The following is a 57671-nucleotide window of genomic DNA, read 5'->3' as shown; positions in this document are numbered from 1 at the left end:
ACACATTAGGAGTATATTCATTTTCAAAATACTTTGGGGTAACAGGCTGGAGATTGGGAGTTATTGCTCTCGCGAAAGAAAATGTTTTTAATGATTTAATTAAAGAACTTCCTCGGGAAGCTAAAGAAAAAATTATGGAGCGATATTCATCTTTAACGACTGAACCAGAGAAAATCCCGTTTATTGATCGTATTGTAGCTGATAGTCGACAAGTGGCATTAAATCATACAGCAGGTTTATCTACTCCTCAGCAGGTTCAAATGGCGATTTTTTCAATTTTTGCATTGTTAGATTCTAAAGATGTGTATAAGGAACAAACCAAGTACATATGTAGAGAGCGAAAAGCATTACTATATGAACGTTTAATTAAGCTACCAATAAAGGATGATCCATATAGCACGGCTTATTATAATGAGTATGATTTATTAGTCTGGGCGAAATTACGATACGGAGAAGAGTTTGTTGAATACTTAAAGAATGAACGAAATGCTATTGAATTTTTATTTGAATTAGCTGAAAGATATAGTATCGTTTTATTAAATGGAAGTGGCTTTGAAGGCCCGTCATGGTCTATTCGAGTATCACTTGCAAATCTAAAAAATGAGCAATATGAGGAAATCGGTAAAGCGTTCAATCAATTATTCGAGGAATATGCAGGAGATTGGCGTGCTTCTCAATTGTAAATGAGGTTCTTATGAAAAAAGCTATGTCAAAGAGGATGTATCGCTCCTTTGACATAGCTTACTTTTGGATTCTATTTTAAACTTCGATTTAAAAAGGCTTTGGTTCGATCATGTTTGGGATTAATGAATAGTTCAGAAGGGTGCCCCGATTCAATAATTTCTCCGTTATCCATGAATAAAACATGGTTGGCCACTTCTTGTGCAAAACTCATCTCATGCGTTACAACGACCATGGTCATATGCTCTTCCGCCAAATCTTTCATAACTTGAAGAACTTCTCCTGTTAATTCCGGATCTAAAGCAGAAGTAGGTTCATCGAATAAAAGTATTTCTGGATTCATCATTAGAGCTCTTGCAATGGCCACTCGCTGCTTTTGGCCACCTGAAAGCTTTGATGGATAGGCTTTAGCTCGATCAGTTAAACCAATTTTCTCTAATAAATTTTTACTGCGTTGCTTAATGGCTGCAATAGGTTCTTTTTTTAGCATTTTAGGAGCTATTTCTAAATTTTCTTCCACTGTCAAATGTGGAAAAAGATTGAAGTGCTGAAAAACCATTCCCATTTTAGATGTAATTCTCTTAACATCTTGTGATTTTGAATATACTCCATTTTTTACTAGATAGTCACCTGATACCGAAATTGTGCCATCATTGATTTCTTCGAGATGCACTAGACTACGCAGCATTGTACTTTTTCCTGAGCCAGATGGACCGATTATAGCCACTACATCATTTTTATTTACATTAAATGTAATCCCTTTAAGAACTTCTAGTTGGTCGTAGGATTTTTTGAGATTAGTTATTTCAATAATAGCCATAGTGTTGACTCCTTCTTACTCAAATTTAAATCTTTTTTCGAGCCATTTAAACAGCAGTGTTAAGACGAGAGTAATGAGTAAATAAATAATACCAGCGTAGAAAAATGGTACAATCGTAAAGTCTCGGTTTACAGCTGTTTGAGCAAAATGTAACAATTCAGGTACGGCAACAGCATATAGTAGTGCTGTATCCTTTACTAGTGTAATAGATTCATTAGATAGCGCTGGCAATGCGACCCGGAACATCTGAGGAAGAACAATCCGAGTTGTCGTTTGCCATTTGTTTAATCCAAGAACTTGAGCCGCCTCATACTGTCCCTTATCGATAGCTAAAAGACCTCCGCGGAAAATTTCAGCAAAGTAGGCAGCATAATTTAAAACAAATCCTATACAAGCAGCTACAAATCGGTCGAAAACTAAATATTCCCCAATGACAGGGATTAACGGTAATCCGAAGCAAATAAAGAGAAGTTGTAGTAATAGCGGTGTGCCTCGCATCACATAAATATATGCTTGAGCTAGCCACGAAATTGGTTTGAAACGACTTTTTACAGCAAGAGTAAGCAAAAAGCCTAATGGAATCGACAAAACAATAGCTATGAGAAATAAAAGTATAGTGACTTGTGCTCCTTCGAGCATGGGTTTAATAATTGTGCTGAAATAATCTGACATAGAAGGATTCCTCCAAAAGGAAAACAGAACTTCCACTTCTGGAAATCCTGTTTGACCTATTAATTTCTTATGCAAATAAGAAAGAATACATTATGAATTTAAGTTTTTCTTATTTTAATACGCGATCTTCTCCAAACCACTCTTCAGAAATTTTAGTAGCTGTGCCATCTTCATTCATCTTATCAAGTGCGCTTTGAAGCTTTTCTAGTAGTTTTTCATTTCCTTTTTTCAGACCAACTCCGTATTCTTCTGGAGCAAGAGTTTCATCAAGGATTTTAAATGTATCTTTTTCTTTAGCCATATAATATTTAATAACAACTTCATCAATTACTACTGCATCTACACGACCAGATTTCAGGTCACTGAGTGCTAGAACATTATTTTTGAATTCTGTTACATTTTTGATTTTATCTTTAATAGGGTTACTATCTAAAGCTTCGGCTGCTGATGATTGGGATTGGATTCCAACTTGCTTACCTGCTAACCCTGCTAAATCTGTTATTTTTGAATCTTTCAATGTTACGACTACTTGAGCATTTGCTAAATATGGATTTGTGAAAAGGACTTTTCCTTTACGTTCGTCAGTAATGGTATATCCGTTCCAAATTAAATCAATGCGGCCACTGCTCAATTCAGATTCTTTAGCGCTCCAATCAATTGGTTGAAATTTAGCTTTCATTCCCATTTCTTTAGCAGCTGCTTTTGCATAATCGATATCAAATCCAACAAGCTCGTTCTTTTCATCACGGAATCCCATTGGAGCAAATTGATCATCCACACCAATAACAAGTGTATCTTTATTTTCCCCATCTTTTGAACTTTCTTTTGAAGATCCACATCCCGTAACAATTGTTAAAATAGCGATTAAAGAGATCAACATAATTGCTAGACGTTTCATTTTATAAGAGCCCCTTTTATAAAAATAATATGCTTTAGTACGTTACCATACTATTAAGATAACATATTTCTGTAGATAATAGAAAGAAAATTGATTTTATTTAGATAATAATGAACGGCTTATCTTATATGGAAAGCTTAATCAAGTATATTTCGGTGAACCTATTTTATTCCTATAAAAACAATAAGTAGAAATAAAATAGTTTAATTGTTCTCAAAAAAAAAGAGAGATTTCTCGAATAATCTCTCTTTTGAAAAACATATTATTCAGCTTTATGTTTGACTGAAGCTACTTCATACGTAATAATTTCACTGCCTAGAATTGGAGATTCCTTTTTGGCTTCTTCTGAGTTTGGTTCTGGGCGTTTGTGTGCGGCTTTAAAAACGTCACTATTTCTCCAAGCGGTAAAGCTTTCAAGATTTTCCCAATACATGTTGACATTAAGTTCATCATAATCAGTCAAATTTTGAGTTAACAATACTTCTACCTTAACAAAGCCTTCAAAAGAATCTAATGGACCTGGAGCTGTAAAGTTTGGAGCCATGACTGCTCCCATTCCTTTTTTCACTCTTATTCGATTTGTAACGATTACCACATTGTTACCCCCTTTAATAAATGAATACTGTCCAATAGTCCAGTATGATTAATCATTTTTATTATACTTTCTTTTTTAAAAAAATTCTCTTATAAAGTTTAGAAAATTTTTATAATGCAATTACTTGATTTTTGGTAAAATGGTAGAGTAAAGGTGGAACAAACTAGGTAATAAGTATAATATTTCAATTTTGTATATTATAACTTTCATCAGTGAGAAGTTATTACTCATGGATGATTGAATGATATAAATAGATGAATCGTAGAACCGAAGAAGTTGACTGGAGGAAATATATGAAGAATTTAATGATTATACTATTAATCAGCATATTCTTAACAGGGTGTGTAAACGATTCTTTTAATCAGGCAATTGATCAGGCAAATGCTGCACTTCAAAAAGGAAATGCAGATCAAGCCTTATCATCATTAGAATTAGCAATAGATGAAGATCCTAAAAATCCAGAAGTTAAACAGTCATATAGAAATCTAGAAATGTTTATTCAATTAAAAAGTGATATGGATAATGAAAAATGGAAGAGTGCATTAAAAACAGCAGAGGCTTTATTGAAACAAAAAGATTTAAATCCATATATTAAAAAAGAAACAAAACAATATATAGAGCAAGCTAACAACAAAGTGCAACAGGAATTAGAGATGAAATCTAAGATTGATATAATAAGCAATTTAATCGAAGAGAAAAAGTATAATGAAGCTGAACAAGCTATGAATAAGTTGTTAGCAGATGAAAGATTAGGGAATAACCAAAAATTGCTTGAAGATGAAATCAAGAATTTAAAGAATTTAATAGATATTAAAAGTGAACAATATGCAAAGAAGCAAGAGCAAAATAGTAAAAAAAGTGAATATATCTTAAAAATGAGTCAGATAGAGAAAGAAGTAGCAAAATTAAATAATAAAAAGGCTAGTACAACAGTTGAAATGGAGAAGGTAGCAGCAGACTCTTATAAAATGTGGGATGATACTTTAAATGAAATATATGGTGTATTAAAGCAACAACTATCGTCAAATGTTATGAGCGATGTTCGTGAACAGCAGCTTGATTGGATTACGAATAGAGATAACAAAGCCAAAAAAGATGCATCAAGTTATCAAGGAGGAACCCTTTACGAAGTAGAATTTCTCAATTCTTTAACGAAAACAACAAAAGAAAGATGCTATGAATTAGTAGAAATTTATATGAAATAAATGATGCTGACTTAGAAATAGCTTTCTATATTTTGGAGAGTTATTAGTGCTCAATGCTGTATTTTTAAAGAAGTTAGTGCAAGTCAGCTTTTTCAGTTGAGCTCTTCCCTTTTAATTCCACTTTTATCTTCTTTGTTTCTTAATGAATATGTAAAAAATAAACATATGACAAAGCGTGTAAGAACAGCTTTTTTAGGAAGTATAATCTAATTATAAAAAACAATTTATAAAGCGTAAGGGCGTCCAAAAAACGATAAAACATCACTTTTTGGACGCCCTCTCTTTTAATTTGTAATTAGTAAGCACTTGTTTCAGGATTCAACGATACTTCTGCTTTCGGTTCAGGAACAAAATATAAAATAATAATTCCAATGATGAATAAAACAACTAAACTAAACACACCATAAGCAGAATTTCCAGTTAGCTGTGAAGTCACAGCTACTAATAGTGGTCCCATAATGGATGCGAATTTGCCGAAAATATTATAAAAGCCAAAAAACTCGTTTGATTTTTCTTTTGGTACAAGCTTAGCAAAATAGGATCGACTTAATGCTTGAATTCCTCCTTGAGAGGTTGCTACAAGCATAGCTAATATCCAAAAATCTACAACCGTTTTCATGAAAAAGGCGTAAATACAAACAATAATATAAATGCATATTCCGACATATAGCATGATTTTTCCGGTGAATTTCTCTGCCAATTTTCCATATAAGATAGCGAAAGGAGCTGCTACAACTTGGGTAGCAAATAAGATAATGAGAAGATTGGTAGAGCTGATTCCTAAATCAGATCCATAAGCAGTTGACATCGTGATAATAGTACCAACACCGTCGATGTAAAAGAAGTAAGCCAGTAAAAATAAAAAGAGTGTTCGGTGAGTACGAATATTTTTAAACGTAACGCCAAGTCGCTTAAAGCTGTTGACAATTGGTTTAGGTTCACGTTCAATATAGTATTCTTGTTGTACGTTCCTTAGCATTGGAATAGTAAAGATTCCCCACCAAATTGCAGTTATAAGAAAGGATATTTGACTGGCTATAGTTACGGAAATAGGTATTACTTCGCTTTGAGCTAATAAGATGAGAATGATACAAATAATAAATGGAATTGTACTACCGATATAGCCCGAACTAAAACCACGTGCGGATACTTTATTCATTCGGCTGACGGAAGAAACATCGACAAGAAATGCATCGTAAAATACATTTGAACCAGCAAATCCAATAGCAGTAATCGTATAGCAGATTAATAGTAAAAACCAAAGATCACTCGGTATAATGGCAAGTAAAGCCGTAGAAGCAATACCTAAAACAAAGAAAAATGTAAAAAACTTTTTCTTATAACTCCGATAGTCTGCAATCGTACCTAGGATAGGACCAAGCATAGCCAAAATAAAGGTAGCAATAGCAATGGTATAACCTAAGTAAGCAGTCGATTTTGCAGCTGTGATTCCTGCTTCAGTTGCAGATGCCTTATAATAAAGAGGAAAAACAGCCGTTGTTATGATAATGGAATAGGCAGAATTCGCCCAATCATAAAGAACCCAACTATTTTCCTGTTTAGTATATTTCTTCATAAATCTAGACTCCCCCCTTGTATATGCTCTTTATAGTATTGTATTAAAAAAATTTCTTATTAAGTAATAATATTCAGAGGTTTAATAATAATTTTACATACTTAATATTTCTTCTAATACTCGACCATCTGTATTTCCAAGATGAAGTCCTAAGAGACGAGCAAAAGTAGGCCCTTCATCGACAAGATGCATGGAGTTAAGCTGTTGTCCGGATTTAATACCTTTACCTGACGCCATAAAGATTGTTTTATAATGATCCTTTTCGGGTGAATATCCATGTGAGGCAATGGTATATCGTTTTGATAGTACATCTTCTCTTGTAATAGTATCGATATAATTTCCCTCATGAAACTCTTTGAAGTAATATCCTTTATGAGCCTCAATCATATAGAGACATTGTCCATCCGCACCTTTTTTGACAGCTTCTTCATTTGTTAATATTTTTTCGATGCCATTTTCAGCATCTTGAACTAATTGATTTAATAGGAGATTGATCTTATTTTTGGTTTCTGTATCATTTTGATTCTTAATATACACATAAGCCGAACCATCACAGCTCTTGCAGTAAGCCTTCCAATCTTTAATTTTTCCATAATTATTTGTTGTAATGAGTCCTTGTTCTTTAAATAAGACATTTAATTTTACGGCTTTGGATTCATCGAGTGCACTATGATCTCCTAAAGCGATAATAGTTGAATTTTCATAAATACCACTATCCTTTAGTGATTCGATAATTCTACCAAGTCGATAATCATGCCTACGTAATGCTTCCTGAGCTTCATTTGAAGAAAAGCCATGATAGTGTCGCATGGTATCTAAATCTGTGAAATGGATAAGCATCAAATGTGGTTTTCTCGTTTTAATCGTTTGTACAGTAGATTCTAATACAAAATCATCTAATTCAGGTTGATTAAGTCCATTTCGAATATGTCCAAAGCGTTTGTTCATATCTAATTGATATAAAGGACTTCCGTTAAAAAAAGAGACGGCTATTTGATTATGCCATGGACGATTTGCAAAAATTTCTGGCATGTTGTAATCGATTTTGGCTTTTGCTGTAACAGGCCATAATAAAGCAGCTGTCTTCATACCGGCTTTTTTAGCTTCATCATACAGAGTTGTACCTTTAACATGCTTGCGATGCCAATACCAATCAGGAGATTCTATTCCAGGTTGGATAAATGTATTATTGATGATTCCGTGTCTATTTGGAAAATTACCAGTAACTATTGTGGCATGACATGGATAGGTAACAGATGGATAAATCGTTTCAACATTATCACAGTATGTACTCTTTTTTAGAAATTCTTTGAAATGAGGTAGTGTCTTAAGTACTGGTAAATCTAAAGCGGATAGACAATCAAAAGAGATAACAATTAAATGTTCTGTGAGCTTATTCATAATGACCACCTTTGTTAAATTTCAATACCATATATTCCAAGTATAACAAACATTTACAATGATGGAATAAGAGAGTTTGTCTTCTTATACTTTGGGAAACACTTTATTTTTATATAGCAAAAATAGCTTAAAAGTGTAAAAACATTTTATTCATGAATCAACTTGTACTATAATGATGGATAAAATATATAAAATTCAGAAAATTAAACAAGGAGAGTACATAGATGGCTATTGATCAAGTTAGGCAACATTTCCATAATTTGAACCTAGAAGATAAAATATTAGAATTCAATCAATCAAGTGCTACGGTTGAACTTGCTGCAGAAGCTCTAAACGTAATTCCAGCTCGTATAGCGAAAACTCTTTCCTTTAAAGATGGGGAAGGAGCTATTTTAGTGGTAGCAGCGGGCGATGTTAAAATTGATAATAAAAAATTCAAATCAGAGTTTGGCTATAAAGCAAAAATGCTATCCCCAGAAGAAGTGTTGGAAGAAACAGGACATGCAATTGGTGGAGTTTGTCCTTTTGGTTTGAAAAAAACATTAAAAGTTTATTTAGATGAATCGATGAAAAGATTTGATACTTTATTTCCAGCATGCGGGAGCAGCAATTCTGCTATTGAATTAACATGTGATGAGATAGAAACCTATTCAAAAGCAGAAAAATGGGTAGATGTTTGTAAAGCTCGATAAAAAATATCTTTAAAATAATAGGTTTTGCTTCATTGCATTGATGGATTTCGTACATTTCTATAGCCATAAATGACATGATAGTGTTAAATAAATCTTATTAATAAAAAGCAGACGGCGATTTTATATCTCCTGTCTGCTTTTTTATTTAGATTAAAAAGTTTGACTTTTCGAAATAAAGTGTTTAATGTTATCATAATAACAGACAATTCATATAATAATACTAAGAATTATATAGTAAGGAGAATCTTTATGGGAAATCATACTACACTAATAGTTCCACAGCCACTAGTGAGAGTATCAAATTGGATAACAGTCTTTATTATTTTATTTGCTTTATATACACAACAACCATTATTAATCGTAATACCTCTGTTATATTTTGGATTAGGAGCTTTTTTTGGTAAAAATCCGATTATTTTTATCGGAAAACATTTTTTAAGAAAAAATCGAACTTATATTATGGAAGATCGAGATCAACTTGCTTTTAATAGTTTACTTGCATTCATTATGTTATTTTTAGCGCTTGTATTCTTTTACTTAGGTCTACTAATTGTATATTACATTTTTATTATTATGTGTGCGCTAGCTAATATAGGTGCTATATTGGGCTTTTGTGTTGGATGTTTTATTCGTTTTCAGTGGAAACAATATCGTTACCGAAGATCGATAAGATAAAAGATATGCGCTCTATACGTTTTAACTATTACAATCTCAAATATCTATGAAATAGCTAAATGAAAGATTCAGCACAATACTTAATAGCAAAAATGGACTGTAGAGGCAGCTTCAAAAGTGATTAACAATCACTTTTGAAGCTGCCTTTTGCTTTAAAGAAAGGCTGTTTTCGCATACTTTGTTGCCATTAAATACAGGCTGAGTTGAATTCTGCTCTAGGAGGTAAAGAAATGCCTTTATTTATTTTTATTTTTGGCTATGGCTCCAATCTTTTTACTTTCCGTCTATTTATTTCTATTAATGTAAAAATAGCGTAACAAAAATAAGAGTAATAAGTTATTGGAATCGATATTATTCGTCTGTATTTTCGCTGGGAAATGATGTAACCGTATTATTTTTAACAATGCTTATAAATTATTTTGAAATAATTTTATAAGAAACCGTTTACAGCTACAAAATGATGGTATATACTCAATTCGTACCGACGAATTGATACCAATGAATTTAATATATTATTATAAATCGGAGGGTGAAATAGATGTCAGTTGCAACACAAGAAGAATTATCGATGAAAATTTTTGGTTTGATTGCTGGAGCTGGAGATGCTAAATCAAGTTTTTACCAAGCAATAAACCTAGTTCAAGAACATAAATATGAAGAAGCAGAAGCACTTATAAAACAAGGTGAGGCATCATTAAACGAAGCTCATAAAGTTCAAACAAGTTTAATTACAGAAGAAGCAAATGGCAATAAAGCAGAAATTGGAATTTTAATGATTCATGCTCAAGATCATTTGATGAATGCTATTTTAGTAAAAGAATTATTAGGTAATTTAGTTTCAATGCAAAAAGAGATTAATACATTAAAAGAGAAGGTAGGAGGAAATCTATAATGACTAAAATCGGATTATTTTGTTCAGCAGGTATGTCAACAAGTATGCTCGTTACTAAAATGAAACAAGCAGCAGAAACTAAAGGATTAGAAGTGGAAATTAATGCTTACCCTGAATCAGAATTAGAACAAATTGTTGATTCGATTGATGTCGCACTATTAGGGCCTCAAGTGAAATTCCTTCTTGCTAAAGCTCAAGGTGTATGCGCACCAAAGGGAGTACCGGTTGAAGTAATTAACACAATAGATTATGGCATGATGAATGGAGCTAATGTTTTAGAACATGCATTAAAATTAGCCAAGTAATTGGTTTAGGAGGTATAACATGAAGTTTCCAAAGGATTTCTTGTTTGGTGCTGCATCGGCATCTTATCAAGTAGAAGGTGCCTGGAATGTAGACGGAAAAGGCGAAACTAACTGGGATGTGTTTTCAAAAATTCCTGGTAAAACATTTGAAAACACAAATGGTGATGTTGCAGTAGATCACTACCATAGATATAAAGAAGATGTAAAATTAATGGCTGAGATGGGATTAGAGTCATACAGATTTTCAATCTCTTGGGCTCGTATTATTCCAGATGGCGATGGAGAAGTAAATGAAAAAGGCATTCAATTTTATAACAATCTAATTGATGAATGCTTAAAATATGGAATTGTTCCTTTTGTCACGCTTTATCACTGGGATTTACCGCAAACATTAGAAGCCGCTGGAGGCTGGGTTAACAAACGTACAGTAGATGCATTTGCTAAATATGCAGAGGTATGTTTTAAAGCTTTCGGAGATCGTGTTAAGCATTGGATTACCTTTAATGAAGCCATTGTTTTTTGCAGATTAGGCTACATTGCTGGAGCTCATCCACCAGGCCTTATAAATGATCAAAAGAAATATTTCCAAGCAACACATAATGTATTTGTTTCACATGCAAAAGCTGTAGAAATATATAAAGGTTTAAAGCAATTTGGAGAAATCGGTATTACACATGTATTTAGTCCAGCATTTAGTGTTGATAGCTCGGAAGAAAATATTTTTGCGACTAATCATTGTAATTACTACGATACGTTCTGGTACTATGATCCAATCTTAAAAGGAGAGTATCCAAAGTATGTAGTAGATACCCTAGCTGAAAAAGGATTGACGCCTGATTGGACGGAATCTGAACTGCAATTATTAAAAGATACAGCTGAATATAATGACTTCATGGGTCTTAACTATTACCAACCACAGCGAGTGATGAAAAATCATGAAGTGGTAGAAATTACAGAAGCAAATCGTGATAAGTCAACAGGTAAACCAGGAAACGCATCATTTGATGGAGTATATAAAACCGTTATGATGGACGACAAGGTATATACAAAATGGGGTTGGGAAATCTCAGCTGAAGGTTTCTTAGATGGTCTAAGAATGCTAAAAGATCGTTATGGTGATGTGAAATTATATATCACAGAAAATGGTTTAGGCGACGAAGATCCAATCATTGATAATGAAATCGTTGATGTTCCACGTATTAAGTATATTGAAGAGCATTTAAAAGCTGTTAAATCTGCTATTCAAGAAGGTATTCATTTAAAAGGTTATTACGCATGGTCAGTTATTGATTTATTAAGCTGGTTAAATGGCTACAAGAAGCAATACGGATTTATATATGTAGATCACAAAAACAATCTAGCAAGAAAGAAAAAACTATCTTTCCATTGGTATAAACACATCATAGAAACAAGAGGCCAAGAATTATAATCATTATTTGTTTAAGTGATTAAACAGAATGTTTTAAGTGTACATCCACTAAATTTCTATCGAAAATTTAGTGGATGTCCTTATCTCAGATTATTCTCGCTATCAACGGAGGTACGTATGAATCGTTTAGAAAAATTATTCGAGAAAATGATGCCAGCATTTATGAAATTTTCGAATGCAAAATCAGTAGTGGCACTTAAAGATGGCTTCGTTCTAACTATGCCACTAACTTTAATAGGTTCTATTTTCTTACTTCTTTCCAACTTACCAATTAAAAATTGGAATGGCATTATGGCAAATATATTCGGTGAAGACTGGATGACACCGTTAAATCAAGTAACAGGAGCTACTTTCGATATTATTGCTTTAATAGCTGTTTTTGGAATCGCTTACTCATACGTGAAAGCTAGTAATATTGAGGCTGTGCCAGCAGGTATTATCGGAATCATTTCGTTTTTGATTGTAAGTAATTCATTTGTAGTAAGTTCAACAGGAGAAGTGGTTAGAGGCGTTATTCCAAAAGCTTGGACTGGTGGACAAGGAATGATTACTTCGATATTAGTAGGTCTAGCAGTTGGAGCAATCTACACATGGTTCATTCAAAAAAATATTCGAATCAAAATGCCAGAAAGTGTTCCAGATGGAGTTTCTAATGCCTTTTCAGCATTAATTCCTGGTTTTGCCATTATGTTATTATCAATGCTTGTATATATATTTGCAGATATGATTCAAGGAATTTCAATGACAGAAATTATCTACAAAGTATTACAAATCCCGATGCAAAACCTTTCAGATACTTTACCAGGTATCATCATTATTATGGCTCTTATTTCGATTTTCTGGTGGTTTGGATTACACGGTCCAAATATCGTTATGGGTATTATGGCTCCAATTTTAACGTCAAATGCCTTAGCTAATCAAGCTGTTTTAGATGCAGGACAAGCGTTGGAAGTAGGAGAAAACGCGAAAATCGTTACGGCTCAATTTGTAGATATTTATGCTAAATTTGGTGGAGCGGGTATTACATTAGGATTAATTGTAGCAGCACTTTTAGTAGCTCGATCTCAACAGGTTAGTCAATTATCCAAAATGTCACTTGTTCCAGGGATATTTAATATCAATGAGCCAATCATTTTTGGTTTACCCATTATTTTTAATCCATTAATGATTGTTCCTTTCGTATTAGTACCAGTTTTAGCAACGTTAATGACATATTTCTCTATTGTATTAGGATTTATTCAACCATTTGTAGCTGTTCAGGTTCCTTGGACAACACCGCCAATTATTTCTGGTTTCCTACTATCAGGCTGGCAAGGTGCTGTTCTACAAATCGCAATACTAGCAATGGCGATTGTTGTTTATTATCCATTTGTTAAAATGCTTGATAAAGTAGCGATGGATCAAGAAAAAGCATCTGTATAATTTAACAATCTAAGAGTAAAAATGATATGAATGAAAATATAATATAATGACCCTCATAGAGGTTTCTTTACACTAGTTTTTCGATAAAATATACTTATGTAAAGAAACCTCTATTTCTGTTCAAGATAAAGGCCGTAAAGAGTCGTATCTTGAATAACTATGCTCTAATGTTCAGCGCCAATCGGACTGCCCTCTCTACCATTTTAATTAGTGTATAAAAGACTATTTGAAATCCCTCTAATTCGTGTGGAGTGTTTCCAGTTTGCTTGCCGCTTAATAGAACATTTGCGTTTTATGTTATGTTGAAATAGTTTAAGGAAGGATTAATATAGATATGAAAGTCAAATATAAAATGGTCGTCGATCAGATTGAGAAGGAAATTTTAGAAGGTAAATATCCTTCTCAAACAAAGCTACCTACAGAAGAAGAATTAATGAGACGGTTTGATGTTAGTAGAAATACAATTAGAAAAGCAATTGAAATCTTAGTTGAAAATGGCTATGTTTACCAAGTGCAAGGAAGTGGAATCTTCTTAAGAGAATTCACGAAGCCAGGCTGTATTACGATGAGAAACATGATTGGCTTGACTAATGAATTTGCTAAGGATGAATTGAAAAGTGAATTACTCGAATTGTCCTTACTAGATGCTGATGAAAGTCTTGCTCATCAAATGAAATGTAAAGTGAATACGAAAATTTATTATATTAAACGTTTAAGATATTTAAATGGTGTTCCATATGTAATTGAAGAATCATATTTTAACAAAGAAATCATTCCGTATTTAAACAAAGAAATTTGTGATGGGTCGATTTATAAATATATTACGGAAGATTTAAAGTTGAATATCGGTTTTGCCGATAAAGTGATACATTGTGAAAAATTAAACGAATCAGATGCGGAGCTGTTACAACTGCAGCAAGGAGATCCAACATTAATTTGTGAGAACACAGTTTTTCTAAATACGGGTGTTATTTTTGATTTTTCTAAGGAAAAATATAATTACCAGACAACAAAGCTATTAACATTAGCTACAAATAAACAATGAGGTTCAAACTATGAACGCGAAAAGTTTTCAAGGATATGACTTGAGTATTGAAATTAAGCGTGCGCTATCTGCTTTGCATTATGTGAAGCCGACTGAAGTACAAAGTGAAGTAATTCCAATTGCTTTAAAACAAAAAGATTTGGTTGTTAAATCACAAACAGGTAGTGGAAAAACAGCGGCTTTCGGCATCCCATTATGTGAAATGGTCCATTGGATTCAAAATAAACCACAAGCATTGGTCCTTACTCCCACTCGTGAATTGGCAGTTCAAGTAAAAGAAGATTTAATGAATATTGGTCGTTTTAAACGAATTAAGGTTGCAGCTATCTATGGGAAGCAATCATTCACGAAGCAACAATTGGAATTAAAACAAAAAAACCATATTGTAGTGGGCACGCCAGGTAGAGTATTAGACCATATCAAAAAAGGAACGATTTCCTTAGAGGATCTCAAGTTTTTGGTTATTGATGAAGCGGATGAAATGTTAAGTATGGGATTTATTGATCAAGTAGAACAGATTATTCAATCGTTGCCAATAGAACGAATGACTATGTTGTTTTCTGCTACTTTTCCTGAAGACGTCGAAGAGTTATGCCAGAGATACATGCATGATCCAACAAAAATTGAAATGAAACCTAATACTTTAGTTGCAAATAAAGTAAAGCATGTACAAATAGATATTTCAGAAGATGATAAGTTATTGCTATTAAAATGGATAACAATTATAGAAAATCCAGATAGCTGTATCATTTTTTGTAATACGCAGCAAAATGTCGATTTCATTCTAAATAAATTAAATACATGGGGATATGATTGTGACAAAATTCACGGTGGTATGTATCAGGAAGATCGTTTTGCGGTAATGGATGATTTTAGAAGAGGGGCTTTCCGTTATTTAGTGGCAACAGATGTAGCAGCTAGAGGAATTGATATCGAAAATATTACTCATGTAATCAATTATGATTTGCCAAAAGAAAAAGAAAGCTATGTTCATCGAACAGGTAGAACCGGTCGAGCAGGTCATATGGGTAGAGCGATTACATTTGTTACACCTTATGATGAGGAAAAAATGAAGGAAATAGAACGATTCGTTGGTCACGATATTCAAAAAACAAAAGCACCTACAAAAGAAGCGGTTGAAAATGCCAAAGATGCTTTTGAAGCCAAATTGCAAACAAATCCAGTCATGAAGAAGGATAAAAGTGAGCAGTTAAATAAAGATATTATGAAACTTTATTTTAATGGTGGAAAGAAAAAGAAATTAAGAGCAGTTGACTTCGTAGGAACAATCAGCAAAATTCCTGGTATTAAAGCGGAGGATGTTGGGATCATTACAATTCAAGATACTTGTACTTATGTTGATATTCTGAATGGAAAAGGTTCTATCGTATTACAAGAAATGAAGAACACGACAGTTAAAGGGAAATTACTTAAGGTGCATAAGGCTAGAAAGTAAGATACAATATCATAAAAATTCTCAAAAAGCAGACCTAAAAACAATTTGATTGTGTATAGGTCTGCTTTTTGTTTACAGCTAACTTTGATTGGGTAGTCATAACCTGTATTTAAAGTAAATCGGCTATTTTGGGATAACAAAAATAGAAAGAAGAGGGATGAACGATATATGTAAATGCAACTAAACATAACATCCTTGTAATCTATGGTTGATAGACAGTATTTATGGGGAAGACGATAATAATAATAGGAGGTGTGAAAAGTATGATAAATATGAATTTAAAACATCTCAGAAAGAATCATAACTTCACACAGGAAGACATTGCAGAAAAAATTAATGTATCCCGTCAAGCAGTAGCTAAATGGGAAAAAGGAGAGACGGTTCCAGATATTTCAAGTTGTATAGCTCTTGCGAAACTATATAATGTGACTCTAGATAATTTGGTCAATTATTCGGATGAAGGTTCGGGACTGATGGTGCCTCCGAAAGGTAAGCATTTTTTTGGAAGTGTTACAGTCGGGGAACGGGGGCAAATTGTCATACCTAAAAAAGCGAGAGAGTTATTCCATATAAAGTCGGGTGATTCTCTAATCATTGTTGGAGACGAGGATCGAGGATTGGCGATCGTTCCTCAAAGCTATATGAAATTATTCTTTGATCAAGTTGCATTTGGAGTGGATGAACAAGAGAGATAAAATAAAAGGGGAGAAAGCATATGAATCCCGCAATTAAAACGGTTAATCTTACGAAAAAATACGGTTCAAAGCCAGTTGTTAACCATGTCTCTATGTCTATTTATCAAGGTGAATTATTTGCCTTATTAGGAGTGAATGGGGCAGGAAAAACAACATTGATTAAAATGCTGTCTTGTTTGACAAAGCCTACATGTGGCGAAGCGTTTCTGTTAGAGAATAGCATCTTGAAAAATCCGCAAAAGGTAAAAGAATGTATAGCTGTTTCTCCGCAAGAGACCGCGATTGCTCCCAATTTGTCAGTCAGAGAGAATCTTGAGTTGATGGCTGGCGTACATGGCTTTGATAGATTAGAAACAAAAAAGAAAACAGAGCAGATGATTGAGCTGTTCTCGCTTGGTAATATACAAAAGCAACGTAGCAAAACCTTGTCCGGTGGCTGGCAGCGCCGATTAAGTATCGCAATGGCCTTGATTAGTAGCCCGGAAATCATCTTTCTTGATGAACCTACTTTGGGACTGGATATTTTGGCGAGACGTGAGCTATGGACTCTCATTAAAAGCTTGAAAGGGAAAGTCACCATTATCTTGACAACCCATTATTTAGAGGAAGCAGAAGAGTTGTCTGATCGAATTTGCGTTATGAAGGATGGAAGTATAAAAGCGTTAGGAACAGTGGAGGCGCTAAAATTAAAAACGGGAACAGATCACTTTGAGGATGCTTTTGTCAAATTGGTTGCAGAAGGTGATCTACAATGAAAATGAAGGTATTTGCTAACAGAACATCGAAGGAAATTCTCCGTGATCCACTATCCTTGATATTTGGTATCGGATTTCCCGTAGTCCTGATATTATTGCTTACTGCGATTAATCGAAATATACCGACTGATATGTTCAATATTGATCAATTGACTCCTGGTATAGCAGTATTCGGTTTATCATTTATGTCATTATTCTCAGCACAGCTTATTGCAAAGGATCGGGCGACTTCTATGCTTGCAAGATTATTCACTACGCCGTTGTCTGCTCCCGATTATATATTGGGGTACACGCTTCCACTTATTCCAATGGCATTGGTACAAAGCATCATCTGCTATCTAGTTGCCTTCCTACTTGGCATGGAAATGACTACATCGGTTCTATTGGCATTGGTCATGATTTTACCAACATCACTTGTATTTATCGGTATTGGCTTATTATGTGGCAGTGTCTTGAATGAAAAGGCGGTAGCCGGAGTATGTGGAGCTTTGCTTACCAATGTAACTGCTTGGCTATCCGGTACTTGGTTTAGTCTTGAGCTAGTGGGAGGTACGTTTAAAACGGTAGCTTATTGGTTGCCTTTTGCACATGCAGTGGATATGGGAAAAGCGGCATTAAATGGTCAATACAGTGAAATGTTTCCTCACTTTTGGTGGGTGTTGGGTTATGGTGTGCTCTTTGTGTTTATTTCAGTTGTTGTGTTTAAGAAAAAATTGAATACGGATTAATCTCGAATAGCTGAACGAACAGTGAAGTGGTAGTTCATTTTATATAATTGGCCAGTAGAATGGATTCAGAAGAACAGATCGCGTTAGCTGTATAAAAGACTTCAAAAATAGAAAAAAGGTATTCATAAGCTAAACTTCTGAATACCTTTTTTGTTGGTTATGTTCTAAACGATTGTTGTTTTCAATTTAGACTTCTGCGGGAGCAGCGGACAGGGGCTAAGTGCCACTGCCACGGAGGCTCATCGCCCGCCCTATGGAAAGCGAGCATCTGAAGCGGTTTTTACCCAATACTCAAAATTGGCTAATAAGCAATAATGTTTGCGAAAACAGCGTATTATTAAAGCAAAAAGTTTCAATAGTGTTGCCATAGAAAGTGGCACTTTTAACCGTTGTTCATTACTAGAAGGTGCTTACGGTTTGTATATTTATTTAAATTTTTGTGGGAATTGTTTAATGATCCCATTTGCTAATAGATCGGCTAACATGAGCATATGATTTTCACCTTTATCAAAGGCTGCGATATTTGCTTTCCAGTCTTTCTTTAAGCGTGCAACAGCCTCTTCAGTAACGAAGCCTAGATGTTTGTGTAGCATATCTTTTAGTTGTTCATATGACCAGTTTGGATTAGCTTTACTAAGAAAAGCGGCTATATCATCTGCATTTTTGTACCACAATTTATTATATTTATTTAGAGCCTGCTGATTTCCGCTTTTTGCAGCATCAACTACTTGTCCAGCAAGAACGATATGTTCCTTTAATAGTTTTGTCAGCTGGTTACCTGCTTTTTCACCATAAAATGGTTTTATCGAATTTCCGATGTCCGTTTGATTTTGAAGTAATCTTTGTAAAACCCATAATTTTCGTTGTTCCAGTTTTAACTTTGTTGTTTTGGGATTACAAGGTATTGAATTAGGCGCACCTAATACTTGATTGGGAACAGAAAGAAAAGACAGCATTAACAAAGTAGTGATCATTATTGAAAATATTTTTTTCATCATAGTTGCTCCTTAATGTTCTAGGCTCTGTTATAAGTTACTGTTGATTTTTAATTTGAATGGACAGAATTCTGTAGGAGAAGTGAAAAGATAAAAATTGAAATGAAAGAAAGGACCTGTCGCTTGCACACGGAAAGTGAAAAATTCAATAAACGTATGCTATACTGATAAATTAGAGTTTATGTTAAATCTTTTATACGTCAATCGTTTATATATAGTCTAAAGAGAGGGTAAAAAAAATGGTCGCGAGAAACAAAAAAAAACCGAGCATTAAGGATGTAGCGGAGAAATCAGGCGTTTCAACAGCAACTGTTTCACATGTCATTAATGGAACACGGTATGTTTCAGAAGAGGTGTCAAATAAGGTAAAGAATGCTATGAAAGAATTGCAATATGTACCTAATCCTATTGCACGTTCATTAAGAAGTCAGCATTCCCATATCATTGGTTTAATCATTCCTGTAAAACGTGCTTCAGATACGGCTAACTTATTTTTTATGACAATTGCTCAAGGTATAGAAGCTACGCTAACTAAAAATGGTTATAAACTTATTTTGTGTAATTCGTATGAAGATGTTGAATTAGAACAGGAGCATATTGACATGTTTAATGCTCAACAAGTAGATGGCTTGATTATTGCTCCTGTTACCGAGGATTATACTCATATTCAGGAACAGTATCCAATTGTCTTTATTGATCGAAAGCCCGCCGCATATAAAGGAGATTGCGTCTTCTCTAATAACTATCAAGGTGCTTATGAAGCAACGGATCATCTTATAAAAAAAGGCCATACGAAAATTGGTTTTATGACAGGTGATATGAATATATCAACAGGAAAAGACCGATTCGATGGTTATAAACAAGCTTTGCTCGATTCAGGAATTGAGATTCAAGATTCCTATATTAAGTTTGGAGATGTTAACTTAGAAACAGGTTATCAATTAGCTAAAGAACTTATGGAGAAGAAAGAAGTGAGTGCTCTTTTTGTAGCGAATAATATTTTAACAATGGGAGCTATTCGGTATTTTCAAGATTATCATGTGAAGATTCCAGATGAGATGGCTATTATCGGTTTTGACGATTACGAATGGTCAATGATTTTGAATCCTCCATTAACTAGTGTGAAACAGCCAGCATTTGAAATGGGTCAAAAAGCTGCAGAGGTGATGTTAGAGCGAATTCATAATCCTTCTATTGAACCAAAATGCTACATTATGGATACAAACTTGATTATTAGAAAAACGACGTGAGTTTTTTCAATAAATATTTTAGAGAAAAGACGTACCTGGATTTCATCTAGCCCTAGGTACAGTCTTTTTTTAGTGGTTAAACCTAGTTTGTATGAAACGGGAGGAAATTCGTGAGATCTGAGAAATCGAATGGATTAAAGCCATCACCAACAACGAGGCGTAACTCAGCTAGCATAAAATAGTCTAAATTTTTTTAATATAATATTTCTCTTGACGATTTTTGAAAACGCTTTTATAATCTAGTTAAACGATTACGTAAACGATTAACTAACTTTGAAAGCGTTTTTACAAAGAGAGGAAAGTGATTCATCATGACTTTAGGTGCAAAACGAAATTATTGGTTATTAAGTGCATTTTTCTTTTTCTATTTCTTTACATGGTCTTCATGTATGGCGTTATTCTCAATTTGGTTAGGTCAAGATATCGGGTTAAGCGGTGCAAGCACAGGTATTATCTTTTCTGCTAATGCGATCTTTGCATTAATCATGCAACCACTATACGGAGTCATTTCTGACAAAATAGGTTTAAAAAAGCATATTCTTTGGTTTATTGCTGGTTTACTAGTGTTATCTGGTCCGTTTTTCATTTACGTGTATGGTCCGTTATTAAAATATAATGTACTACTTGGAGCTATTGTTGGTGGTATGTTCTTGGGGGCAGCCTTTCAAGCAGGCTGTGGTGCAGTAGAATCTTATATTGAAAAAGTAGGTCGTCGAAACGATTTTGAATATGGAAAATCTAGAATGTGGGGTTCACTTGGATGGGCAGCTGCTACATTCTTTGCAGGTCAATTGTTTAATATTAATCCTAATATTAACTTTTGGGTAGCATCAGGTTCAGCAATCTGTTTAGTTATCATTTTATTTATGACAAGAGTAGATTTAACAGAAACAGATTCAGATGAAAAAGTAGAACCTATTAAAATGGCTGATGTTTTTGGTCTATTAAAATTAAAAAAGTTTTGGTTCTTTGTTATGTATGTATTTGGAGTTGTATGTTTTTATAATGTTTATGATCAGCAGTTTCCTATCTACTATTCTTCATTATTTTCAGATGTTGGAGCAGGAAACCAAGTATACGGGTATTTAAATTCACTTCAAGTATTCTTAGAAGCGGGTATGATGTTTGCCGCTCCGTTTATTGTAAATAAAATTGGAGCAAAGAAAGCATTAATTTTTGCAGGATGTATTATGTCGGTTCGTATTATTGGTTCAGGTTTAGCTGTTGAACCAATCGGTATTTCCTGTATGAAATTACTACATGCATTAGAATTACCAATTATGTTAATTGCGATTTTCAAATATATAGCACAGCACTTTGACAATCGTTTATCATCTACTTTGTATTTAGTAGGATTCCAATTTTCAAGCGCCATAGCGGCAGCATTTTTATCGCCAGTATTCGGAAAGATGTATGATTCAATCGGCTTTAGTAGTGTATATTACATCATTGGTGGAGTTGTACTTGTATTTACAATTGTATCTACCTTTACACTATCAAATGATATAAAGCCTGATACAGAACCATCAAATCTACAAAAAAGTGCTTAAACTAGGAGGTATATGATAAATGACATCACAAATTTTAGATAAAAAATCATTATTAGATCAAGCAAATGACGCTCTTCAAGAAGCTGCAAAAAAAGTAAATCATGATCATCGATTAGGTTTCCATATTGCCGCTCCTGCTAATTGGATTAATGATCCGAATGGATTGGTATACTTTAATGGAGAGTATCATGCGTTTTATCAGCATCACCCATATGATGAGCATTGGGGACCAATGCATTGGGGTCATGTTAAAAGTAAAGATTTAGTTCATTGGGAGCATTTGCCGATTGCGTTAGCTCCAGATCATGATTATGATCGTGATGGTTGCTTCTCAGGTAGTGCTATTGTTGAAGGAGATACACTTTATCTCATTTATACAGGTCATGTATGGGTTGATCGAGCAAAAGATATCGCCATTCAAACACAATGTCTTGCTTCAAGTAAAGATGGTATTCACTTTACTAAACATGAAGCAAATCCAATTATTCGAGAAATACCTGAGGATAGCACAGGGCATGTTCGTGATCCGAAGGTATGGAAGAAAGACGAAACATACCATATGGTATTAGGAAATCGTACAAAGGATGATATAGGCCGCGCGATCCATTACTCATCAACAAATTTAGTAGATTGGAAATATGAAGGAGTAATCGCTGAAAATACATCGAACGTAGGATACATGTGGGAATGTCCAGACTTCTTCGAGTTAGATGGTAAGCATGCTTTATTATTCTCTCCACAAGGAATGGTAGCGGATGGCGATCAATATCAAAATCTTTACCAAACTGGATATTTGGTTGGCGACTATAATGAAAACACTGGTAAATTAACTCATGGTGATTTTAAAGAACTAGATCATGGTCATGATTATTACGCTGTTCAAACTTTACACGATGATCAAGGAAGACGCATTGGTATTGGCTGGATGGATATGTGGGAATCTAATATGCCAACAAAAGAAGAAGGTTGGTGTGGTGCTTTAACATTACCACGTGAATTATCTATAACAGAAGACAATCAGGTTATTATGAAGCCTGTAGAAGAATTAAGTTTACTTCGTAAACAAGAGCTTCCAATCGATATCACAGAAGTTAATAATGAATCGATCGATACAGGAATTCATGAAGATTTACTAGAATTAAAAGTAGAGTTTTCTCTAAAGGGACTGACAGCAGAGAAGTTTGGTATAAAAGTTCGATGCAGTGATGACAATAGTGAAGAAACGGTTATTGGAGTGGATGTGAAGAATGCTAAGCTTTACCTTGATCGTGACCGTTCAGGTAAAGGTGTAGATGGTATACGTCAAACAAATATTAATGTTCAAGCAGACTCCGTAAGTCTTCATGTCTATGTAGACCGTTCTTCTGTTGAAGTATTTGCTAATGACGGCATGATTAATATGACTAGCAGAATCTATCCGAAGACTACAAGCCTAAATGTCCAATTGTTTGCAGACGGAGGAAGTGTTACAATTTCTTCTGCTCAAGCATGGAAATTAAAGGATGTTTGGGAAGAATCAAAATAAGAAAGTACAAAATTTTTGTCGAAAGCCAAGAACGAAAAATGTTCTGGCTTTTTGACGTAATTAGATATTTAAGAAGGTAGAGGTTTAGAAATGGGAAAAGTATATTGTATTGGTGAAGCTTTAATTGATTTTATTCCGGAGCAAAAAGGGAAAGCATTGAAAGATGTAGATACTTTTGAAAAATTACCAGGTGGCGCTCCTGCCAATGTTGCCATTGCTGTTGCAAAGTATGGTGGGCGAGCATCACTTATTACAAAGCTTGGTCAAGACGCTTTTGGTGATTTTTTAATTGAGATTCTAAAAGAGAATAATGTGGAAGTAGATAAAATTATTCAAACGACTGAAGCAAATACAGGTTTAGCATTTGTATCAGTTAAGGAAGATGGTGAGCGAGACTTTTCCTTTTATCGAAATCCTTCAGCAGATATGCTGTTAACTGAGGAAGAAATTAAAGCGGACTGGTTCACAGAAAATGATTTGCTTCATTTTTGTTCTGTTGACCTAATAGAATGTCCAATGAAATATGCCCATAAAAAAGCTATATCTTACATGAAGCAAAAGGGAGCTATTGTAAGTTTTGATCCAAATATCCGTTTATCGCTCTGGAAAGATCCAAAGGAATGTCAAGCTACCGTACAAGAATTTTTACCATTCGCTCACATCATTAAAGTTTCGGATGAAGAGCTAGAGTTTATTACAGGTATTTCGGATGAAAAAGAAGCGATTCGCTCATTGTTTGTAGGCGATGTTAAAGCAGTTGTCTATACGAAAGGTGCAAAAGGTGCAGAGCTTCATTTGAAAGATCAAATGTATCGATCCTCTGGATTTAAGGTGACGGTTTCAGATACAACAGGAGCTGGAGATGCGTTTATTGGCGGGCTATTATATGCCTTAGTAGCTAATCAAGTCAATCTATCAAATATTGAACAAATATTAATGGAAAAGCATGAAGACATTTTAGCCTTTGCTAATGCAAGTGGAGCATTGACAGCATCAGTAAAAGGAGCTATTCATGCAGCACCAGCTAAAAAACACGTGTTAAATTTTCTAAGTACACGCCTAGGCGAAAGTTTTGAAGGAAGATTCGTTGAATTAATGAATTAAGCACAAGGCAAGAAGGATGCACTCGTTCAGTGTTATCCTTCTTTTTTATGTTAAAAATAATTTTATAACCCATCTTTTAATCGGCTCAGAAATTTTTTGACTAATGCTGGTTTATGATGATCCTCTCGATAAACCCAGCCATAATGTACAGGTTTCATTTCAGGTAGGTTTAAAGGCAGGGCAACCATATATGAATTATTGCTTTTGAAAGAATAATCCAATCCAACAGTCACAGCTAGCTCGTCTCGAATAGCATTTTGGATTGCTTGTGTGTTATTACTTGTAAACAAGATATCATGAGGACCATAATGAGTAATTAATTGATTCATGAACCAATGAATATATTCGTCATCGTATAAAACAATGGTTTGTTTTTGAAGTATTTCTGGATCAATCTTATTTAATAAGGATAAGGATGAATGTTTATGAACACCTACTACCATTTTTCCTTTTATTAGTTTTTCAACAGAAAATCCCTTCATATTCTTTTCGAACGCTTCATGCAAAATCATGAGACCAATGTCGATTCGATTTTGTTGAAGATCTTCTATAATTTCTCTAGGACCTTTTTCAAGAATTTCTATTTTGATTTGTGGGTAATCTTTTTTAAATGCTGCAATGCTATGGATTAATAGATGCATAGGCCCAGGTATTGTGGCTATTTTTAATTCTCCACTTATTGTTTCTTTAAAGCTTTCAGCTTCTTTTTTTAGTTCGTTAATTTTCGTTATAATTTCAGCGGCCTTGGCTGTGAAAACCTTTCCTTCTGTTGTTGGTACGGCTCCTGAACCACGAGCTCGTTTAAATAAAGTAATTCCAAACTCAGCTTCAAGATTAGAGACTGCTTGGCTAATAGCAGATAATGTAATATGACAGCTTTCAGCAGCTTTAGTAAACGAACCTGTTTTAGAAACTTCACAAATATAGATAAGCTGTTCAATATTCACGTTATCCCTCCTAAATAAGTAAGTATTACTTAATTATAATTTAAAAAGTCTAAATTTTAATTAATTTTGGTTAATAGTAAAATAAAAGTAAGGAACATTAAAGCTCGTTTTCATAAAAGTGTAAGGTTTTTCAGGTGTATAGGGGTATAAAAAATAGAAACCATTTTTATGAAAACCTATAACACTATTAGGGAGGAAATACAATTGACTAAAGGTAGAGTAGTTGTTATTACAGGAGCAGCAAGTGGTATTGGGAAGGCTACAGCATTAAAATTTGCTAGACAGGGTGATCATGTGGTTGTAGCAGATTTCAATGACGTTGAAGGAGTTCGTACTACTGAAGAAATCATTAAATCTGGTGGACAAGCGATTTTTGTTAAAACAGATGTTTCAAAGTTTGAACAAGTAGAAGAACTTGTAGATAAAGCTGTTGAAACATATGGTACAATAGATGTTATTTTTAATAATGCTGGAATTGGTAGTTCAAGTGCTATACTTGATCAAGATTTAAATGTATATGAAAGAACGATTGCTGTTAATCAACATGGTGTGGCTTATGGAATTATGGCAGCAGGGCGTAAAATGAGAGAGCTTGGTGTGAAAGGTGTCATCGTAAATACGGCTTCCGTATTTGGTTATTTAGCATCTCCTGGAACATTTGCTTATCATGCCGCTAAAGGAGCTGTGGTTATGATGACTAAATCAGCTGCCTTAGAACTAGCACCTTATGGAATTCGTGTTATTGCAGTTGCTCCAGGTATGGTAGATACACCAATCATTCAAGGTTACAAAGATATGGGTATGCTTGAGTCCATGAAATCAAAAAGTATGGCAAGAAAATTATTATCGCCGGAACAGCTTGCTGATTCAGTGTATTTATTAACTTTACCTGAAGCTAGTGCAATTAATGGCAGTGTTATAATGGCCGATGAAGGATATGCATCATTTAAATAACAATAAAGAGGCATCTCAACGGTGGTTAAATATCACTTTTGGGATGCCCCTAACTTTAGATTATTTTATTTGAAAATATAGTATGTTTTTTTGGTTTTTACACCTCAAAAAAGCGGATGTTACGCTCTTTGTTATGCGCTTAATTGTATGTTGCTTATTTATTACAAAAAATGTAGTGAATCCTTATTATGTTTAATGATATTTTTTACATATTTGGCAGTAGCTTACCTGGATTCATGATGTTCATGGGATCAATCATTTGTTTAAGCTGTTTCATTAAAGTAAGTGCTTCTTCATGTTCAACCTGCTGATATTTCATTTTTCCTATACCTACTCCATGTTCACCTGTACAAGTACCCCCAAGCTCAATAGCTCGATACGTAATCTGTTCATTAATTTGTTTTGCTGTATCTACTTCCAGTTTATTTTTAGGATCATACATAATAGCAGTATGGAAGTTTCCGTCTCCAACATGACCTAATATGCCACCATTTAATATGCTTTGATCGATTAGTTCTCGTGTATAGACGACTAAGTCAGCTAATTTTGAAATGGGAACGCAAACATCTGCACCGTTCATTTCAAGTCCTTTTTTATGGCGAAATGCGAAAATCATTTCATGTCTGGCCTTCCATAATTCTGCACGGTCTTTTGAATTGTCTTTTCTTTCCCAGTTTTCACAGTTAAGATCTCTCATTAATTCTTCGACAGTACTAGCAACATCTTCAGCTGCCGTTTTTGTGCCGGCAAATTCAAAGAATAACGAATGGCCCTCAGGAAATTGATAACTTCCATATTGATTTACTTGTTTAATGCTATGTTCATCAACAAATTCCATGCGAAGTACTTGTATTCCACTTTGTAGAACAAGCTGCGCTGCTTCAACGCATTCTTTAGCAGTTCTAAAGGTACATCGTGCAGCTACAATATGTTCAGGAGTTCCGTGCAGCTTTAGTGTAATTTCCGTTAATATACCTAATGTACCTTCAGAGCCTACGAACATGCCATTTAAATGATAACCGCTTGATGATTTTTTGGCTCTTGATCCAGTATGGATGACTGAGCCGTTTGGTAGTACGACTTCTAAATCTAAAATTTGATCACGCATCGATCCATAGCGTACAGCCGTTGTACCGCTAGCATTTGTAGCAGTCATGCCACCAATACTAGCGTCAGCACCAGGATCTATTGGAAAATAAAGTCCTTGATTATTAATTGCTTGGTTTAATTCCATTCTAGATATTCCTGGTTGAACAGTAACTGTTAAATCTTCAGGATTAAATGAAAGAATCTTATTCATTCGTTCAAAATTAATGGAAATTCCTTTAGATAGAGGGATGGCTTGTCCTTCTAAACCCGAACCAGCTCCGTACGGGGTAATAGATATTTGTTTATTGCGTGCAAAATTCATAATAGCGACCACATCATCTGTGGATTCTGGGAATACTACAATATCAGGTTCGATTGGAGTGAAATAAGATTCGTCGCGACTATGTCGATATAAGTTAGTCTCACTCATACTAGTTTTTTCTTTTCCCATGATCTGGGTCAGTTCTTCTATCCATTCTTGTTGCATGAAAGCTCCTCCTATACTTGAGTTAACAATTAATTTATAATTTAGAAAATTCTATACTATTAGTTTAGTAGAAAAATGATATTTAATCTATTTATAAAAATCAAAGCTTATCATCTATGAAACAAAATCAAGAAAAAACATCGAAATTGTGTCAATTTCCTTTTTCTTTCTGTAAAGTAATCCATATTATTCGCCTTTAAGAATAAAGAAGCATCATAATATAAGTATAAGAAAACGAAGGAGAATAGGGATGATTACGAGACATGAATTAATACAGGAAGCGACTGCTTTTATTCAGGAGTGTTACAGTGAGTGGGATCGTGAGAATGAAATAGATGAACGGCTAGCCGTGATTAATAGGGAAATCAATCAAACAGGAACCTATAGTCATACTTTTGAAGAATTAATTTATGGTGCGCGTGTTGCATGGCGTAATAGTAATCGTTGTATTGGCCGCCTTTTTTGGGAAAGCTTAACGGTGTTTGACGCAAGAGAGGTAAATGATGCGAAACAACTGTTTGAAGCATTATTCCATCATATTGAATTCGCTACTAATGAAGGAAGGATTCGACCAACTATTACGATTTTTAAACCTTATATAAACGAAAAGAACCAAATTCGAATACATAATCATCAACTTATTCGCTATGCTGGATATCATTCTGACCATGGAGTTATTGGTGATCCAATATCGTTGGAGTTCACAAACAAATGTGAACAGCTTGGTTGGAAAGGAAATAGAACTCAACATGATATTCTTCCATTAGTCGTATCAATTGATGGTGGTGATTTGCATTTTAAGGAGCTTCCAAAAGATTTAGTGAAAGAAGTAGAAATAGAGCATCCGGATCTTCCAATCGATTCTTTACAAGTGAAATGGTATGGAGTACCTATTATTTCTGATATGCGTTTAGAAATTGGGGGAATATCCTATACAGCGGCTCCATTCAACGGCTGGTATATGGAAACAGAGATTGGAGCTCGTAACTTAGCTGATGAAAATCGTTATAATTTACTACCAACTGTTGCGGAAATGATGGGCTTAGATATGTCAAAGCAATCGACACTATGGAAGGACAAAGCTCTAATTGAACTAAATATTGCAGTGTTACATTCATTTAAAAAACAGGGTGTAACGATTATTGATCATCATACGGCCGCTCATCAATTTCATTTATTTGAACAGAAAGAAGTAGCATGTGGTCGAATGGTAACAGGTAATTGGGTATGGCTTATACCACCACTATCGCCTGCCACAACTCATATATATCATAAGCCATTTAAAAATGCGATACGGACACCTAACTATTTTCATCGGAAATAGACGATGTAGTTAATAGAGGATAAATGCATAGCGAATGGGCTTTAAAGTATTTTTAAATAGTAAGGGACCTCAAAGTGATTGGAAATCGCTTTTAAGAGGTCCCTATTTATATTTTTATTAAGCTTTTGCTTCGTATAATTTAATTATTTCAATCAATACATTCGTCGCTTTTATCATATTGTCTACTGAAATATATTCGAATCTGCCGTGATAGTTTTCACCACCAGTAAATACGTTCGGTGTAGGTAAGCCCATGTAAGAAAGTTGAGAACCATCTGTACCTCCGCGAATCGGTTTAACAATTGGCTCAATATCAAGATTTTTCATGGCTTCATAGGCAATGTCGACAATAAATTTAACAGGTTCAATTTTTTCTTTCATATTGTAGTATTGGTCTTTTATTTCTAACTCAATTCGTTCTTTTCCGTACTTTTCTTGTAAGCTAGCAACGATTTTTTCTATATTTGCTTTACGAGCAGCGAAAAGCTCTTTATCATGATCACGGATAATGTAGCTCAAGGTTGTTTCTTCAACATCTCCATTAAAACCTAATAAATGATAAAAACCTTCATATCCTTCTGTATTTTCTGGTGATTCATTAGCTGGTAGTTCATTTTGGAATTCCATGGCCATTTTAATGGAATTGATCATTTTGTTTTTGGCTGTCCCTGGATGAACATTTTTCCCTTTAAATGTTAGTTTTGCGCCAGCAGCATTAAAGCTTTCATATTCTAATTCGCCGAGTGGTCCACCATCCATAGTGTATGCGTATTGAGCATCAAAAGCTTTTACATCAAATTTATGTGGTCCTCTACCAATTTCTTCATCAGGTGTAAAAGCAACGCGGATTTTACCATGTTTTATCTCTGGATGCTGAATCAGATAATTCATGGCTGTCATAATTTCAGCAATTCCTGCTTTATTATCTGCACCTAGCAGAGTTGTTCCATCTGTTGTAATTAATGTATGACCTTTATATCCTGCAAGCTCTGGAAATTCAGAGGTTTTCATTACGACTTGTAATTGTTCATTTAAAACGATATCTTTTCCGTCATAATTTTCTCTAATTTGAGGCTTTACATTAGCTCCAGTTAAATCAGTAGCTGTGTCTATATGAGCTAAAAATCCAATTGTAGGAATCTGTTTATCTGTATTAGCTGGCAATGTAGCCATTACATAACAATGTTCATCAATTGTTACATCCTCCATTCCAATTTGCTTTAATTCTTCAACAAGCATATGACCAAGAGTAAATTGACCAGGTGTAGAAGGGCAAGTTTCACTACTATCATTGGATTGTGTATCTACTTTTACATATGTAGTAAATCGATTGATTATTTCGTTTTTCATTTTATAATCTCCTTACATATTTTATTAGCTATATTGTAATCTTATCACTCGTATATCATCCGTCAAATGGATACGTAAGTAAGTATTAGCAATTATTTTTTCCATTTCAAATCTTTATGTACTATGAAAAAATATGATAAACAAGAATTTATATCTATTTATGGAAAAATGAGGTAGACAATAGTGTGTATTAATGTAATAATACATTAAAACAGTGTATGAATTGCATAATACACTTCTTCGTTAATAATGACTGCCTTTGACGTTCTGACTTCCGACTATTTTAGATTTTAGTAGACATGAACATGACGTACTTGTAGAAGGAGTAGGATGTAAAAAGAAGTCAAATCCGTTTTTTTCTTTCTTATCATGCGAATAGGAGGTTAGCTTGTGATACTAGAGATGAACACCCGAGAACCGATTTATATTCAGGTAGTTACGTTTTTTAAACAAAGAATTGCAATAGGTGAACTGAAAGCTGGAGAAGAAATACCTTCCCGCCGAGAATTGGCTGTGGAGTTAAATATTAATCCAAATACGGTTCAAAAGGCTTATAAAGAAATGGAGGATCAAAGGTTGATTATTACGGAACGAAATTTTCCAAGTCATATTACTGAGGATGAAGAGGTACTTAAGCAAGTTCGAAAAGAATTGATCACAGATGCAACAGAGCATTATGTAGCTGCGATGAAGAAGATTTCTATTCCAGTTGAAGAGATAATTGATACGGTCAAAGAGATTTATCAACGAGGAGAAGTGAAGTAGGGAGGAAGAATAGTGATTGAAGTTAAAGGGATTTCAAAATCTTTTCGATTAAAAAAAGTTTTGAAGGATGTTTCATTTACAGTTAAAAAAGACGAAATAACATGTTTGATTGGACTAAATGGCACGGGGAAGTCGACAACATTGAAAAGCATACTTGGATTAACTCCTTTCACTAATGGTGATATTACGATTGATGGTATTAGTGTGAAGAAAAAGCGTAGTGATAATGTATCATTCGTTCCTGATCATATGACGATGTTATCTAGTATGAAAATTAAACAAGCCTTTCAATTTATGAATGACTTCTATCCTAGGTGGAGTGGTGAGCGTGCTCAGGAACTACTAACCTTTTTTTCGATGAAGGAAGAACAAAATATTGGCGACTTATCAAAAGGGAATGCTGCAAAGGTAAATTTAATAATCGGCTTGTCATTAAATACAGATTACATCTTACTAGATGAACCTTTTTCGGGAATTGATTTATTTTCAAAAGAGAAAATACGGGAGCTATTTTCTTCCCCTTTCATTGAGGGAAGAGGAGTGCTATTAACAACGCATGAAGTAGATGAAGTAGAACATTTAATTGATCGGGTAATCATTTTGGATGATGGAATGATTGTTCAAGATTTTTATACAGAAGAAGTTCGAATGGAAGAAGGAAAATCAGTCATCGATAAGATGAGAGAGGTGCTAGGTGGATGAGTAATTATCTTAAACTGGTTGATTTTGAAATAAAACGATTCTGGAAAATATATGTTGCTTTATTAAGTGTCGTGGTTGTTATGGAGTGTGGCTTTGTAACCTATGAATCTTTGTATTATAAAGGCTTGATAGAAGCTGGCAATTATGGGGGAGAACCATTAACTTTGTCTTATCTTACATCGTCTTCTTTTTTTGAATTAGCTCCTACACTATGTATAGCTATTTTAGTATTGTATGTTTTTTTTACATGGTATCGAGAATGGTTTAGCAAAAATACATTTGCCTTCCAGCTGCTGTTACTCCCCTTTAACCGAATGACCATATATTTAGCGAAACTATCCTCGATAGTATTATTTATTTTGGGGTGTTTAGTAACTCAATTAGCGCTATATCCTCTGTTAAAAACGATTTTTCAAGCCATCTTACCTACCCAATTTAGGATGGATATAACGTTGGTGCAGTGGTTATGGGAGAGTTCTGATTTATTTGACTTGCTGATTCCGTTAAACGCTACAGACTTTCTTCTTTATTATGGAATAGGTATTGCAGGAGTGATAGTAGTATTTACAGTTATTTTGTTGGAGAGAAGCTTTCGTTTAAAAGGTATCTTTTTCTCTGTCCTTTTTCTTTCGGTTTGTCTATTTTTACTTTTATTCCCGGCTTTGCTACATAACTTTGTGCTTCCTTTATATGAAAGTGAATATGTTGCCCTTCAAATAATGGTAATAGCGCTGATTGTGTTTGCATCGCTTTTCCTAAGTTACTATCTAATGAAAAAGAAAATATGGGTGTAAGAAGGGAAGCGTATATGATGAAAAGATATAGTTGGACCATTTTATTATCAATAGTATGTGTATTTGGTATTGTATTTTTTTATACTCTTCAAACGATTTCGTCTGAAAAGAGACTCAAGTATCGTATCGTTACAGAAAGTGGAAATCCAAATGAAATTGTAGATTTGAATATTTACGGTAACGGATTTAGTCGGGCGATTTATTACAATATGAATATTTCCTCTAAGATGACAGATTACTCTCAAAGTAACATGTTTAATAAACTAATCATACATGATTATGGCCGCGCTAACGAAACATTAAAACGACTTCAAACAGATAATAAGTCATTTATGCGTGATAAAGGGGATGTTGAAAATCTATATGAAGACCATTTATTTATACTGTATGGAATGGATGTATTTAATCATGAGAAACAAATTGTGGATGGTTTGAAAATTGACGTATTTGATAAAGTACAAAACAAATCATGGGATTTCATAGTTGAATTACCCGAAAATAACATAAAATACCAAATCTCAAACATTCAAAATATCGAGCTTGATAATCAAAACATCAATATTATTTTGTCATTGGAGGGGCAAGAAAAACAAAAAATTGTACAAATATTTGTGAATTTGAAAAAACAAAAAATCGTAAGCAGTAAAGAGCTATTTTCAAGTAGTACACAAGATTACTTTACATTTATAGATAATACTTCTATAAATAATATGGTATCAAGTGAAAAGTATCTTCCATTTTTAATCTCCAAAGAGGGACAATCTCAAAAGGATTTATATATCATTAATGTAAAGAACGGAAAGATGTTGAAAAATGAAAAAATCTTAGGAGACGCATACAATAATGATATTTATATGAGAGATAACAAAATATATTATGTTTCTAGTACCTCAGGAATATTATATGAATATGATCTTGAAATAAATCAGGACAAACAATTAACACAAAATAATCTACTAAAAGATTTCTCAAACATATGGATAGAAAAGAAAAACAATAAATTAGTGGTTTTTACGGAGCGAGGCTCGAATAAAAGGCAACATCATCTAATCGTTTATGATTTAAAAGAGTTTAAAGAAACTTTTCAAGGGAAAATTCAAAATGGCAAGGAAGCTTCGACTGACTTTATTGCTGACTACATTTCGATTTAATTTAGAAAAGATGAGCATATAATAAAAGCTCATATCCTTTCAAAGCATAGCGGCTGTTAGGATATGAGCTCTGTTTATTGTTTATTTTTAATTAGCGATTTTCTTGAGTTTTTTCAACCATATGAATGACGTCAGCTGTATTCTCACTTTGTCCTGCTTCATCTTCATCTGATGCGCCTGAACCACTTACATAGTTATAGAATACACCCATGAATAATGCACCACCGATAATATTTCCAAGTGTGACAGGAATTAAGTTATGAATGGCTTTTCCAAATGATATTGTATCTGGGTGCTCAACTACTAAAGCAACTGCGAATGAGCTCATATTGGCGATACTGTGCTCATAACCAGAGATGAAAAACCCGAATACGAATAACATCATCGTAAATAACTTTGGACCATCACCTTTTAATGTCATTGGAATGTAGAAAGCTAAACAAACTAACCAGTTACAAAGGATAGCTCGGAAAAATAATTCCATAGTAGAAGCGTTCATTTTTCCTTCAACAACACTCATTAAGTAGCCGTTAATGGCTGGAGAATCGAATAATCCAGTAGCATAAATGAAAAATGCGAAGGCAACAGCTCCAATAATATTCCCAGCATAAGTTGCACACCACATTTGAAGAACTTTCAACCATTTTAGTTTTCCGTTAAGTGCAGTGTATGTGAAATAAAAAGTGTTACCTGTAAATAAGTCTCCACCACCATATGCGATTAAGATAATGGCTGATCCAAAAGTAAGTGCTGCAAATGGATAGGCTAATGGGTTATGATTATCTGCATAAAATAAGTTCCCTGTTTTAAAAGCAATGATTACGCCAAATCCGATAAATGCACTAGCAAGAATAGCACGTAAAAGGTATTTAATAATGCTTTGATCAAATACTTTTTCTTTTTTTAAGGCTAATTTCTGTACTTCATATAAGGCTGTCTTTTCCATAGTACCTCCCGCTGCAAATCTATGTTGTTTTTGTTATTGTAGCCATATAAACATCCATTTATGTACAAATTTCATGTGAATGTATGAGCATGAAATAAGGAATGAGCACAATACAATAAAAGGAAGATGGCCTGATTCAATTTAATAAAACCAAAAGTACACCTAATCATAGCATTTTTATTGCTGTAGTTACATAGTTGGATAAACTTACCGGTTGCTTATACTTGACAATCACGATATTTTTATGAAATCGTTTTCAGTTCTAGGTGATTTAAGAAATTCTTAAGATTTTCCCCACATCTACATTAAGAAATATAGGCTATATTATTAACTATAGATGACAGATGATATACTTTTTGGAAGGAGGCTGATTATTATGACTACATTTAATGTTTTAGTTGTTGATGATGAACAAGAGATCCGTGATGGAATTGAAATATATTTGAAAAATGAAGGTTTAAATGTTATTAAAGCGGCTGATGGAATTGAGGCATTAGAAAAACTGCATGAACACACTATACACTTAATTTTATTGGATATAATGATGCCGAAAATGGACGGTATTTCAACTACATTTAAGATACGTGAAAAGCAAAATATTCCTATTATCATTTTAAGTGCCAAAAGTGAAGACAGTGATAAGGTTTTGGGGCTCCAAATTGGAGCTGATGACTATGTAACAAAGCCTTTTAATCCACTTGAATTAATTGCTAGAGTAAAATCTCAGCTTCGAAGATATGTAACACTTGGAACATATGAGGGGGCGACAAAGCAGATTGACCTTCATGGGTTAACTTTAGACGAAGATGCAAAACAAGTATGTATTAATGGTGAAGCAGTGAAGCTAACTCCTATTGAATACAAAATAGTAGAGTTACTAATGAAAAATGCTGGGCGAGTATTTTCAATTAATGAAATTTATGAACTTGTTTGGAAAGAACCAAGTTATAATGCTGAGAATACAGTAGCAGTTCACATTAGAAAAATTCGCGAGAAAATTGAAATAGACCCGAAGAATCCAAGGTATTTAAAGGTGGTGTGGGGTATTGGATACAAAATGGAAAAGTAACAAAATCATCTTCATTATTTTGTTAATCTTTAGTTTCGGTTGTTGTAGTTTACTGTCCATCTTTTCAACAGGAAATAATCTTTTGAAAAGTAGTTATTTTAAAACAACTGCTTTCCAATCGGAATTTACAGAATATTTATCTCAGTTACGAGCATTTAAATTAATGGATCTTAATTTAGCAGAAATGAAGAAAAACATCGTTGTCACAAGTGATGAAATTGAACAGCATAGATATCAATATGGTAGCTTAGATGAGCAAATAAGTAACATTAAAGCCCAGTACGAGGATAAAATAACGACCGCCAAACAAGGTGGAAATAATGAAGTTGCGGAAATTTATCGCAAAGAACGTGATTCCAAAATAGCGGATATCACCAAAAATTTTACAGATGATGAGCATGTACGTAAAAAGATTATTGCAGAAAAAGAAGCAGCTATTGAGGAAGCATATGCGGGGTATAAAAACGGTCATAATAATATACCAAATAATCATATATTTGAGTATTATCTAGTAGATACTTCTACGGATAAAGTATATACATCTTTGAATAGTACAGCCTCTAAAAATGTTAACCAATATTTTACGAATAAGAATATGATGTTTCTACAGGAATACGGTGGAAAAAACAAAGATTTATTGCAAATCAATGAGGATTATTTGCATTACTATTTATCGAGTGACAACAAATATTCTAGTTCTAATGCTTTATTTAATCAGGAATCTATTGTAAATAATGAGACGAAAACGATTAGCTCAGAACTTGAAAAAGCTGTAGCTTCAAATGAAGGACATTCTTTTAAAGGATTTATCGGTATCAACAAAGATGCACCATCAAATAATTATATTATTCAAAATGCAAGTTCGTATAAAGAAATTCAAATGATGTATTTTGTTTTCTTATTTATTGGACTATTGATGGTTTTTGTAGTCATCTGGCTATACAAGACGAAAATAAAATGTAATGTATGGCATAAATTAGAGTGGAAAGGCTATGAGAAAATACCATTTGATATTAGATTGGTTTTTCTATTTGTAACAGCGGCCTTTTTATCTAGCTCATTCCATGGACTTTATTTTAATAATGGTTATGATAATATTTATTATTTCACCAAAAATATGATATTCGGCTTAGGCTGGTCGACTATTCTACTTTCATTGTTACTTTTGCAGGCTATTTTAACAGCGAATAAAGTGAGAGTAAGAGGTTTTGATCAGGAGTTAAACGATAGTTTACTTTATAAACTTGCATCTGCACTAAAGCAAGCCTTTATAAACCGAAAAGCAGGAATACAATTATTGATTCTTTTAGTGGTTGTTTTTTTCATGGGCTTTGGTTTAATGCTAGCATTTGTTTTAGGGCACATTGAACTTGTTATACTATATTTATTTATGGTAGTAACAATTGGACTCCCTGTTATTATATTGATATTGAAGCAATTTGGCGATGTAAATAAAATCGCACAAAATGTCAGAGGGATTGTTGAAGGAAGAAGTGTGGAGGATGTATCCATTAAAGGTATATCATCGTTTAAGGCGTTTGCAGAAGATGTGAATAAGCTTAAACAAGGTGTGAAGGTTTCGCAACGTGAACAAGTGAAAAGTGAACGGTTAAAAACAGAGCTTATAACAAATGTTAGCCATGATTTACGTACACCATTAACATCCATTATAACGTATGCAGACTTACTGAAATCAAATGATTTATCAGAAGAAGATCGAAATAGCTATATAGAAATTATTGATCGTAAATCAAAGCGATTAAAAGTCTTGATTGATGATTTATTTGAAGCATCTAAAATGGCAACAGGGAATATTGAGCTGACAAAAAGTAAGGTTGATATTGTACAATTGTTACAACAAGCATTAGCAGAGCATGATGAAAAAATTGCAACTTCAGATTTGCATTTTAGAGTAAGTAATGATGATCAGCCAATTGAAGCAGTAGTGGATGGTCAAAAGCTATGGAGAGTATTTGATAATTTAATTGGGAATATATTGAAATATTCTTTACCTCATTCGCGAGTATATATTGGAGTGAAAAATCGACCAGATACTATTGAAATAACTTTTAAAAATGTTTCTCAATTTGAACTGGGAGATAATGTTGATGAGTTATTTGAGCGATTCAAAAGAGGAGATCAGTCTCGACATACTGAAGGATCAGGATTAGGATTGGCTATTGCTAAATCGATTATTGATTTACATGAGGGTGAAATGGACATAGATGTGGATGGAGATTTATTTAAAGTAACGATTGTTTTAAGAAAATAGTAAAAAGGGCATCTCAAAAGTGATTTTCAAGCACTTCTGAGATGCCCTTTCTCTTTTTGTCGTTTTATTGTATATTGCAGCAAACTTCTTTAAGAAGAGTTACATATTTTTGCGTGACTGACGCTTTTTCATATACCAGATGATAACGAGAATAAATAAAATGATAAGTAGAATGTAAACAATATTAGAAAAGATGTCCATATAGCTTACAATATCATGCCAGTTAGATCCCACTGCATTACCGACGTTTACTAAGATCGTGTTCCATATCAATGAACCGATAGTAGTAAATAATAAGAATAAACCGAAATTCATATTAGACATCCCAGCTGGGATAGAAATTAAGCTTCGAATGAGAGGGATTAGTCGACAAAATAATACTGTCCAAATACCATATTTATCAAACCAAGCATCTGCTCGATGGATGTCTTCCTTTGTTAATCTTAAAATACGACCATAACGATCAATGATTTTTTCAAGTCGTTTTACATCCAGTAATAATCCTATTCCATATAAAATGATTGCTCCAATGACTGAGCCAGCTGTAGCAAAGCCTATAACACCGACGATACTTAAGTGATTACTATGATGCGTCATAAAGCCACCAAAGGTAAGGATAACTTCTGAGGGAATAGGAGGAAAGATATTCTCTAGCGCTATTAAAAAAAATATTCCCCAATAGCCGTATTGCTCCATTAAATTAATTATCCAACTTTCCATGTAAGACCGCTCCTTTTGTGTAAAGCATGCATATTGCAGGCATTATTAGGCAACTTATACTTTCCTATTTTGAGCTTGTACTATAAACCTTATTATATGTTATAGATTTCTATTCATGATTCTTTCTCTTTTTCCAGGAAAATCAGTAATCTCCTGTTTATAGCTACCTAATAATGAAAATAGTATGTCATAAATACATTAAAGAAAGATTAGAAAAAGTTAGCATGTGGTAAATTTAAGTGTACTTGTTTTTCTAGTAGAGGATTTTTTCCTGTTTTATAGAATATATAAACAAATTATAAAACGAGTATAAAGGGGATAACTGAATGAAGCATACCTATTTTTTTACAGGATTTCCTGGCTTTTTAGCTACCAGGCTAATTAAAGGGATGATTCGTAGAGATAACATGTTTGAAAGTGCTTTTTTATTAGTGTTGCCTTCACAGGAAGATATAGCAAAGAAAGAAGCTATTGAAATAGAAAGAGAGATGCAACTAGAACAAGGTTCTTTGCAAGTGATTATAGGTGATATTACAAAAGAAGGATTACATATTGTAGATTATATCGCTGTTGAGAAGATAACTCACGTCTTTCATTTAGCGGCAATCTATGATTTAGCGGTGCCGAAGGATATTGCATATGAAGTAAATGTAGTAGGTACTAAGAATGTGAACGATTGGGTAAAAACACTTCCTAATCTAAAAAGATATATTTATTTTAGTACTGCTTATGTGGCTGGAACAAGAGAAGGCACATTATTAGAAACAGAATTAATTAGACCTACATCTTTTAAAAATTTTTATGAAGAAACAAAATTTGAAGCGGAGGTTTTAGTCGAGCAGCTAAAGAATGAAATTCCCATTACTATTATTCGGCCGGGCATTGTAAAAGGGCATTCTGAAACAGGAGAAACGATTAAATTTGACGGGCCATACTTTATTTTAAATACGTTAAGAGCTATTGCCTTCTTGCCATTTAAACCTTACATAGGACGTTCAAACTCGAAAATTAATCTTGTTCCCGTGGATTATATTATTGAGGCCGTATCATTTCTAGCTCTATATGAAGGTGGCGAAGGAAAAACATATCATCTAACAGATCCAAATCCGTATAGTGCAACAGAAATTTATGAAATGTTTACAGAAGCCATGTACAAACAAAAGCCTAAAGGAATGATTCCACTTTCATTGTGTAAGATGGGTCTTTCTTTTGCTCCAGTTCGAAAATTTCTTCATACGGAGCAAGAAACAATTGATTATTTTACATGGAAAGGAAACTTTGATTGTACCCATGCCAAACGCGATTTATTAGAAGCCGATATTGCATGCCCAGACTTTAAAAAAGGCGTACCTGCAATGGTTCAATTTTATTTAAAGCATCAAAACAATCCTAAATTCCAAGTGCCGATTCAATGATAGAAATTACAAGGGGTCTCTGAACAGTGATGTTTATCACTGTTCAGAGACCCCTATGCTTTATTTTATAAATTGGCCTGAGAGAAGGCCGAGTTTGAAAACCACATAACGATGTAAGAAAATGTCCATTAAATAAATTTTACTCTTTTTAGACATCTTCTTCTTTGTATATATACAGTTTTTCCTTTTTAAGACGGTAAAACGGTTCGTTTTAGCCAATCTTTTCCTTCTACTAAACGTGTAATCATCATGGCACATACTGTATTTCCTGTGCTATTTAATAATGTTGCTGGTGCATCAATAATGGTAGAAATGACAGCGATGATTGGCAATGTTTCTGGTGGGAATCCGAATACACTTAAAATAAGCATCTCCCCAATCATACCTCCACCTGGAATGGCGCCCATTACAGCACCTACTAAGAACGAAACAGCGATGATACTTAAGATACTTGATACACTAGTTAGATCTTTTCCGAAAAGAGCGAAAAGAAAAACAATCTTCATTACTCCACCTAAAACGGATCCATCTTTATGTGTGTTAGCTCCTAGTGGAATCACTGTTTCAGATATATCGGTAGGTACGCCCATTTTTTGAGTTGAAGCTAGATTTACTGGAATAGAAGCTGCACTTGAACATGTTGCGATTGCCGTAACAGAAGGAGGTAAAGCGTTCTTCCAGAATACTTTTACGCCTAACTTTCCACCTGCAAAGAAAGCGTATAGAGTAAAAAATCCAACAAAATATATGATTGTGATAACTAAGTATAAAATAAAGGTACGAGCATACCCTTCTAAGATGGAAGTTCCTAGATCACCAACTACGGATGCAAAATAACACCCAAGTCCGATTGGAGCATAATACATAATAAATGATACCATTTTCATCATTACCGCAGTTCCAGAAGATAAGAATGAAGCAATTGGTGCTCCTTTTTCCTTTATAAATGCTGTTGCTAGCCCGAAAAGGATAGAGAAAATAATTAATTGCAACATATTACTTTTTGAAAGCAATAATGAAAAATCAGTCACAGTAAATGTTTTAACAAGTTGACCTAAAAATGTTACTTCTTCAGTTGCTTGCTCAACAGGTTCACTAGAAGTCATCAATTCTTTAATAGCTGTAGTATCTGTTCCTTCAAGAGGATTCATAATAGCTACACCGATTACTCCTAAAATAGCGGCTATTATCGCTGTACAAAGGAATACTAGAACTGTACTTCCCATAATTTTTCCTAGACGTTTCATTTCTGTCATGTTTGCGATGGCTGAAGCTATGCTAAAAAACACGAGCGGAACAATGAGCATAAACATGAGATTTAAAAATAAATCCCCAAGTGGTTTAACAACTGCTGCTTCAGGTCCGAAAATGACACCTGCTATTCCACCAATGATAATTCCGAGTAATAAAAGGAGAGTTATTTTATAACTGTTAAAAAATTTCCTCACAATTATTCCTGCCTTTCTATACATTTTATCCATAACGTTGTATGTAATAAGTTTTCTAAAATAATATTATATCTTAAAATAGGCGAAAGTTGCAGAGTTAATAAATGAACCTTCTTTGTTTTGTTGTAATAAAGTGCTATTAGGAAGAATAAAAATTTACATTTTTTTATAAATAGGCTCTGTTATACCTCGATGTTGATTTTTAACATGTATCGAAAAAATAGCAAGATTTCTGCTGAAAGAGTAGTTCAAGTGAGATCCCCAAGTGAACGTAGCGAGCGTTTTTGACCAGTATAAACCATAAAATTTAACAGAGTCCATAAATAAAGACAGCTATTAGTAACATGAAGCTTACCTCGTTTGGTCTTAAAAGATTGGAGTGTTAAAAGTGAAAAAATCACTTAAACAGCAAATAGAAGAACAAGAAGGGGGAAAATTCCCATCAAAGTCTTATACTGAAATGGTTTTAAAACCTGCTTTTAATGAAGCTAAATACAAATTGACAGAGCACATATTACAAATTAATTATGCCCATCTTATTATGCTTGTAGAACAAAAATTGATGGATGAAGCAGACGCAAGGAAAATTTGCTTAGCAATTCGTTCTATAGATATAGAAACAATACAAAAGAGTGAATATAATCCACAGTTTGAAGATTTGTTTTTTCAATTAGAAGGTCAATTGCTACAGCATGCTGGAGATATCGCAGGAAATCTCCATATTGCCAGAAGTCGTAATGATATGGGGATTGCTATATATCGAATGACACTTAGAGAAAAGCTGTTATTTCTTTTAGAAGAAGCATTGAAATTAAGAAGCTGCTTAATTAGTTTAACGGTGGAGCATAAAGATACCATAATGATTGGCTATACGCATACGCAACAAGCACAGCCGACAACACTCGCGCACTATTTAAATGCGATGACAGATTTATTAACAAGAGATATTGAACGTATATTATCAGCATATGAAAATGTTAATAGAAGTAGTATGGGAGCGGCTGCTTTAACAACTTCAGGATTTCATATAAATCGGAATCGAATGAAGGAATTATTAGGTTTTGATACGATTATCCATAATGCTTGGGATGCGGTTTCAGGTGCAGATTATTTAGCCGAAATAGCAACAACTGTTCAACTAGCAGCACTAAATCTTGGTCGTTCTATTCAAGATTTCTTATTATGGGGAACACAAGAATTTGGTGCATTTAAGTTAGCGGATCCATATGTGCAAATCAGCTCAATTATGCCTCAAAAGCGTAATCCAGTTAGTCTTGAGCATCTTCGTGCATTGCTATCAAGCGTAGTAGGGGACACTCAAACGGTTACGTTGATGATTCATAATACACCTTTTGGAGATATTGTTGATACGGAAGATGACTTACAGCCTTATCTGTGGAGAGCAATTGATAAACTACAAGGGATTTATCAACTATTAGCTTGTATATTAGGAACTATGACTGTCAATCGAACAATCTTACTAAAACGAGCGCAAGAAAGCTTTGCTAATGTAACGGAACTTGCAGATACTCTTGTTAGAAAAGATGGAATTTCATTTCGACAAGCTCATCATGTTGTAAGTTCATCGGTGAAAAAGGCTATGAACAGCGATAAATCTTCATTGAAGGATCTAACTTTAAAAATTGTTAATGAACAGTTTACGCTTATTATTGGAAAACCATCATCATTAACGGAAGAGCAATTCAACAAATCATTGAGTCCAGAGCACTTTGTCAATATTCGTGTAATTGAAGGTGGTCCAAGTCCGGCTAGCATGAATATGGCAATAGAGCGATGTTTAGAAGAGCAGTTACAATGGGAGGAATGGTTACAATATAGGTGGAGTTTATTAGAAGAGGCATACACTGAAGTGGAAAATATAATTGAGAAATGGATGATATAGCATGAAGCAAAAGATGTACCCTTTACTTGCTATTGATGGTGGTGGCACGAAAACACTTGCTGTATTAACAGATTGTACAGGAAAGATTATTGGAAGAGGTAAGGCTGGTGCAAGTAATTATCATGGAGTGGGGGAAGAGAGAGCAAAACAGTCTTTACAAGTAGCGATTGAGGAAGCCATTAACAACACGGAGATGAATGAATGGGATAATAGAAGAATAGAAAGAGCAGTATTTGCTATAGCAGGGATTGATACAGAGCGAGATGAAGGAATAGCTAAAACAATCGTTGAAGAAGCTTTGAAGAATCTGTCTATTGAAGTAGAAACATTATACGTAGAAAATGACTGTCTTTCTGCTATGCTTGGAGCAACAGGACAATGTCCTGGAGGATTGATGATTGCTGGTACGGGCTCAATTGTTTATGCACATGATGGAAAAGGTCATATTGTGCGAGTAGGTGGGTGGGGGCATCTTTTAGGGGATGAAGGAAGTGGATATTGGATTGGTATGCAGGCCATCCAAATAGCAATGAGGATGCATGATGGAAGGGAACAAAAAAGTGAATTATATACACTACTCTTAAGGCATTTTGATTTTGATTCAGCAGAGGAATTATGTGATTGGATGTATAGTTCACATTTTTCGGTAAAAAAAGTAGCCAATCTTGCTGTCATAGTTCATAAAGCTGCTCTTAGTGGTGACAAGATTAGTGAAAAAATTTTATTACAGGCTAGTGAGCAATTAGCTGAGTTACTGATTACGGGTTTATCAAAGTTACAAATAGTTAACTGTCAGTGGCGAATCATATTGCAGGGGGGAATTTTGCAAAATAATGATTTTGTTCAGCAAAAAGTCATTCAACTTATTCAAAAAGAAATAGTCCATGTAGAATTTTCATTTGTTAAAGAGGAACCTATTTCATATATTATTAGGCGCGGACTCATGTAGTGTTATACAAAGAAGGGCGATAAAAAAGTCACAGCTTTTTTATCGCCCTTCTTACACTATATTTAAATCTTAAACGAGCTTTTTAAAGAAACAATTTGGTTGAATACAGGTTTTTCAGGAGTAGATAATTTAGGATCTACATTGAAATAACCGTGACGGAAAAATTGAAATTTATCTCCAGCTTGTACATTTTTCATGTTTTCTTCAACGAAGCCATCGTGTATTTCTAATGAATTAGGATTAACTTGCTCTAAGAAAGATTTTTCTTCAGAGTCTTCTTCGTCTTCTTGTAGAAGAGGATTGAAAAGACGGAATTCAGCTGGTACTGCTTGTGTAGCTTCTACCCAGTGAAGAGTACCTTTTACTTTACGTCCTGTAAATCCAGATCCACTCTTCGTTTCAGGATCATACGTACAATGTAGCTCAACAACATTTCCATTTTCGTCTTTAATCACTTCTTCACATTTAATGAAATACGCATGCTTTAAACGTACTTCATTGCCAGGGAAGAGGCGGAAATACTTTTTCGGTGGGTTTTCCATGAAATCTTCTTGTTCAATATAAATTTCACGTGAGAATGGAATTTGTCGCATACCCATTTCTGGATTTTCTGGGTTGATCTCTGCATCTAGCATTTCTACTTGTCCTTCAGGATAGTTGGTAATAACAACTTTAAGAGGCTTTACAATACCCATTGTACGAGGAGCTTTTAGCTTTAAGTCTTCACGTACGAAGTGTTCAAGCATTTGAACATCTACAATACCAGATGTTTTAGCTACACCAATTTCACGGCAGAAGTTGCGAATACTTTCTGGTGTATAGCCTTTACGACGTAATCCAGAAATAGTTGGCATACGAGGATCGTCCCAACCATCTACAACACCTTCGTCAACAAGCATTTTTAGCTTGCGTTTACTCATAACTGTGTCTGTTAAGTTTAAGCGACCAAATTCATATTGATGCGGAGTTGCTTCTGTTTCACAATTTGCAATTACCCAATCATATAGTGGTCTTTGATCTTCAAACTCTAATGTACAAATAGAGTGTGTGATACCTTCAATGGCATCTTCTAATGGATGAGCGAATGCGTACATTGGATAGATGCACCATTTGTCACCAGTGTTATGGTGGGTAGCATGTGCAATACGATAAATAACAGGGTCACGTAAATTAATATTAGGTGAGCTCATATCAATCTTTGCACGTAATACTTTTTCGCCATTACCGAACTTGCCATCTTTCATTTGTTCAAAAAGTTCAAGGTTTTCTTCAACTGTACGGTTACGGTATGGACTTTCTTTACCTGGCTCCGTCAACGTTCCGCGATATTCACGGATTTGATCAGCTGTTAAATCATCAACATAAGCTAATCCTTTCTTAATAAGAAGGATAGCTTTTTCATACATCGTATCGAAGTAGTCAGATGCGAAGAATAAATTATCCCAATCGTATCCTAGCCATGTTACATCTTCTTTAATTGCGTCAACATACTCTTGGTCTTCTTTAAGGGGATTGGTATCATCGAATCGCAGGTTCGTTTTTCCTTTAAATTCATCCGCTAAACCAAAGTTTAACACAATACTTTTAGCATGACCGATATGTAAATATCCATTTGGTTCCGGTGGGAAACGTGTTACAACAGTATCGTGTTTACCGCTTTTTAAATCGTCTATAATGATTGTTTTAATAAAATTTGAAGCATTTGAAGTATTTTCGCTCACGTTATTTAACCTCTTTCGTTCATCGACATTAGTAGTTCAATTATATAAAATTTTTTTATGTAATACAAAAATAGATATGCTTTTCTTGTTTTAGATGTCCTATGAACTTACTCATTTAACATATCAAAGAAAACCTTTCTCGATTCACCTATCAATCGGGAAAGGTTTTCTTGGTTATAAATTGTATCTGTCAGGTTTGTATTTGAACAAATTTACAGTTTAGTAAAACGATCGAAAAACTCATCTTATTCTCACACAAATGGATATTCTCTAGATGATACCCCTAATCTTCTGTTCAGAATGAATTAGTTTCTCGTGATTTTCTAAATAAACTTATTGAACTGGATCGTTTGCCCATGCAATAACAATTGTACCTTCTCCAGAATGTACAGAAACTGTAGAGCTAAGTTCGGAGATATCTACATGTAAATGAGGATATTTACTTAGTAGTAAATCCTTATATTCCAGAGCTTTATTTAGGACGTTTCCGTGCATTAGATAGATTTTATCGATAGTGGAACTTTTTTGATAGGCAATATCAAAAAGTTCAAGCAATCTTTTAATAGCTCGTTTTTCTGAGCGAACTTTCTCGAATAATTCAAATTTCCCATCCAAAATACGAATAATAGGCTTAATGTTAAGTAGGTTACCTAACAAATATTGTGTACCTGACATTCTTCCGCCTTTATAGAATTGATCTAAATTACCTAGAACCATATAATTCTCTATTCTATAGGCATCCTTGCGTAATTTTTCACTGATTTCTTTATAATCTAATCCTTCTTCTTGTAATTGCATTCCTAGTTCGATTAAACGAGTAATAGCAATTGCCATCGCTTTTGAATCGACTACTTCAAGAGGGAAATTCGCTAACTCTGCTCCTGCTTTACAGCTTGCTAAAGTTCCACTTAAATCAGCCGAAATATGAATGCCAATTCCTGCATCATATTCTTCTTTTAGTTTTTCAAATAGTTCAGCAAATCTACCTACTGAAGGCTGAGAAGTTTTTGGAATTTCTTTATCTTCACGAATATTCTTATATAATTGTTCTGTATTTAAATCGATTCCATCTTCATATGTACCAGTACTGAATGTAATACTTAATGGAACCACATAAAGATCAGGGTGGTTTTGTAATTCATCTGGAATTTCAGCAGTACTATCAGTAATCCAAGCAATTTTTTTAGTCATAACATTTATCCTTTAACATGAATTTTAGTAATTAATATAACATGTAGTTTAATTTATTATTTAGTCTAGTTTTAATATTTTTCTTTTCAAAATACAAGATGTATCTAGCTATTATTGTACTGCATTTAGCTAAAGTTCTCTATTATTTCGTTAAAGAAATGTGAAATATTATAAAATCATCTAGATTATTTCTTAACAAAAAATGAACATGTTGGATAAATATTTTATAGCATCATACAATTTGTTGAAAGAGTTGAAGAAATTCAGATTTATATTTCTAAGCAGAATAAGTAGTTATTAATTAATTTCGTGGTTCGTTATGCCAAATAAGAGCTACAGTACCTTCACCGGCATGAACAGCAATTGTAGAGCTTATTTCTCCTATTATTACTTTCAGATTAGGATATTTCTTGTTTAGCTCCTCTTTAAATTCAAGAGCCTTAGACTCAATATTTCCGTGCATAATCTGGATGGAATGAATAACATACTTCTGATAGGATTCGTCAAAAAGGGTGATTAGTTTATGTAGGGCTTTCTTTTCTGAACGAACCTTTTCAAATAAACCAAATTCTCCATTTTTTATTCGAATAATGGGCTTAATCTTTAATAGATTTCCTAAAAGGTATTGTGTGCCAGACATTCTTCCACCTTTATAAAATTGATTTAGATTACCAAGGAGAATATAATTTTCATTTTTTGTAGCATCTTTCCGTAAAAAAGTGGCAATATCTTTATAATCTCTTCCTTGTTTTTGCATATCTAATCCTTTATACAAAAGCGTTGTGATTATATAGGACATAGCAGTGGAATCAACGATTTCAACTGGGAAATCAGCTAAATCTGCTGCTGAAGTACAGCTAGATAATGTGCCACTTAATTTACTTGAAACATGAATAGCAATAGCTGCATCATAATTGTGTTTGAGCGTATTAAGCAGTTCAACTATTTTTCCCACTGAAGGCTGTAGGAACTTCTTTTTCTTCGTTTAATTTTTTATATAATAAATCAGTTGTTAGGTTGACACCATCTTCGAATAATTCATTTTGGAAATTTATGCTAAGTGGAATGACATATAAATCTGGATGCTCTTTTATATCTTCTGGTAAAAATGCAGTACTATCAGTAATCCAAGCAATTTTTTTTGCTGACATATCATCGATCCTTTAATGTATATTTTCCTTTTGTAATGCAAATCAGATGTATAATTTGTTAGTATGTCCAAAATTAGTCATTTACAAAAGTTATTAACATCTATTGTACTTTAATTACAGTGTTTATTTTGGATAAAATGGCAAGCATTAGTGAACAAATTGTGATATTACAGAAAATATCTAGGATTGAGAAGCAAATAAGATAAGAAATTGGCTATCGGAAAAATACTGATCTTTCTGTATAATTAAAAAACAAATAAGAAATGAGGAGCAAATAGATGAGAGACTTAGTGAAAAAACAACTAGAATCTTTTAAAAAAGAAAATGAAAATAGAGCAAGACTATTAATAAAATGTCCCGATCAACCAGGGATTGTATCAGCTGTATCTACTTTTTTATATGAAAATAAGGCGAACATTATTGAATCGAGCCAATATTCTTCTCATCATGATAGAGGTACTTTTTTCTTACGAATGGAATTTGAAATTCCTGAATTATCTAAGGTCTACAAACAGCTAGCGAATGATTTTGAAGTAGTAGCTAAAAGCTTTAAAATGGAGTACTCGTTTCGATCAGCTTCTCATCTAAAACGTACGGCTATATTTGTTTCAAAGGAACCACATTGCTTACTGGAACTATTGTGGGAGTATCAAAGTGGAAATTTAATGATGGATATTGTGATGGTGATTAGTAACCATGAGGATACGAGAGAAACCGTTGAAGCGTTAGGCATTCCTTTCTATTACATTCCAGCTAACAAAGATATTCGACAACAAGTAGAAGAACAACAAATCAAGATGTTAAAGGAAAAAGATATAGAAGTAATCGTATTAGCGCGATATATGCAAATCCTAACAGACCATTTTGTAAATGAGTTTCCAAATCAAATTATTAATATTCACCATTCATTTTTACCAGCCTTTATAGGTGCTCGTCCATATGAACGAGCCTATGAAAGAGGTGTTAAATTAATCGGTGCTACCTCTCATTATGTCACAAGCGATTTAGATGAAGGTCCAATTATTGAGCAAGATACAAAACGTGTCGATCATCGTGATACGGTTGAGCGACTTAAGAAGATTGGACATACAATAGAAAGAAGTGTTTTAGCTCGTGCATTAAGATGGCATTTAGAAGATCGAGTAATAGTTGAAAAGAATAAAACCATTCGCTTTTAATCTGGGTGCTGACCATGCCAACAATTTCTTTAATTAGACATGGGGTTTCTGTCTGTGATATGAGCAGCAGATTGACTTCAAAGCAATATAGTAAATGGGTAAAGAAGTACGATGAATCTGGAGTTCTTCCCTTTGATACTTTACTAGAAGGAACGCAGGAAGCAATGTCGCTTTCTCAGGTTGTTTTGACTAGTAATTTAAAAAGGTCAATTGATTCTGCCTTTTATTTAAAGAAAGATTATGAGTTTCAAACTCATTCGTTGTTTCATGAAGTAGGGATTCCAACAGCCTCTAATATTTTTTTCTTGTACATGAAGCCGAATTCTTGGAATATCTTCTTAAGAATACTGTGGCTACTTGGATATTCAAAAGATGTTGAATCATATAGATTAGCTAAAAAAAGAGCCAAGCTTGCGGCAGATTATTTAATCGGATTTTCCCATAAATATAATCATGTAGCCCTTGTTGGTCATGGCTTTTTTAACAGAATGATCGCAAAACAATTAAAAAAAGAAGGTTGGCAGTCCGTAGATTCTTATGCCGATGGAAATTGGGGTTGCACTACCTATATAAAATAATGCTCGGATAAAGAAGGTCTATTTACTTTTTAAATAGGCCTTTTATTTTTGAGCTAAAAGCGTAAAAAATCAAAAGGACGGTGTCGGTTTTTCTTAATCTCTAGCTCTAGCTCTTAGCCCCTCGAGGTCATAATATAAGCAGTTCTGAAGGTCAAAAAGAACCTTTCAAGGTCCCCCCGTGTATTATGCGTGAACGGAGGCCTACAGGATGTAGGTCACTAAGGCGTTGCCACAGGAAGTGGCGTTGTTAGCCTTTGTTCATTTTTTTCAGGCGCTTGCGCTTTTCTTAGTTTAGAGCAAGATACGTCGCAAGTCTTACAGCAAAATATAGCCAAGGTCGATTATGAAAACGTTCAATTAAAGATAAGATAGAGACATGAAAGGAGGAACGGAAAATGAAAAAATTCGGGTTATTACTAGTAGGAGGTATTGCAGCGATTGTCTTCTTAGCTAACCTAGGACCAATGCTTGCATTAGCTATTACATTAGGTATTGCGTATCTTGTCATTAAGGAGTTTTTGAAAGCAAAAACAACAGGATCAAAAATTGTATGGGGGATTATTGGTTTACTTTTCATCAGTGCTTCCATCTCAAACATTCCATCAATTATCGGTTTAGTAGCGATTTTTGTTATGTATCTAGTTTATAAAAACTGGAACAGTACAAAAAAAGTAGAAGTTGTAAAGAATGATGATCCTTTTGCAAATTTTGAAAATGAATGGGCAAATTTAAATAAAAACTAATAAGAAAAACGTAAGTCCGAGTTTAGCTCCGAAAGGCTTAAAGCGGGATAAAAGAAACACGATGAGTCCGTAAGGTGATGGAGCTAGACAGTAGTCAAGATTTAAATGAAGTAAATCCTCATATTAAGACAATAAACTATAGATAGTAAATAAAAAGGAGAGACCTAATTATGTCAAACTTATTCACTCGTATTAAATATGCAGTAGCAGCAGATTTAAATAATATGCTAGATCAAAAAGAGCAAAAAAATCCAATGACGATGTTAAATCAATATTTGCGAGATAGTGAAAAGGAAACAGAGAAGGTTCGCATGCTTATGGATCGTCAATCACGTTTAAAAGATGAATTCTTACGTGAATTAAATGATGCTAAAGCTTTAGTGGAGAAACGTGCATATCAAGTTGAAATCGCCTCAAAAGCAGGTGAGGTTGAATTATATGATTTTGCTCTAGCTGAAAAAAATCAATATGAACAACGTGTAGAACGTCTTCAAAAAGCTTTAGATGAAACAACGAATCATTTAGCACAATTAGAAAAGAAATATGTAGAAATGAAGCATAAGTTGAAAGATATGCATTTGAGAAGATTAGAAATTATGGGCCGTGAAAATATTGCCCGTGCTAACTATCGCATCAATCAGGTGCTAGATACGAAGCCTGAGTGTGATAAATCATCTGCTCGATTTGAAGAAATGGAACAGTATATATCTCGCATGGAAGACCGAGTAAATAAAGACTATTACCATAATACAATCGATGCAAGAATTGCGGAATTAGAAAAACAAGCAAAAAACAATGAAAGTGATTCAATTTTATAAGTTAAACATGTTATTCTAGTAAAGGCGTAGTATATTTCTGCGCCTTTTCCGTACATATTAACTTTGGAAGGGAGGGGACACTCGTGGCATTTAAATCAAAGTCAGATTTACTTAACTGGATCATTATATTTGCGGTTGTACTACTGCTAATTGAGGTTACGTTTTTTGATGGAGGTCTCCTTTTTTCTTTATTCATTTCAGCCGTACTCATTTATTTTGGTAAAAAGAGATGGCATAAAACAATTGGGAAGCTAGCTCTAATGATTGGAATTATTAGCGCTGTTGTAACGGTCGGAAATATGATGACATTCAAGTTATTTTTGTTAGCCTTGTTAGGTGTCCTTATTTACCGATTTTTTCAATCTAAAAAGCATCCAACTATGTATTCACCCGTGTTTCCAGATAACAATAATACAAATATTCCTGAAGAAATTCACCGTAAGCAGTTATTATTTAAGAATGCTATTCTAGGTGGACAACAAACACCCGATACTGTTTATGAATGGGAAGATATTAATATTCAGTGTGGAATAGGGGATTGTATTGTAGATTTAAGTAATACAGTTCTACCTAAAGGTGAAGCGGTTATATCTATACGTAATATTGTTGGGGCAGTTAAAATTTACGTTCCTTATGAAATTGAAGTTAAAATAGAACATTCTGTTATTGCAGGTTCCGTATCTATTTTTGAAAATAATGAACAACGATTATTTAATGAAAGTCTTCAATTTTTTACATCGCAATACGAGCAATCACAGCAAAAAATTAAAATTATAACTACTTCTGTTGTAGGAAATTTAGAGGTGAAGCGTATATGAGTATTTTACAACGCCAAGTCGTGTTGAGTATGCTGTATTCGTTTCTCCTCACTTTGTTGTTTTTAGGTATCTTTTTGTATGTGTATCCTGTAAAGCCGTTGAAAGAATTATGGGATAAAGAAATTATGGATATTCCTTTCATAGTCTTTGTTCCTACAGTCAGCGTTTTGGTAGGTGGAATATCAGGAGCAGTCATAGGGTATCAATGGAGAAAGCGATTAAGTGATATCGGTGGTAAGCTCTTAGAATTAGAAAGAGGCAAAATTGTAGCTGCTTCTGATAAAAAGCGTCCTCTTGAAATCGAAAACGTGTATGAAAAGATGAATAAATTGCAGCAACATGTAAAAGAACAAGTAACTATTTCGCAAAAGCTGGCAAATGAACGTGCAGAAATTCAAGAAAAGCGTGTACAGGAAATTGTATCACAAGAAAGAAATCGACTAGCAAGAGAGCTACACGATTCCGTTAGTCAGCAATTATTTGCAGCATCTATGTTGATGTCTGCCATTAATGAAAATTCGTCTAATGAAAATCAAAATGGTAAACAGCTAAAGCTAGTAGAAGAAATGATTCATCAATCACAGCTTGAAATGCGTGCTTTATTACTGCATTTGCGACCAGTTCCGTTAAAGGGTAAATCTTTAAAAGAAGGTATGGAGGAACTGCTTGTGGAATTAATCCAGAAAGTTCCGATGAATATTACTTGGAAAATAGAAGAAGTGAAGCTAGATAAAGGTGTAGAAGATCAGCTATTTCGGATTTTACAAGAATCCATTTCTAATACATTACGCCATTCTAAAGCAGAGACACTTGAAGTTCATCTAGTGAAAAGGGAAGGTACGATTATTATGATTGTATCTGATGATGGAGTTGGTTTTAATGTAGAGGCATCAAAGGCTGGCTCTTACGGATTACAAAACATGCATGAACGCGCTCTTGAGGTTGGAGGCATATTGAAAATTGTAAGTGTCATTAATAAAGGCACTCGTTTAGAAGTAAAAGTTCCTGTTATAGCAAAGGATGAAAACGATGAAAATTAAAGTATTATTTGTAGATGATCATGAAATGGTAAGAATAGGAGTATCAGCTTATTTGTCTTCTCAACCAGATATAGAGGTTATCGGAGAAGCTTCCGATGGAGGGGAAGGTGTAGAGAAGGCACTTCAATTGAAGCCAGATATCATTTTAATGGACCTTGTTATGAAAGAGATGGATGGAATACAAGCAACAAAAGAAATCATTGAACAATGGCCTGAAGCGAAAATTATTATTGTGACAAGCTTTTTAGATGATGAAAAAGTGTATCCAGCTTTAGAAGCAGGAGCAACAAGTTATATGCTGAAAACCTCTAAAGCTAGTGAAATAGCAGATGCTGTCCGCTCTACTTTCCATGGCCAATCTGTTTTAGAGCCTGAAGTAACAGGGAAAATGATGCAACGCATGCGAAAACCTCAGAAAAAAGAATTACATGATGAACTTACAAATCGCGAGATGGAAATTCTGTTATTAATGGCTGAGGGGAAAAGTAATCAAGAAATGGCAGATGAGCTTTTTATTGCTTTAAAGACAGTTAAAGTGCATGTTTCCAATATATTAAGTAAACTAGAAGTACAGGATCGTACACAAGCTGTTATCTATGCATTTAAACATTCATTAGTTGAGTAGGAGGAGCGAAAGTTTATGAAGAAATTTGTTATTTTTGATTTTGATGGTACGCTAGCCGATGCAAAACAAGTAGTATTTGACACGGTCAATATATTAGCTGGTCAATTTGGATTTCCACCATTATCGGAGGACCAAATGGATCAGATGAAGAATGTTTCTTCAGAACAATATCAATTAATTGCGAAGGATTTCTACGCACTATATAAACAATCTCTTCATAAAATCCAGCTGTTCGATGGCATTAGAGAAGTACTTCAAACATTAGAGCAAAAGGGCATTGGTATTGCTGTTATCTCTTCAAATGAAGAGAGTAATATTCGTGAGTATTTTGAATTGCAGGATATTGAAAGTATTAATGAAATCTATACGTCTAGTGATTTATATGGAAAAGATGTAATGATTGATCGTTTCCTTGAGCAACATCAATTACAAAAACAAGACGTATTATACGTAGGGGATGAAGTTCGCGATATTCTTGCTTGTCAAAAGAGTGAAATTGATATCGTATGGGTAAACTGGGGATATTCTACTGAGGAAGACGTAGAGACCATTAAGCCTACTTACTATGCAAAGACTCCAAATGATATTGTGAAATACGCACTTCTTACAGCTTCTACATCGAATGCTTAACGGAGGAACTACATGAACAACGAAAAAAATACGATTATTCAAATAGCTTCCTTATTAGAGGAAGCTTCTATTCCTTATACATATATTGGAGAGGCAGCTTTATTTATACAAGGAGTAGATCTATCTATTGAACATACTGAACTGCTTGTCCAATGGGATGCTTTTACTAATTGTTATAACTTATTTAAAGATGCCGCGCGCTCACCAATTGAAAAAACACCGAAAAGCGCCAAATTCCAAGTCCAAGTCGAAGGCAAAAATGTGACTGTACGTTGTCTTTATAATACTACAATCAAAACAGATCCATATCGTATCTCTGTTAAATTAGATGAACATACAGTTTGGTGCAAGTCTTTGTATTGTTACTTATATGATGACCATTTATCTTTATATAAAGAAATTATTATTGCTCATTTACAGCAGAAGCAGCAGGCTTTTACTGAGCATAATGAGAAGGCTTGGAATCAAAATAATTACCAAGCACTTATTGCCCGCTATGGTGAGCCAAAACATATGGCAGAAAAAATTAAAAATAATCCTGAATGGAGACTTTATCCGTTTCTGAAATATATGCCGAATCTTGAAGGGAAAAAAGTGTTACATTTGTTAGGGTCAAATGGTGTTAAAGCAACAGCTTTAGCATTATTAGGAGCACAAGTAACCGTAGTTGATTTTTCGAAAGAAAATGCGATGTTCGCACAAGAATTAGCGAAAGAAGCAGATGTATCCATCAACTATATTGTGTCGGATGTATTCTCTTTACATATAGAGAAAATGGCTGATCAATATGATTATGTATTAATGGAGCTTGGTGTTTTGCATTATTTTATTACACTTGAACCTTTAATGAATTTGGTTCGAGCACTTTTAGCTAAAGAAGGATTATTTGTTTTGCATGAATTTCATCCTATTTCGACAAAACTTATTTCATCTACAGGTAAGAAGCATAAGATTGTTGGAAATTATTTTGATCCAACATTACATGAGCAAACGGTAGCCTTTTCTAAGCACATGCCTGATGGTGTTCAGGAAGAGCTTTTACAAACTGTTCAAAGAAAATGGACCATTGGGGAATTGGTTACATCCGTTGCTTCTTCAGGTTTATGTATCTCTGTACTAGAAGAAGAACCAAATCATAAACTTCATGATATCGGATTACCCAAAACGTTTACACTCATATCGAAGAAATAATAAAAGGTATCTACCAAGTTGTAAATCGGTAGATACCTTTTGTGTTAAGATAGACCATTGCTGTTTTTTCTTGGAATAGATACCAGATTTGGTGCGGAATTACTGTCCGGCAAAGCCTTTTTAGCCCATAAAAGTTACACAAACTGGATATGGTACCGACACTTCTGATGGAAGCAAGGTTAGTTTACCACTCTTTGTATTTCGTTCAAATAAAATAAGATTATGAGATTCTTGGTTCGAGGCAATTAAGAATGACTCGGTGGGATCTAGTCTGAAATCTCGTGGCCAATCTCCTTTGGTTGAAACATGTTCAATAAAAGTAAGTGTTCCTTTTGTTGCGTCAACTGAAAAAACAGCGATGCTATTATGACCTCGATTACCAACATAAATATATTGACCATCAGATGTGATATGTATCGCACTTCCTTGACTATTTTCAGTAAAATCATTTGGAATGGTACGGATATATTGAATCTCTTCAAAGCTACCATTTGAAGCATCATAAGATAAAGCGATGACCTCGTTACTAATTTCGGTCATTACATAAGCGAATTTCCCGTTTGGATGAAATGTAATATGTCTAGGACCACTACCAGGACGAACAGTAAGGCGATTTTTTTCTGTTAATTGCTGATTGAGTAATTGATAGGTTGTGATTTCATCCGTTCCTAAGTCAACAGTAACAACGTATTTGTCTTCTGGTGCAAACCCTGCAAAATGTACATGTGGTTTTTCTTGTCGATCTTTATTAACCCCTGAACCTTTATGTTGAACAATCGAATGTGCGGGATGTAATTGTTGGTCGGATACTGCATAAGCTTCTATTGTACCTCTATGATAGTGAGCAGTAACGACCAATTTATCGCGATCATCTACACTGATATGACAAGGAGAAGGCCCTTCTGTTACTTGAATGTCTTTCAATGTTAGTTCTCCAGAATCATGGTTTATAGTAAATGTTGCTACGCCACCAGATGTATTTTGCTTAGCTACAGAATAAAGAATTGTACGATCTTTATTAAGCACGACATATGTTGGATTATCTAGTTCGGCAGCTAACTGTGGTTTGCTTAGTGTTTTCTTGTCTGTATCAAGTGTAAATCTATATATTCCTTTGCTAGCACCTTTTGTATACGTTCCTATATAGCCGATATATTTCACTTTTAAATCGCCCCCAAAAATATAGAATAATCTAATTATAGTATATGAGGAAGTATTTATCCCACTCAAACTCAAACTAATGCTAAGCCCTCTAGCCATTAACGGGCCGACAAGAGTTTGGGTAGATTGAAATATGATTTTTAGAATGTATCTGATAGAAATAACGTAAAAAAAT

General features: G+C 34.0%; 53 protein-coding genes and 1 pseudogene (1 of these 54 running past the window's edge). 37 read left to right on the top strand and 17 right to left on the bottom strand.

Annotation, left to right across the window (positions count from 1 at the left end; genetic code table 11):
* Positions 1–683 carry the 3' portion of an aspartate 4-decarboxylase gene (aspD, locus tag BN349_RS16000; RefSeq protein ID WP_019243344.1) on the top strand. 952 nt of this gene lie to the left of the window's left edge, so only the last 683 of its 1635 coding nucleotides appear in the window; its start codon lies beyond the left edge, outside the window; the stop codon is at positions 681–683.
* A 71-nt stretch (positions 684–754) separates the two neighbouring features.
* On the opposite strand, the gene BN349_RS15995 is transcribed toward aspD, so the two are convergent.
* From BN349_RS15995 to BN349_RS15980, 4 genes are all read right to left on the bottom strand, one after another.
* Positions 755–1501 (bottom strand): amino acid ABC transporter ATP-binding protein, encoded by a 747-nt coding sequence (locus tag BN349_RS15995; protein ID WP_019243343.1) that lies wholly within the window; start codon positions 1499–1501, stop codon positions 755–757.
* Between the two features lie 15 nt (positions 1502–1516).
* On the bottom strand, positions 1517–2173 hold the full coding sequence (locus tag BN349_RS15990) for an amino acid ABC transporter permease (protein WP_019243342.1): 657 nt from the start codon (positions 2171–2173) through the stop codon (positions 1517–1519).
* 109 nt (positions 2174–2282) lie between these two features.
* On the bottom strand, positions 2283–3071 hold the full coding sequence (locus tag BN349_RS15985) for an amino acid ABC transporter substrate-binding protein (protein WP_019243341.1): 789 nt from the start codon (positions 3069–3071) through the stop codon (positions 2283–2285).
* A gap of 262 nt (positions 3072–3333) precedes the next feature.
* The gene (locus BN349_RS15980; RefSeq protein WP_019243340.1) at positions 3334–3666 is read right to left on the bottom strand and encodes a heme oxygenase; all 333 of its coding nucleotides are present in this window, start codon (positions 3664–3666) and stop codon (positions 3334–3336) included.
* 293 nt (positions 3667–3959) lie between these two features.
* Between BN349_RS15980 and BN349_RS24970 the strand changes: the two genes are divergently transcribed.
* On the top strand, positions 3960–4871 hold the full coding sequence (locus tag BN349_RS24970; protein ID WP_019243339.1) for a lysozyme inhibitor LprI family protein: 912 nt from the start codon (positions 3960–3962) through the stop codon (positions 4869–4871).
* 295 nt (positions 4872–5166) lie between these two features.
* Here BN349_RS24970 and BN349_RS15970 read toward each other — a convergent pair whose 3' ends face one another.
* Both BN349_RS15970 and BN349_RS15965 read right to left on the bottom strand, forming a co-directional pair.
* Complete coding sequence (locus tag BN349_RS15970) at positions 5167–6447, bottom strand: MFS transporter (RefSeq protein WP_019243338.1); 1281 nt, start codon at positions 6445–6447, stop codon at positions 5167–5169.
* A 93-nt stretch (positions 6448–6540) separates the two neighbouring features.
* Complete coding sequence (locus BN349_RS15965; RefSeq protein ID WP_019243337.1) at positions 6541–7848, bottom strand: alkaline phosphatase family protein; 1308 nt, start codon at positions 7846–7848, stop codon at positions 6541–6543.
* 224 nt (positions 7849–8072) lie between these two features.
* On the opposite strand from BN349_RS15965, the gene BN349_RS15960 reads away from it, so the two are divergent.
* The 11 genes from BN349_RS15960 (at position 8073) to BN349_RS15905 (ending at position 17942) form a co-directional block, all read left to right on the top strand.
* Positions 8073–8540, top strand: coding sequence for a YbaK/EbsC family protein (locus BN349_RS15960; protein ID WP_019243336.1), 468 nt, complete (start codon positions 8073–8075; stop codon positions 8538–8540).
* Positions 8541–8789: 249 nt separating this feature from the next.
* Positions 8790–9215: a DUF4395 domain-containing protein gene (locus BN349_RS15955; protein ID WP_019243335.1), complete on the top strand. Its 426-nt coding sequence runs from the start codon at positions 8790–8792 to the stop codon at positions 9213–9215.
* Between the two features lie 538 nt (positions 9216–9753).
* On the top strand, positions 9754–10107 hold the full coding sequence (locus BN349_RS15945; RefSeq protein WP_019243334.1) for a PTS lactose/cellobiose transporter subunit IIA: 354 nt from the start codon (positions 9754–9756) through the stop codon (positions 10105–10107).
* Positions 10107–10412: a PTS sugar transporter subunit IIB gene (locus BN349_RS15940; RefSeq protein ID WP_019243333.1), complete on the top strand. Its 306-nt coding sequence runs from the start codon at positions 10107–10109 to the stop codon at positions 10410–10412. The genes BN349_RS15945 and BN349_RS15940 overlap by 1 nt, the downstream gene beginning before the upstream one ends.
* Before the next feature lie 19 nt (positions 10413–10431).
* Positions 10432–11841, top strand: a complete 1410-nt coding sequence (locus BN349_RS15935; RefSeq protein WP_019243332.1) for a glycoside hydrolase family 1 protein — start codon at positions 10432–10434, stop codon at positions 11839–11841.
* A gap of 117 nt (positions 11842–11958) precedes the next feature.
* Positions 11959–13263, top strand: a complete 1305-nt coding sequence (locus BN349_RS15930; RefSeq protein WP_019243331.1) for a PTS sugar transporter subunit IIC — start codon at positions 11959–11961, stop codon at positions 13261–13263.
* Between the two features lie 334 nt (positions 13264–13597).
* Positions 13598–14308 (top strand): GntR family transcriptional regulator, encoded by a 711-nt coding sequence (locus tag BN349_RS15925; RefSeq protein ID WP_019243330.1) that lies wholly within the window; start codon positions 13598–13600, stop codon positions 14306–14308.
* Positions 14309–14318: 10 nt separating this feature from the next.
* A complete protein-coding gene (locus BN349_RS15920; protein ID WP_019243329.1) occupies positions 14319–15764 on the top strand; it encodes a DEAD/DEAH box helicase in 1446 nt (481 codons plus the stop codon).
* Positions 15765–16027: 263 nt separating this feature from the next.
* The gene (locus BN349_RS15915; RefSeq protein ID WP_019243328.1) at positions 16028–16459 is read left to right on the top strand and encodes a helix-turn-helix domain-containing protein; all 432 of its coding nucleotides are present in this window, start codon (positions 16028–16030) and stop codon (positions 16457–16459) included.
* 20 nt (positions 16460–16479) lie between these two features.
* The gene (locus BN349_RS15910; protein ID WP_019243327.1) at positions 16480–17214 is read left to right on the top strand and encodes an ABC transporter ATP-binding protein; all 735 of its coding nucleotides are present in this window, start codon (positions 16480–16482) and stop codon (positions 17212–17214) included.
* Complete coding sequence (locus BN349_RS15905) at positions 17211–17942, top strand: ABC transporter permease (RefSeq protein WP_019243326.1); 732 nt, start codon at positions 17211–17213, stop codon at positions 17940–17942. Before BN349_RS15910 ends, BN349_RS15905 begins: the two co-directional genes overlap by 4 nt.
* A gap of 425 nt (positions 17943–18367) precedes the next feature.
* On the opposite strand, the gene BN349_RS15900 is transcribed toward BN349_RS15905, so the two are convergent.
* A complete protein-coding gene (locus BN349_RS15900) occupies positions 18368–18937 on the bottom strand; it encodes a hypothetical protein (RefSeq protein ID WP_019243325.1) in 570 nt (189 codons plus the stop codon).
* A gap of 239 nt (positions 18938–19176) precedes the next feature.
* On the opposite strand from BN349_RS15900, the gene BN349_RS15895 reads away from it, so the two are divergent.
* The 4 genes from BN349_RS15895 (at position 19177) to BN349_RS15880 (ending at position 24366) form a co-directional block, all read left to right on the top strand.
* Complete coding sequence (locus BN349_RS15895) at positions 19177–20187, top strand: LacI family DNA-binding transcriptional regulator (RefSeq protein WP_019243324.1); 1011 nt, start codon at positions 19177–19179, stop codon at positions 20185–20187.
* A 311-nt stretch (positions 20188–20498) separates the two neighbouring features.
* A complete protein-coding gene (locus tag BN349_RS15890) occupies positions 20499–21737 on the top strand; it encodes an MFS transporter (RefSeq protein ID WP_019243323.1) in 1239 nt (412 codons plus the stop codon).
* 19 nt (positions 21738–21756) lie between these two features.
* Positions 21757–23262, top strand: coding sequence for a glycoside hydrolase family 32 protein (locus BN349_RS15885; protein WP_019243322.1), 1506 nt, complete (start codon positions 21757–21759; stop codon positions 23260–23262).
* A gap of 90 nt (positions 23263–23352) precedes the next feature.
* Positions 23353–24366: a carbohydrate kinase family protein gene (locus tag BN349_RS15880; RefSeq protein ID WP_019243321.1), complete on the top strand. Its 1014-nt coding sequence runs from the start codon at positions 23353–23355 to the stop codon at positions 24364–24366.
* A gap of 62 nt (positions 24367–24428) precedes the next feature.
* On the opposite strand, the gene BN349_RS15875 is transcribed toward BN349_RS15880, so the two are convergent.
* Positions 24429–25313, bottom strand: coding sequence for a LysR family transcriptional regulator (locus tag BN349_RS15875; RefSeq protein ID WP_019243320.1), 885 nt, complete (start codon positions 25311–25313; stop codon positions 24429–24431).
* A 204-nt stretch (positions 25314–25517) separates the two neighbouring features.
* On the opposite strand from BN349_RS15875, the gene BN349_RS15870 reads away from it, so the two are divergent.
* A complete protein-coding gene (locus BN349_RS15870) occupies positions 25518–26267 on the top strand; it encodes an SDR family NAD(P)-dependent oxidoreductase (RefSeq protein WP_019243319.1) in 750 nt (249 codons plus the stop codon).
* Positions 26268–26472: 205 nt separating this feature from the next.
* Here the strand turns inward: BN349_RS15870 and BN349_RS15865 are convergent, their stop codons facing one another.
* Positions 26473–27843, bottom strand: a complete 1371-nt coding sequence (locus tag BN349_RS15865) for an FAD-binding oxidoreductase (protein ID WP_019243318.1) — start codon at positions 27841–27843, stop codon at positions 26473–26475.
* Between the two features lie 250 nt (positions 27844–28093).
* Between BN349_RS15865 and BN349_RS15860 the strand changes: the two genes are divergently transcribed.
* The gene (locus tag BN349_RS15860; protein WP_019243317.1) at positions 28094–29167 is read left to right on the top strand and encodes a nitric oxide synthase oxygenase; all 1074 of its coding nucleotides are present in this window, start codon (positions 28094–28096) and stop codon (positions 29165–29167) included.
* A 117-nt stretch (positions 29168–29284) separates the two neighbouring features.
* Here the strand turns inward: BN349_RS15860 and pepT are convergent, their stop codons facing one another.
* Positions 29285–30517 (bottom strand): peptidase T, encoded by a 1233-nt coding sequence (gene pepT / locus BN349_RS15855; RefSeq protein WP_019243316.1) that lies wholly within the window; start codon positions 30515–30517, stop codon positions 29285–29287.
* Between the two features lie 390 nt (positions 30518–30907).
* Between pepT and BN349_RS15850 the strand changes: the two genes are divergently transcribed.
* Genes BN349_RS15850 through BN349_RS15835 form a run of 4 tightly spaced genes read left to right on the top strand, consistent with a single transcriptional unit; the run spans position 30908 to position 33929 of the window.
* Positions 30908–31282 carry a GntR family transcriptional regulator gene (locus BN349_RS15850; protein ID WP_019243315.1) on the top strand — a complete coding sequence of 125 codons (375 nt, stop codon included), beginning with the start codon at positions 30908–30910 and terminating at the stop codon, positions 31280–31282.
* A 12-nt stretch (positions 31283–31294) separates the two neighbouring features.
* Complete coding sequence (locus BN349_RS15845; RefSeq protein WP_019243314.1) at positions 31295–31984, top strand: ABC transporter ATP-binding protein; 690 nt, start codon at positions 31295–31297, stop codon at positions 31982–31984.
* Complete coding sequence (locus tag BN349_RS15840; protein ID WP_019243313.1) at positions 31981–32778, top strand: hypothetical protein; 798 nt, start codon at positions 31981–31983, stop codon at positions 32776–32778. Before BN349_RS15845 ends, BN349_RS15840 begins: the two co-directional genes overlap by 4 nt.
* 14 nt (positions 32779–32792) lie before the next feature.
* Positions 32793–33929 (top strand): hypothetical protein, encoded by a 1137-nt coding sequence (locus BN349_RS15835; RefSeq protein ID WP_019243312.1) that lies wholly within the window; start codon positions 32793–32795, stop codon positions 33927–33929.
* Positions 33930–34020: 91 nt separating this feature from the next.
* Here the strand turns inward: BN349_RS15835 and BN349_RS15830 are convergent, their stop codons facing one another.
* The gene (locus BN349_RS15830) at positions 34021–34875 is read right to left on the bottom strand and encodes a formate/nitrite transporter family protein (RefSeq protein ID WP_019243311.1); all 855 of its coding nucleotides are present in this window, start codon (positions 34873–34875) and stop codon (positions 34021–34023) included.
* Positions 34876–35251: 376 nt separating this feature from the next.
* Here BN349_RS15830 and BN349_RS15825 point away from each other — a divergent pair, with 376 nt between their 5' ends.
* The gene (locus tag BN349_RS15825) at positions 35252–35944 is read left to right on the top strand and encodes a response regulator transcription factor (protein WP_019243310.1); all 693 of its coding nucleotides are present in this window, start codon (positions 35252–35254) and stop codon (positions 35942–35944) included.
* A complete protein-coding gene (locus BN349_RS15820) occupies positions 35922–38216 on the top strand; it encodes a sensor histidine kinase (RefSeq protein WP_019243309.1) in 2295 nt (764 codons plus the stop codon). Before BN349_RS15825 ends, BN349_RS15820 begins: the two co-directional genes overlap by 23 nt.
* Positions 38217–38315: 99 nt before the next feature.
* On the opposite strand, the gene BN349_RS15815 is transcribed toward BN349_RS15820, so the two are convergent.
* On the bottom strand, positions 38316–38936 hold the full coding sequence (locus tag BN349_RS15815) for a DedA family protein (protein WP_019243308.1): 621 nt from the start codon (positions 38934–38936) through the stop codon (positions 38316–38318).
* 326 nt (positions 38937–39262) lie between these two features.
* On the opposite strand from BN349_RS15815, the gene BN349_RS15810 reads away from it, so the two are divergent.
* A complete protein-coding gene (locus BN349_RS15810; RefSeq protein WP_019243307.1) occupies positions 39263–40351 on the top strand; it encodes an SDR family oxidoreductase in 1089 nt (362 codons plus the stop codon).
* A gap of 188 nt (positions 40352–40539) precedes the next feature.
* Here the strand turns inward: BN349_RS15810 and BN349_RS15805 are convergent, their stop codons facing one another.
* Complete coding sequence (locus BN349_RS15805) at positions 40540–41823, bottom strand: dicarboxylate/amino acid:cation symporter (protein ID WP_425457687.1); 1284 nt, start codon at positions 41821–41823, stop codon at positions 40540–40542.
* Between the two features lie 364 nt (positions 41824–42187).
* Between BN349_RS15805 and argH the strand changes: the two genes are divergently transcribed.
* Both argH and BN349_RS15795 read left to right on the top strand, forming a co-directional pair.
* Positions 42188–43702 (top strand): argininosuccinate lyase, encoded by a 1515-nt coding sequence (gene argH / locus BN349_RS15800; protein ID WP_019243305.1) that lies wholly within the window; start codon positions 42188–42190, stop codon positions 43700–43702.
* A gap of 1 nt (position 43703) precedes the next feature.
* Positions 43704–44651: an N-acetylglucosamine kinase gene (locus tag BN349_RS15795; protein WP_019243304.1), complete on the top strand. Its 948-nt coding sequence runs from the start codon at positions 43704–43706 to the stop codon at positions 44649–44651.
* Between the two features lie 62 nt (positions 44652–44713).
* Here the strand turns inward: BN349_RS15795 and BN349_RS15790 are convergent, their stop codons facing one another.
* The 3 genes and pseudogenes from BN349_RS15790 to BN349_RS24090 form a co-directional block, all read right to left on the bottom strand.
* Positions 44714–46372, bottom strand: coding sequence for a glutamine--tRNA ligase/YqeY domain fusion protein (locus BN349_RS15790; RefSeq protein ID WP_019243303.1), 1659 nt, complete (start codon positions 46370–46372; stop codon positions 44714–44716).
* Between the two features lie 333 nt (positions 46373–46705).
* A complete protein-coding gene (locus tag BN349_RS15785) occupies positions 46706–47563 on the bottom strand; it encodes a DegV family protein (protein WP_019243302.1) in 858 nt (285 codons plus the stop codon).
* Positions 47564–47864: 301 nt separating this feature from the next.
* A pseudogene (locus BN349_RS24090) lies at positions 47865–48714 on the bottom strand (DegV family protein).
* A gap of 278 nt (positions 48715–48992) precedes the next feature.
* Here BN349_RS24090 and purU point away from each other — a divergent pair.
* The 9 genes from purU to BN349_RS26425 all read left to right on the top strand — a co-directional run bounded on the left by purU (position 48993) and on the right by BN349_RS26425 (position 56335).
* Positions 48993–49892: a formyltetrahydrofolate deformylase gene (gene purU, locus BN349_RS15775; protein WP_019243301.1), complete on the top strand. Its 900-nt coding sequence runs from the start codon at positions 48993–48995 to the stop codon at positions 49890–49892.
* A gap of 14 nt (positions 49893–49906) precedes the next feature.
* Positions 49907–50470 (top strand): histidine phosphatase family protein, encoded by a 564-nt coding sequence (locus BN349_RS15770; RefSeq protein ID WP_019243300.1) that lies wholly within the window; start codon positions 49907–49909, stop codon positions 50468–50470.
* A 395-nt stretch (positions 50471–50865) separates the two neighbouring features.
* Positions 50866–51213, top strand: coding sequence for a lmo0954 family membrane protein (locus tag BN349_RS15765; protein WP_019243299.1), 348 nt, complete (start codon positions 50866–50868; stop codon positions 51211–51213).
* A gap of 170 nt (positions 51214–51383) precedes the next feature.
* On the top strand, positions 51384–52031 hold the full coding sequence (locus BN349_RS15760) for a PspA/IM30 family protein (RefSeq protein ID WP_019243298.1): 648 nt from the start codon (positions 51384–51386) through the stop codon (positions 52029–52031).
* A gap of 83 nt (positions 52032–52114) precedes the next feature.
* Positions 52115–52849, top strand: coding sequence for a cell wall-active antibiotics response protein LiaF (gene liaF / locus BN349_RS15755; protein WP_019243297.1), 735 nt, complete (start codon positions 52115–52117; stop codon positions 52847–52849).
* Positions 52846–53889: a sensor histidine kinase gene (locus tag BN349_RS15750; protein ID WP_019243296.1), complete on the top strand. Its 1044-nt coding sequence runs from the start codon at positions 52846–52848 to the stop codon at positions 53887–53889. Before liaF ends, BN349_RS15750 begins: the two co-directional genes overlap by 4 nt.
* Positions 53879–54514, top strand: a complete 636-nt coding sequence (locus tag BN349_RS15745) for a response regulator transcription factor (protein WP_019243295.1) — start codon at positions 53879–53881, stop codon at positions 54512–54514. The genes BN349_RS15750 and BN349_RS15745 overlap by 11 nt, the downstream gene beginning before the upstream one ends.
* A 15-nt stretch (positions 54515–54529) precedes the next feature.
* Positions 54530–55144, top strand: a complete 615-nt coding sequence (locus BN349_RS24085; RefSeq protein ID WP_019243294.1) for an HAD-IA family hydrolase — start codon at positions 54530–54532, stop codon at positions 55142–55144.
* Positions 55145–55156: 12 nt separating this feature from the next.
* Positions 55157–56335: a class I SAM-dependent methyltransferase gene (locus tag BN349_RS26425; RefSeq protein WP_019243293.1), complete on the top strand. Its 1179-nt coding sequence runs from the start codon at positions 55157–55159 to the stop codon at positions 56333–56335.
* A 120-nt stretch (positions 56336–56455) separates the two neighbouring features.
* Here BN349_RS26425 and BN349_RS15730 read toward each other — a convergent pair whose 3' ends face one another.
* On the bottom strand, positions 56456–57496 hold the full coding sequence (locus BN349_RS15730; protein ID WP_019243292.1) for a lactonase family protein: 1041 nt from the start codon (positions 57494–57496) through the stop codon (positions 56456–56458).
* Positions 57497–57671 lie beyond the last annotated feature (175 nt).

It is taken from the genome of Bacillus sp. AP8, assembly GCF_000321185.1.
Lineage (GTDB): Bacteria > Bacillota > Bacilli > Bacillales > DSM-1321 > Bacillus_AD > Bacillus_AD massilioanorexius.
The sequence above is the reverse complement of the archived record's forward strand: the minus strand, read 5'-3'. Positions and strand labels throughout refer to the sequence as shown.

What these genes read in the sequence shown, in the direction of transcription:
- BN349_RS15995 (WP_019243343.1), bottom strand. Translation starts at nt 1,501, where the DNA reads ATGGCTATTATTGAAATAACTAATCTCAAAAAATCCTACGACCAACTA.
- BN349_RS15990 (WP_019243342.1), bottom strand. Translation starts at nt 2,173, where the DNA reads ATGTCAGATTATTTCAGCACAATTATTAAACCCATGCTCGAAGGAGCA.
- BN349_RS15985 (WP_019243341.1), bottom strand. Translation starts at nt 3,071, where the DNA reads ATGAAACGTCTAGCAATTATGTTGATCTCTTTAATCGCTATTTTAACA.
- BN349_RS24970 (WP_019243339.1), top strand. Translation starts at nt 3,960, where the DNA reads ATGAAGAATTTAATGATTATACTATTAATCAGCATATTCTTAACAGGG.
- BN349_RS15970 (WP_019243338.1), bottom strand. Translation starts at nt 6,447, where the DNA reads ATGAAGAAATATACTAAACAGGAAAATAGTTGGGTTCTTTATGATTGG.
- BN349_RS15965 (WP_019243337.1), bottom strand. Translation starts at nt 7,848, where the DNA reads ATGAATAAGCTCACAGAACATTTAATTGTTATCTCTTTTGATTGTCTA.
- BN349_RS15960 (WP_019243336.1), top strand. Translation starts at nt 8,073, where the DNA reads ATGGCTATTGATCAAGTTAGGCAACATTTCCATAATTTGAACCTAGAA.
- BN349_RS15955 (WP_019243335.1), top strand. Translation starts at nt 8,790, where the DNA reads ATGGGAAATCATACTACACTAATAGTTCCACAGCCACTAGTGAGAGTA.
- BN349_RS15945 (WP_019243334.1), top strand. Translation starts at nt 9,754, where the DNA reads ATGTCAGTTGCAACACAAGAAGAATTATCGATGAAAATTTTTGGTTTG.
- BN349_RS15940 (WP_019243333.1), top strand. Translation starts at nt 10,107, where the DNA reads ATGACTAAAATCGGATTATTTTGTTCAGCAGGTATGTCAACAAGTATG.
- BN349_RS15935 (WP_019243332.1), top strand. Translation starts at nt 10,432, where the DNA reads ATGAAGTTTCCAAAGGATTTCTTGTTTGGTGCTGCATCGGCATCTTAT.
- BN349_RS15930 (WP_019243331.1), top strand. Translation starts at nt 11,959, where the DNA reads ATGAATCGTTTAGAAAAATTATTCGAGAAAATGATGCCAGCATTTATG.
- BN349_RS15925 (WP_019243330.1), top strand. Translation starts at nt 13,598, where the DNA reads ATGAAAGTCAAATATAAAATGGTCGTCGATCAGATTGAGAAGGAAATT.
- BN349_RS15920 (WP_019243329.1), top strand. Translation starts at nt 14,319, where the DNA reads ATGAACGCGAAAAGTTTTCAAGGATATGACTTGAGTATTGAAATTAAG.
- BN349_RS15915 (WP_019243328.1), top strand. Translation starts at nt 16,028, where the DNA reads ATGATAAATATGAATTTAAAACATCTCAGAAAGAATCATAACTTCACA.
- BN349_RS15910 (WP_019243327.1), top strand. Translation starts at nt 16,480, where the DNA reads ATGAATCCCGCAATTAAAACGGTTAATCTTACGAAAAAATACGGTTCA.
- BN349_RS15905 (WP_019243326.1), top strand. Translation starts at nt 17,211, where the DNA reads ATGAAAATGAAGGTATTTGCTAACAGAACATCGAAGGAAATTCTCCGT.
- BN349_RS15900 (WP_019243325.1), bottom strand. Translation starts at nt 18,937, where the DNA reads ATGAAAAAAATATTTTCAATAATGATCACTACTTTGTTAATGCTGTCT.
- BN349_RS15895 (WP_019243324.1), top strand. Translation starts at nt 19,177, where the DNA reads ATGGTCGCGAGAAACAAAAAAAAACCGAGCATTAAGGATGTAGCGGAG.
- BN349_RS15890 (WP_019243323.1), top strand. Translation starts at nt 20,499, where the DNA reads ATGACTTTAGGTGCAAAACGAAATTATTGGTTATTAAGTGCATTTTTC.
- BN349_RS15885 (WP_019243322.1), top strand. Translation starts at nt 21,757, where the DNA reads ATGACATCACAAATTTTAGATAAAAAATCATTATTAGATCAAGCAAAT.
- BN349_RS15880 (WP_019243321.1), top strand. Translation starts at nt 23,353, where the DNA reads ATGGGAAAAGTATATTGTATTGGTGAAGCTTTAATTGATTTTATTCCG.
- BN349_RS15865 (WP_019243318.1), bottom strand. Translation starts at nt 27,843, where the DNA reads ATGCAACAAGAATGGATAGAAGAACTGACCCAGATCATGGGAAAAGAA.
- BN349_RS15860 (WP_019243317.1), top strand. Translation starts at nt 28,094, where the DNA reads ATGATTACGAGACATGAATTAATACAGGAAGCGACTGCTTTTATTCAG.
- pepT (WP_019243316.1), bottom strand. Translation starts at nt 30,517, where the DNA reads ATGAAAAACGAAATAATCAATCGATTTACTACATATGTAAAAGTAGAT.
- BN349_RS15840 (WP_019243313.1), top strand. Translation starts at nt 31,981, where the DNA reads ATGAGTAATTATCTTAAACTGGTTGATTTTGAAATAAAACGATTCTGG.
- BN349_RS15835 (WP_019243312.1), top strand. Translation starts at nt 32,793, where the DNA reads ATGATGAAAAGATATAGTTGGACCATTTTATTATCAATAGTATGTGTA.
- BN349_RS15830 (WP_019243311.1), bottom strand. Translation starts at nt 34,875, where the DNA reads ATGGAAAAGACAGCCTTATATGAAGTACAGAAATTAGCCTTAAAAAAA.
- BN349_RS15825 (WP_019243310.1), top strand. Translation starts at nt 35,252, where the DNA reads ATGACTACATTTAATGTTTTAGTTGTTGATGATGAACAAGAGATCCGT.
- BN349_RS15815 (WP_019243308.1), bottom strand. Translation starts at nt 38,936, where the DNA reads ATGGAAAGTTGGATAATTAATTTAATGGAGCAATACGGCTATTGGGGA.
- BN349_RS15810 (WP_019243307.1), top strand. Translation starts at nt 39,263, where the DNA reads ATGAAGCATACCTATTTTTTTACAGGATTTCCTGGCTTTTTAGCTACC.
- BN349_RS15805 (WP_425457687.1), bottom strand. Translation starts at nt 41,823, where the DNA reads ATGTATAGAAAGGCAGGAATAATTGTGAGGAAATTTTTTAACAGTTAT.
- BN349_RS15795 (WP_019243304.1), top strand. Translation starts at nt 43,704, where the DNA reads ATGAAGCAAAAGATGTACCCTTTACTTGCTATTGATGGTGGTGGCACG.
- BN349_RS15785 (WP_019243302.1), bottom strand. Translation starts at nt 47,563, where the DNA reads ATGACTAAAAAAATTGCTTGGATTACTGATAGTACTGCTGAAATTCCA.
- purU (WP_019243301.1), top strand. Translation starts at nt 48,993, where the DNA reads ATGAGAGACTTAGTGAAAAAACAACTAGAATCTTTTAAAAAAGAAAAT.
- BN349_RS15770 (WP_019243300.1), top strand. Translation starts at nt 49,907, where the DNA reads ATGCCAACAATTTCTTTAATTAGACATGGGGTTTCTGTCTGTGATATG.
- BN349_RS15765 (WP_019243299.1), top strand. Translation starts at nt 50,866, where the DNA reads ATGAAAAAATTCGGGTTATTACTAGTAGGAGGTATTGCAGCGATTGTC.
- BN349_RS15760 (WP_019243298.1), top strand. Translation starts at nt 51,384, where the DNA reads ATGTCAAACTTATTCACTCGTATTAAATATGCAGTAGCAGCAGATTTA.
- BN349_RS15750 (WP_019243296.1), top strand. Translation starts at nt 52,846, where the DNA reads ATGAGTATTTTACAACGCCAAGTCGTGTTGAGTATGCTGTATTCGTTT.
- BN349_RS15745 (WP_019243295.1), top strand. Translation starts at nt 53,879, where the DNA reads ATGAAAATTAAAGTATTATTTGTAGATGATCATGAAATGGTAAGAATA.
- BN349_RS24085 (WP_019243294.1), top strand. Translation starts at nt 54,530, where the DNA reads ATGAAGAAATTTGTTATTTTTGATTTTGATGGTACGCTAGCCGATGCA.
- BN349_RS26425 (WP_019243293.1), top strand. Translation starts at nt 55,157, where the DNA reads ATGAACAACGAAAAAAATACGATTATTCAAATAGCTTCCTTATTAGAG.